This is a genomic window from Burkholderia sp. Ax-1720, assembly GCF_011753035.1.
GTDB classification, from domain to species: Bacteria; Pseudomonadota; Gammaproteobacteria; order Burkholderiales; family Burkholderiaceae; genus Burkholderia; species Burkholderia gladioli.
In genome coordinates this window covers 1-56,403 of sequence record NZ_VWWK01000034.1, presented here as the reverse complement: position 1 = coordinate 56,403, position 56,403 = coordinate 1, and the positions used below count along the sequence as shown (strand labels likewise).

Below are 56,403 nucleotides of genomic sequence, written 5' to 3'. Positions count from 1 at the left end.
GCGCGCGTGAGCAGGTATTCGAAGCGCAGCGCGGCGGTGGCGAGCCGCGCGCGGGCAAGGCGCATCTCGGTTCGGCGCGGCGTGTCGCGAGCCTGCGTCCCGGCCCGCCTCGCGCCATTTCACCGGCGAAAATCACGGCAATTTCCCGTTTTCATGTAAATTCATCCGATCGAATGCGGCCCGGTCGTCCCGGGCGGCTTTCCTCGAATGCAGAATCCGGCGCGCACGCGCCGACAGGATCCCAATTCCTACATGAATCGAAAAGTGTCGATGAAGGACGTCGCGCTGGCCGCGGGAGTGTCCCAGCCGGCGGTGTCCTATGCCTACAACAAACCTTCCGAGATCTCGGACGCGCAGCGCGAGCACATCCTCGGCGTGGCCAAGCGGCTCGGTTATCCCGGCCCGAACGTGCGCGGGCGCAGCCTGCGATCGGGCCGCGTCGGCGCGATCGGCCTGATGATCATGGACGAGCTGCCCTATGCGTTCACCGATCCCTCCACGGTCGCGCTGCTGCGCGGCATCGCCGAGATCAACGAGCAGTCGAACGTGGCGCTCTCGCTGTTCCCGCTGCAGAAGTCGATCGCCAACGATCCGGCCAGCGGCACCAGCCTGGCGGTGCGCGGCTTCGTGGACGGCCTGATCGTGCACAGCCTGCCCGACCATTACCCCGGCATCGAGGTCGCGATCCGGCAGGGCATTCCGCTGGTGGTGGTCGACGCGCCGCTGATCGAGGGCACGCCCTTCGTCGGCATCGACGATTTCGAGGCGGGCAGGGCGCAGATGCGCCACCTGGTGGAGCAGGGGCATCGCGGCATCGGCATCGTGGTGGAGCGGCTGCGCCCGGACGGCGTGCGCGGCGAGGTCAGCGCGCGGCGGCTCGCGCGCTCGACCGAGCGCGTGGTGTCGGCGCGTCTCAAGGGATATCTGTCGGTGCTGGAGGAGGTCGGGCTCGGCTTCGGCGAGGTGGCGATCGTCGAGGCCGGCGGTTTCGACGAGGCCGCGGCCGACTGGGCCGCCGCGCAACTGCTCGCCAGGCCGGGCCTGAGCGCGATCGCGACGACCTCCGACGTGATGGCCCTGGCGGTGCTGAAGGCGGCGCGCGAGAGCGGGATCGCGGTGCCGTCGGCCTTGTCGGTGATCGGCTTCGACGACATCCCCGAGGCCGCCGGCGCCGGGCTCACCACGATCCGGCAGCCGCTGATCGACAAGGGACGCGAGGCGGCCCGCATCCTCGACGCCCTGCTCGGCGCGGCACCCGGCGAGCAGCAGGTCGAGCGGACGATCTTCCCCACCGAATGCATCGTGCGCGCCACCACCGCGCCGCCGCCGGCCGCGAAGCCGCGCGGCCGGCGCGCGCGATAAGGCGGATCTTCGTCGTCTCGTCTTCTCGTCGCGTCGTCTTCTCGCCATCGCGCGAGATTCGCGGCGGGGCTCGATGCCGGCGGCGATCGCCGAGGTGCTTCGTCGTTGGCCGAACCTGCAGCCCTCGATCGACATCGGCCGTCATTCGCCGCCGGCCGCGCGGGCCGGCCCCTGTCTCGACTTCCGCCCCAGCGCCTCAGCCTTCCCCGCCCCAGACCACGTGAGCTTGCTCCCCGCTCAGGTACTGCTCGACCTCCACCGGTATCGAGTCGTCGCCGGGCGCGAGGATGGTCGCCTGGCGCAGATGGCGCTTGCGGATCGGGCCGCGCTCGACGAAGCCGAAGGCCAGCCGCGTCGAGAACGGCTGCCGGAACGAGGACGAGGCCACGCCGGTGAGCAGCCCGTAGAGGAAGCGGATCGGGCGCCGATGCTGCGGCGTGAGCACGGAGAAGGTCATCTCGTTCTTCTGCCGGCCCTCGAAATCGACCATGAAGATGCGGTCGCCGAGCAGGAAGCAATAACCGCGGTAGGTGAACGAATACCCGACCCGGTTCGCCTGCCCCAGCAGCGGGAAGCGCTCCACGGTGACGTATTCCACCATCGCGTCGTGCTGGTACAGGCAGGTGACGGAGCGCAGCACGCGGCCCTTGTAGATCGACGACTGGTGATAGCGGTAATAGACGCCGAGGAAGTCCTGCAGCGAGGTGGTGGACGACTCGATCAGCGGCAGGAAGCGCGCCAGGCCCGGCGAGCCCTTGAGATCGATCGGCAGCTCGTGCTCGAGCCCTTCGTAGAAGCCGCGGAAATCGGCAGGATTGCGAAACAGGTCGGCGGGCTCCATCAGGAAGAACTTGGCGATCTTCAGCAGCACCTTCTGCGAGGGCACGTGATGCGCCGCCAGGTACTTGTTGAACTGCTGGCGGTTGATGTTGAGCCGCCGGCAGAAATCGGCGACGGAATCGTAGCTCGCCACCAGCAGGGCGAGGTTGGCGGCCAGGTTGGCCAGGTCTCGGGAGCGGTCCATGGGCATGCTCGATGGGCGGGGCGGCCGCCGCGGATGCGGGGCCTGGCGAAAGGGGCGGGCGCTGCGTCGGTTCGGCGAGGCCCGTGCTTGGGGGTGAGTGCGTCGGGGTGAGTGCGTCGAGGTGAATGCCTCGCTGCGTATTCCTGCGTCGCTCAGGGGCCGTTTGCGAAGTTGAAACCGCCCGGCGGCGGGCCGATACTGCAATCCGGACCACGGAGGAAGCGCCGATGCCAGCCGCAGCATGCGAGGTCGATACCGCCGCCTACCGGCAGACCATCGAACGGATGTGCGCGCTCGCGCGCGGGCTGGCCCTGCGCGCGCTCGAGCGGCCCGTCGGCTTCGAGCGCAAGGCGGATGCCTCGCCCGTCACCGCGCTGGATCGCGAGATCGAGCTGGCGCTGCGCGAGCTGGTCCGCCGGCGCCATCCGCGCGACGCGATCCTGGGCGAGGAATTCGGTGAGCAGGTCGGCGAGGCATGCGGTGCGTCGGCCGACCTGCCCGCCGATGCCTCGGCGGCGGCGCGCTGGATCATCGACCCGCTCGACGGCACGCGCGCCTTCGCCACCGGCAGCCCCTTGTGGGGCACGCTGATCGGCGTGCTGCGAGACGGGCGCCCCTGGCTCGGCGCGATCGAGCTTCCCGCGCTGGACCAGCGGCTGTGCTCGTGGCAAGCGAGCGCCTGGGCCAGCCCGAGGCGGATCGGCGAGATCCGCCTCGCCGGCATGGCCACCACCACCCCCGACAAGTTCACGCCGCGCCAAGGCGCGGCGTTCCAGCGCCTGCGCGAGCACGTGGGCACCCATCGTTACGGCGGCGACTGCTTCAACTACGCGGCGCTGGTGGCGGGACGCTGCGATCTCGTGGTCGAAGCGGGCCTCGCCCCGCACGACTACCTGCCGATCGTGCCGCTGGTCGAAGCCGCGGGCGGGCGCATCACCGACTGGCAGGGGCGCGAGCTGTCCGAGCGTTCCGCGGGCGATGTCGTGGCGGCGGCCGATCCGCTGCTGCACCGGGCCGTGCTCGACATCCTCGCCGCCGGGATGCGCGGCTGAGTTCGCGCGCGGCCTGCATGCACCGGCCGCGCGCGCGGCCGGTGCATGGCCCGAACCGGGCGCGCGACCGACGCGGTGCATCGGCATCGGCCGCGGTTTCATCGCTCAGCCGAACTGCCGCGCCACGCGCAGCGCGTTGGCGGCGATCGTCAGCGCCGGATTGACCGCCGCCGACGAGGGGAACCACGAGCTGTCGACGATCCAGGCATTGTCGACGTCGTGCAGCCGGCAGCCGGTATCGAGCACGCTGCTGCCCGGGTCGGTGCCCATCACGGCGGTGCCGCACTGATGCGAGTTGGTCGCGATCCCCATGCGCCGGGTCATCACCAGCGGGTAACCCGCCTTGCGCATCATCGCCACGGTGCGGCGCACCAGCTCGCGATGCGCGCCCAGGTTGTTGGGCCGCCAGCGCACCTGGATGGCCCCGCGCTCGCTGTCGTAGCTCACGCGATTCTCGCGATCCGGCAGGTCCTCGCTGGTCAGGTAGAGATCGACGCTGTGGTCCGTGATGTAGCGCGAGATCGCCTTCGGCAGCCAGGGAACCATGCCGCTCACCATCGGCTCGCGGATCTTGCCGAGCATCTGGATGTTGCCGAGCGGGAAGGCATTCGCCTCCGAGCGCAGGTACCAGTCGTTGACGGCGAGGGTTTTCTGGAAGCCGACCCGGTTCACGCGGCGCGGGTCCATCGCGATCGTGAAGGTGCTGTTGTGGACCATGTAGTTGCGCCCGAGCAGCCCGGAGCTGTTGCCCACGCCCGCGGGATGATGGTGGTCCGCCGAGCGCAGCAGCAGCGCCGCGCTGTTGACGGCCCCGCATGCCAGCACGAAGCGCTTGGCCAGGATCCTGACCGGCCGGCCGTCGCGCGTGCCGAGCGCCTGCTCCACCCGCGTGCCGTCCGCGGACATCACCAGGCGCTCGATGCGCGTGCCGACCATCAGGCGCGTGCCGCCGGTCTCGATGGCCGGCCGCAAGGCGGAGAACTCCGCGTCGCCCTTGGCGTCCACCAGGCAGGGATAACCGTCGCAGGTCGAGCACAGCACGCAGGGCCGGCCCGCGCCGTGGTCGAGCGCGGCGGGCATCGTGAAGGGCCGCAGCCCCTGCGCGCGCATGGCCGCTTCCAGCCGGTGCAGCGCGGGGTCGTGCGCGATGGCCGGGAACGGATAGGCCGCCGAACGCCACGGCTCGGTCGGGTCGAGGCCGGCCTGGCCATGCACGCGATAGAGCCGCTCGGCGGCGGCGTAATACGGCTCCATCTCGGCATAGCTGATCGGCCAGGCGGGCGAGATGCCCTCGGCATGCTCGATCGCGAGGAAATCCGCCTCGCGAAAGCGCGGCAGCATGGCGCCGAACACCTTGGTGTTGCCGCCCACGTAATAGAACACGCCGGGCGAGAAGGGCTTGCCGGCATCGTCGTACCAGGCTTCGGCATTGCGGTAGCGGCCGTCGCGGAAGACGGCCTCGGCGCTCCAGTTCTGGATCTCGCGCGGCAGGAAATCGCCGCGCTCGACCACCAGCACGTCGAGGCCGCGGCCGGCCAGGGCATGGGCGAAGGTGGAGCCGCCCATGCCCGAGCCGATCACCGCCACCTCGCAGCTCACGGTACCGTCCGCCCCGGGCTCGACGCTCGCGAGCTCGCGCCGGAACACCGGAGCGAAGTCCCGAGAGTCGATGCCGCGACGATGAACGGGAATTGCGTCGTTCATTGCTTTGCAGGCCTTACAGATGTTGTTCCGATTGCCGGAATTGCGCGTATTCGTCCTGGCGCTCGTCGGTGATGTAGGCGGGGATCGGGAAATCCCACCAGCCCGGCACCCAGGGCCCGGCGGCATCGCGGTCGGTCGGGATCTCGATCAGGCAGGGCTCGTTGCAATCGAGCGCGGCCTGCAGGATCGGCTCGAGCGCCTCGTTGCTGTCCACGCGCCAGGATTTCAGGCCGAAGGCCTTGCCGATCGCCTCGAAGTCCGGCGAATAGGGCCGGCCGTCGGGGTAGTTGAATTCCGTGCCGATATGGCGGCTGGTCTGCTTGCGCTGGCCGCCGCGGATCGACATGTAGCCCGCGTTGTTCTGGATGATGAACACCACCGGCAACTGGTTGGTCACGCAGATCGCGATCTCCTGCGAGGTCATCAGGAAGTCGCCGTCGCCGAGGATGCAGACCACCGGGCTGTCCGGCCTGGCGAGCTTGGCGCCGATCGCGGCGGGCACGGCCCAGCCCATCGACGAGAAGCCGCCCGAGGTCAGGTGGGTGCGCGGCTCGTAGACGGGGAAGGTCTGCTTGACCGCGCCCTGCGTGTTGCCCGAGCCGACCACCACGATGGTGTCGCGCGGGAAGATCTTGCGCAGCGCGCCCAGCGGCCGTTGCGAGGTGAACGGGAAGCGATCGGAGTCGCGGCGCGTGGCCAGCTTGGCTTCCCACTCGGCCAGGTACTGCGCGAGCTGCGCCAGGTAGTCGTCGCGCTGGACGCTGTCGTGCTTCAAGGCCTCGACGAGATGGGCCAGCGCGTGTTTCGCGTCGGCCACGATGCCGACCGTCACCGGATAGTTCTTGCCGATCTCGTGCGGATCGATGTCGATGTGGATCAGCTTGCCCGGCGGGATCGAGAAGGTCACGCCCTTCGCGTAGCTCGAGGAGGACCAGTCGGTGAAGCGGCAGCCGACCGCGAGGATCACGTCGGCGCTCGAGGCCAGCTTGTTGCCGGCCAGGGTGCCGGTCTGGCCGACGCTGCCGCCGAACAGCGGGTGATCCTCGGGGAAGCCGCTCTTGCCGTTCCAGGTGGTGACCACCGGCACCTGCCAGTGCTCGGCGAGCGCGCGCACCTCGGCCGCCGCCTCGCCGGTGATCACGCCGCCGCCGATCACCATCACCGGGCGCCGGGCATCGCGCAGCACCTCGGCGGCCCGGGCGATGGCGGCGGGATCGGGGAACACCTTGCCGACCGGCACGCGGTCCTCGAGCTTGTGCAGCGTCACCTCGGCCGCCTCGGCCTGGGTGTCCATCGGGATTTCGATATGGACCGGGCCCGGGCGGCCGGTCAGCATCGAGCTGAAGGCGCGATGCATGATGAAGGGCAGCTCCTCGACGCGCTGCGCCACCCAGTGACGCTTGGAGACGGCCTCGGCGATCTTCGGGAAGTCGTTGTCGACGAAGCGCTCCAGCTCCTGCAGCAGGCCGTGGCCGCGCATGTGGGTGGGCGGCCCGCCGGTGATCAGCACCACGCTGGTGGAATCGGTATAGGCGGTGGCCATGCCGATCACGGTATTGCTCGCGCCCGCGCCGATCGAGGTGACCGCCGCCATCGGCTTGCCCGAGACGCGGTAGTAGCCGTCGGCCAGGTGCACCGCGCTCTGCTCGTGGAAGACCTGGATGAAGGGGATTTCGGAGTCCTTCTCGAGGAAGGCATCGGTGAGCGTCCAGATGCCGTGGCCGGGGATGCCGGCCACGTAGTCGACGCCGTAGTTCTTCAGCGTCTGGGCGACGATTTGACTGCCAGTTAGCTTCGCCATGAGGGTTCCGCAAAGTGAGAAAAAGGATGCGCCGCGAATTGCTGTGCGAATTGCGGCGCGGATCGACCGGCGGCGGCCGGGGCGCGCCGCGCGGGCCGCCGCTTCAGGCGCGCACCGCCCATTGCAGCCCCTGCCGCGTCAGGCGGCGTACCTGGGGGCAGGCGAGGTTGCCGGTGTCGTGGCCGATCGAGTGATAGAAGACGCGCCCGGCGCCCCAGTTCCTGACCCAGGCCACCGGGCTGCGCTTGCCCGCCAGCCAGGGGAAGGGCTTGCCGTCGAAGGTGGTGTCGGCCAGCACGTGGTTGTTGGGGTCGACCTGCATGTAGTACTGCTCGGAGCGCACCTCGAAATCCGCCACGCCGCGCGTGACCGGATGATCGCGGTCGAGCAGCTCGACCCGGTAGGGATGCGGGTAGCCCTCGCCGGCCGGGTGCTCGATGAAGGAGCCGCCCAGCACCATGTGGTAGCGCAGGCTGGCGCGGAACGCGGCGGCCGCGCCGTGCCAGGCCGCCAGGCCCGTGCCGCCCTCGATCGCCGCCAGCAGGCGGTTTTCCTGCGCCTGCGTGAGCGTCTCGGTGGTCACCGCGTTGTTCCAGCCGATCACGATCAGGTCGAAGCCGCTCAGGTCGCGATCCAGCGTGAAGATGTCGTTGGAGGCCTCGACCTCCCAGCCCAGCTCGTCGAGCAGCTCGCGCGTCCAGGCGCCGACCTCGTAGGGAAAGTGTCCCGGCCAGCCGCCGTAGAGATGTAGTACTCGTGCCATGTCCAGCTCCTGTTCAAAACGACTTATACGTATAAGTTCGCCTATGCTGCGAGAACAAATCCCGGGTGTCAAGCGCAGGGAATACCCCGAGCGATCGCGAGGCGGTGCTGACGCGGCCCGACGCGGCGAATGCGTCTCGGCGCTTTGGTGCGACGTGCGAGAAAGGGGCGGGCGCCTTGGGTTCGCGCGGCGTCGCGCGAGGCTGGCGGGACGGGCGCCGCTGCCGGCGGCCGCCGCGCGCGACGCCTGCCGCTCGCCGTGCATCGTGCCGATGTGCGTCGGCTTGCGTCGCCGGATCGCGTCGTCGCGCGTCGATCGTGCCGCGGCTGCGAAATTGCCGCCCCCGAATCGGCCACCGACAATCGGCCATCCGATCCTGGCGATCGGAACAGTCCTCCGCCGAGGCGTGCCGCGTGCGGCCGCCGGGCGGACATACGTGCTCTCGGAGGTGTTGGGTGATTCGGTATCTGAAGAAAAGCAAGCCGGTGGAAGTGCAGGCGGCGATCGCGGAGCAGGTCCGCGCGACCGTGGAGAAGATCATCGCCGAGGTAGGCGCGCGCGGCGACGAGGCGGTTCGTCAGTATTCCAGACAATTCGACGACTGGGAGCCTGCCGCGTTCCGCCTGAGCGACGAGCAGATCCAGGCCTGCGTGGCCTCGCTGTCGGCGCGCGAGATCGAGGACATCCGCTTCGCGCAGGCCCAGGTGCGCCGCTTCGCCGAGGTGCAGCGCTCGGCCTTGCGCGACGTCGAGGTGGAGACCCTGCCGGGCGTGGTGCTGGGCCACCGGAACATCCCGGTCAATTCGGTGGGCTGCTATATCCCGGGCGGCAAGTATCCGCTGCTGGCCTCGGCCCACATGAGCGTGCTGACCGCCAAGGTGGCCGGCGTCAAGCGCGTGGCGGCGGTGGCGCCGCCGTTCGGCGGCAAGCCGCATCCGGCCATCGTGACGGCCATGCACCTGGCCGGCGCCGACGAGATCTACTGCGCCGGCGGCGTGCAGGCGATCGCCGCGCTCGCGCTGGGCACGGAGCAGTTCGCGCCGGTCGACATGATCGTCGGGCCGGGCAATGCCTATGTGGCCGAGGCCAAGCGGCAGCTGTTCGGTAGGATCGGCATCGACCTGATCGCGGGGCCGACCGAGACGCTGGTGATCGCCGACGATTCCTCCGACGTGGAGATCGTCGCCGCCGACCTGCTCGGCCAGGCCGAGCACGGCGTGAATTCGCCCACCGTGTTCCTCACCAACTCGCAGCGCCTGGCCGAGGACCTGCCGGCCGAAATCGAGCGCCAGCTCGCGCGGCTGCCGACCGCGCCGGTGGCGTCGGTGGCCTGGCGCGACTACGGCGAGATCGTGCTGTGCGACACCCTCGACGAGATGGTCGAGGAAGCCGATCGCATCGCCTCCGAGCACGTGCAGGTGATGACGCGCGACCCGCTGTACTTCCTGCAGCACATGAGCAACTACGGGGCGCTGTTCCTCGGCGATCGCACCAACGTGTCCTATGGCGACAAGGTGATCGGCACCAACCACACGCTGCCGACCATGAAGTCGGCGCGCTACACGGGCGGCCTGTGGGTGGGCAAGTTCATCAAGACCTGTACCTACCAGCGGGTCCTGACCGACGAGGCTTCGGTGCTGATCGGCGAATACTGCTCGCGGCTTTGCGCGATGGAGGGATTCGCCGGCCACCAGGAGCAGGCCGACATCCGCGTGCGCCGGTTCGGCAAGGCCGCCGTCTGAGGCAGGCCGGCACCAGGCGTCGAGCGCAAGGCACCCGCGAGGGTGCCTTTTCGTTTGGCGCGCCCGGCATGGCGGGCACGCTTCGCATCGACGCCGGGGCAGCGGCGCGAGGTGCGGCGCGAGGTGCGGCGCCGGGCACCCGCGTTCGAACTCAGCCGGGCGTGACGACGCGCGAGGACGCCGCCACCAGGAGCAGCAGGGCCGCCACGATCGCGAACGCGGCCGGCAGGCCCGCCGTTTGCGCGATCGAGCCGAGGATCGCCGGGCCGGCCAGCATGCCGGCATAACCCAGGGTGGCCGCCACCGGCATCGCCAGCTCGACCGGCATGCGCGTCTGCCGCGAGATCTGCAGGAACAGCAGCGGCACCAGGTTCGCCAGGCCCAGCCCGAGCGTGGCGAACAGCAGCATCAGCACCAGCCAGTGGTCCAGCCAGACCAGCGCGATCAGGCTCGCCCCCGCCGCCAGCGAGCCCGCCAGCAGGATCCGCCGGGCGCCGACGGCGCCGGCGAGGCGATCGCCGCCCAGGCGGCCGACGGCCATCGCCGCGGCGAACGCGGCGTAGCCGTAACCCGCGTGCGCGGGGCTGAAGGCCTTGCGCGTGGTGAGGAACACGCCGCTCCAGTCGAGCACCGCGCCCTCGGCGAGAAAGATCACGAAGCAGAGCACGCCGATCCAGACCACCGCCCGCGTCGGCAGGCGCCACGCGGCGCGCTCGCCCGACGCGATCCTGCCGATGAAGTGCCGGCCGGCCAGCAGCCACAGCACGAGCATCACCGCGGCCACGCAGGCGACGGCGCCCGGCGGCGGGACCCGCAGCGACAGCAGGCTGCTGACGCCGGCCGAGCCGGCGATCGCGCCGATGCTGAACCAGGCATGGAAGCCGGACATCAGCGGCGCCGCGTGCAGGCGCTGCACGGCGGCGGCCTGCAGGTTCATGGCCGATTCGAGGGTGCCGATCCCGCAGCCGAACAGGAACAGGCTCAGCGACAGCATCCGCGCGTCGTCGGTCGAGGCCAGCGCGAACAGGCAGGCGCAGGCGAGCGGGCCGAAGCCCAGGTTGATGAAGCGGCAGCCCAGGCGGCTCGCGGCCGCGCTGCCGAGCGGCATGGCGATCAGGCTGCCGATCCCGAACCACAGCAGGGCGAGCCCGAAGGCGCTGTCGTCCAGCCCGATGCGCGACTTCGCCAGCGCGGCGAGCGGGGCCCAGGAGGACAGCATGAAGCCGAAGGAAAAGAACCCGGCGCGGGTCGAGAAACGCTGCCAGGCGGCAGCGGTGGGGGAAGGGGCGAGGGTGCAACGGCTCATCGGCGTGGCGCGGCTCCTGGGGGAAGGTCGGGGAAAAACACGCGCGCCGCGCCGCCGCGATGGCGGCCGCGCGGCGCGCGAGGATGGCGGCGCTCGGCTCAGATCCGCAGTTCCACCCGGCGGCCGAGCAGGTAGCGGATCACCAGGTAGTAGGCCAGGCCGAGGCCGAGCCAGACCAGGCCCATCCTCAGCGTCGCCGCGCGCATCGCGACCATCAGCGCGACGATCACGGCGCAGCCGACGGCGGGCAGGATCAGGTGGTTCCAGAGGTCGCGCGACTTCTGCCGGATGCGGAAATAGCCGATCACCGACAGGTTGACCAGGATGAAGGCGGAGAACGCGCCGAAGTTCTGGAACAGGGCGAGGTCGTCGAGCCGGTCCTGGAAGGCCAGCGCGATCACCAGCGAGACGGTCGCGACGAACAGGTTCGCCACATAGGGCTGCCGCGACTTGCGCGACAGGCGCGAGAACACCTTGGGAAGCTGGCGGTCGCGGCCCATCGCGAAGATGATTCGCGCGATCGCCATCTGGCAGACGATGGTGCAGGGCACGCCGAAGGCCACCGCGGTGCTGATCGAGGTCAGCGCGAACAGCCAGTGGCCGCCGGCATAGGCGGAGATGTCGTAGAAGGCGCTGTCGGGCGAGAGCAGCCGCGCGCCCGGCGCCAGGTCGGCGGCGATCCAGGTCTGCAGCACGAACAGCACGGCGGTGATCACCAGCGTGGCCATGCCGGCGAAACTGGCCAGGTGGCGCTGCCGGCTCTTCACTTCCTCGCCGAGCGTGGTGATCGCGTCGAAGCCGAGGAAGTTGGTCGAGCCGATCAGGATGCCGGTGCCCAGCCCCGCCCAGGTGAAGCTGCGCACATCGAACAGCGAGCCGAGCGTCAGCGCGCCGTGGCCCTTGCCGCCGACATACAGGGCGAACAGGCCGACCCCGACGAAGGCGGCCAGCACCACCAGCATCACGACCAGGAAGGCCTGGTTGACCTTGGCCGTCACCGACACGCCGACCAGGTTCAGCACCGTGCCGAGCCCGACGAAGCCGAGGATCCACAGCGAGCGCGGGATCTCCGGCACCAGGCTGTTCATCGCCACCGCGCTGACCACCGCCAGCAGGCCCGGCGCGATGATGTAGTCGAGGAACACCAGCCAGCCCGCCAGGAAGCCGGCGAGATCGCCGATGCCGTTCTGCGCGTAGGTATAGGCCGATCCGGCGACGGGGAACTGCTTGCTCAGCACCTGGTAGCTGCGCGCGGTGAACATCATCGCGACCACGCTGACCAGGTAGACCAGCGGCACCATGCCGTGGCTGACGTTGGCGATGATGCCGTAGAGCGCGAACGGCGCGATCGGCAGCATGTAGACCATGCCGTAGATGACCAGGTCGAGCACGCTGAGCTCGCGCCTGAGGTTCAGGGGCGCGTCCGGCTCGCCGGCCGGCGCGATCGACCGCTCGGGGAACGATTGGCGGGAAAGATCGTTTGCCATGGATGACATCCTTTGACTTCGGGAGACAGGGAAACTTATACGTATAAGTCAAATGCTCGGCGGACGTATTCCTCGTGTCAATAGCCGGGCGGGACGCGTATACCCGTAGCGGCGGGCTGCCTTCTTTGTTGCGCCCGGCGCGGCGGCATTCCGCGAAAGCGGGTGCGCGTCTTGGCGGCGGCGCGGGTTTCCTCGACGCATCGATCGCGTCGAACTGCGTCCGCAATCCGGCGCCTGCGAAATTGAGCCTGAAATATTGGGCTCCAATACTGCGACGCAAGTGAGGCGGCGCTCTGCCTGTTCCGAGTCGAAAGATCGGACGAAATACATCGCAGAACGAATCAATATCGCCTCCCGATATCAATCTCATCGGGGTGGATCCATGAAACGTCAAATCATCTGCTTGATCGCGACCAGCATCGCGGCCTACGCGACCGGGGCCCGGGCGCAGAGCTCGGTGACGCTCTACGGCATCGTCGACACGGGCATCGCCTACATCCACAACAGCGGCGGCCAGGGTTCGCAGTGGCGGCTCAGCTCGAGCAACCTGTCGGGCAACCAGTGGGGCGTGAAGGGCGTCGAGGATCTGGGCGGCGGCATCACGGCCAACTTCCAGCTCGAGAACGGCTTCGATCTCGGATCGGGCCAGTTCGCCAGCAATGGCCGCGAATTCAGCCGCCAGGCCTTCGCCGGCCTGGCGAGCCCGAGCTGGGGCGCGGTGACGCTCGGCCGCCAATACGATCCGATCACGGATCTCCTGCAGCCGCTCACCGCCGACAACTACAGCGGCCTGTTCGCGCCGCCCGGCGACATCGACAACTTCGACGACAGCGTGCGCTTCAACAACGCGGTGAAGTGGACCAGCCCATCGTGGGGCGGCATCGTGGTCGAGGGCATGCTTGCGCTCGGCGGGGTGGCCGGCGCGAGCGGCTCCGGGCAGACCTGGTCGGCCGCGGTGGCCTACAACGGCGCGGCGCTGAGCGTGGCCGGTGGCTTCCTGCATGTCGACAACGGCAATCCCGCGAGTTCGGCGCGCGGCACCACCAGCGCGGACAGCTTCTTCAACAGCGCGGTGAACGCGGCCTACGCCTCGGCGCGCTCGATCAATATCGCGCGCGTCGGCGGCCAGTACGTGTTCGGCGCGCTCACGGCGGGGGCGGCGTTCTCCTACACCAGCTACGGCGCGGACGCGGCCTCGCAGTTCCACTCCACCCAGCACTTCAGCAACGGCTCGCTGTTCGCGAGCTGGATGATCACGCCGGCCTTCGAACTGGTGGGCGGCTACAACTACACGAAATCCGGCGGCGATTCGTCGGCCACCTACCACCAGGCCAATCTCGGCATCGACTACCTGCTCAGCAAGCGCACCGACCTGTACCTGAGCGCCGCCTACCAGCACGCCAGCGGCAGCAACGGCGCGGGCGCGGCGCAGGCGGTGATCGGCTCGTACGACGTCGATGCCGGCAAGTCCTCGCAGATCCTGGCGGTCGCCGGGATCCGCCACAAGTTCTGAACGCCGCCGGGCAGGCCGCGGGTAAACAGGTAATTCGACAGGATTGACGCGAGGTTTTTGAGCATCCAACATGAAGCTTATACGTATAAGACGAAATAAGCCCAATGCCTGGATCGCGTCGCAATGGAGGCGAGCGTTCGCCACTTTCACTGCCCCGTTCGCCGGATGACGGCCGGAGCGCATGTCGTTGGAGGTTCTCATGGATGATCAGGTATTGCGGTACGCGGCGCGGCGGGACGAAGACCTGCTGGAGCAGTTCGGCTACAAGCAGGAGCTCTCGCGCGGCATGTCGGCGTTCGGTAATTTCGCGATGTCCTTCATGGCCATCGGGCTGTTCTGGGCGCTCGGCGCGAACATGCAGCAGGGCCTGGGCACGGCGGGGGCCTTCGGCATCACCGTGACCTGGCTGATCGGCGGCGGCCTGGCCTATGCCACCGCGGCCTCGCTGGGCGAGATCAGTTCCGCGATCCCGACCGCCGGCGGCCTCTACCACTGGTCCTCGGTGCTGGGCGGGCGCGGCTGGGGCTGGGCCACGGCCTGGATCAACCTGATCAGCTACGTGTTCTCGGTGGGCGGCACGGCGGTGGCCTTCTACCTGCTGTTCAACCAGCTGATCCTGAACGGCATGCTGCACATCGACACCTCGCATTGGGGTTACGCGCAGCAGGTGCTCGGCGTGACGCTGATCGTGGGCGGCTGGGCGGCGCTCAATCACTTCGGCGTGAAGACCCTGGCCTGGTGCGTGATGGTGGGCGCCTACGTGACCTTCGCCGGCGCCGTGGCGCTGGTGGTGGTGATGCTCTGCAACCTGCACCTGGCCAATCTCGCGCATCTGTTCAGCTTCACCAACAACACCGGCGACGCGGGCGGCGGGGTGGTGCCGCATACCGGCAACCTGCTGCTGAGCTTCGGTTACGCGCTGCTGCTGCCGATGTGGATCGTGACCAGCTACGACGCGGCCGCGCACGTATCCGAGGAAACCGTCGATGCGAGCCGCGCGGTGCCCAGGGCGATGCGCAATTCGGTGATCCTCTCGGTGGTGCTGGGCGGCGTGCTGCTGGTGCTGTTCTACCTGGCGATGAACGATCCGGCCGCGATCGCGAAGAAGGGCGGCGACGGTTTCGCGCTGCTGTTCGAGCAGGTCCGGGCGCCGCGCCTGCTGAAGGACGCGATCGTGCTGTCGCTGACGGTGTCCGCCTATATCTGCGGGGCCAGCGCGCTGACCGGCCTGTCTCGCGCGATCTACTCGTTCGCCCGGGACCGCGGCCTGCCGCTCGTCTTCAGCCGCGTGTCGGCGCGCTACGCCACGCCGGTGGTGGGGATCTGGGCCGGCGCGTTCGCCGGGATCGCGGTGACGCTGTATTCCTCGGCCTTCAATGCACTGGTGGCCGGCACCGCGCTGTTCTACCAGCTCGCCTACGGGATGGCGATCGGCGCGGCGATGTTCGCGCGCAACCGGCACTACGGGCCCTATCGCCTGGGCGTGCTGTCCAGGCCTTACGGCGCGGTGGCGATCGTGGGCGGCATCTTCATCATCTGGGTCGGGCTGCAGCCGCCGACCGACATCCTGATCCATTACTTCATCGGCTTCTTCGTGCTGATGGTGCTGGCCTGGTTCGGTTTCGAACGGCGCCGCTTCCCCGGGCCGCCGGTCACCAGCGCGACGCTGCGCGCGGGCGGGGATGCCGGGCAGGTCCACCGGGTCGGCGAGGCCATGCGCGAATCGCGCTGATCCACCTGCCGTCGGGGCCTGGCCGCGACGGCGACAATCCACGGGAGACGAATATCAGATGGTCGACTACATCATCGTGGGCGGCGGCTCGACGGGCTGCGTGATCGCCTCGCGGCTGAGCGAGGACGAGGGCGTGAGCGTGGCCCTGCTCGAGGAGGGCCCGCCCGATCGCAGCCCTTACATCCATATTCCGGGGGCCTATTACAAGACCGCGCAGGGCCCGCTGCTCAAGCGCATTCCCTGGATCCCGACGGACGAGCAGCATCGCGAGGAACCGCCGACCATGGTGCAGGCGAGCGTGCTCGGCGGCGGCAGCTCGGTCAACGCGATGATCTACATCCGCGGCGTGCCGGCCGACTACGACGGCTGGCGCGACGCCGGCGCGACCGGCTGGGCCCATGCCGACGTGCTGCCGTATTTCCTGCGCGCCGAGGACAACGAGCGCTTCTGCAACGCGCAGCACGGCACCGGCGGGCCGCTCGGCGTATCCGACATCGGCCACGTCCACCCACTCAGCAAAGCCTGGCTGCGGGCCTGCCAGCAGGCGGGGCTGCCCTACAACGAGGACTTCAACTCGGGCGACCCGGCCGGCTGCGGGCTCTACCAGATCACCGCGCGCAACGGCCGGCGCAGCAGCGCGGCCAGCGCCTACCTGCGGCCGGCCCGGCATCGCCGCAACCTGAGCGTGCGCACCGGCGTGCGCGTCACGCGGATCATCGTCGAGCAGGGCCGCGCGGTCGGCGTCGGGTTCGTCGAGAACGGGCGGGAGGGCGAGCTGCGCGCGCGGCGCGAGGTGATCGTCAGCGCCGGCGCGCTCAATTCGCCGAAGCTGCTGATGCTGTCGGGCATCGGCCCGGCGCAGGCGCTCGAACGGCACGGCATCGCGGTCCAGGCCGACCTGCCCGGCGTCGGCCGCAACCTGCAGGATCACATCGAGATCTCGCTGGTGTACCAGCTGAAGGGCCCGGACAGCTACGACAAGTACAAGCGGCTGCGCTGGCGGGCGCTGGCCGGGCTGCAATACGCGCTGTTCCGCGGCGGCCCGGCCGCCTCCAACCTGATCGAGGGCGGCGCCTTCTGGTGGGGGCAGCCCGACGAGCCGAGCCCCGACATCCAGTACTTCATGGTGGTGGGCGCGGGGATCGAGGAGGGCGTCAACGGCGTGCCCGGCGGCAACGGCTGCACCGTCAACCTGGGGCAGATCCGCCCGAGGTCGCGCGGCACCGTCGAGCTCGCCAGCGCCGATCCGCTGGACCCGCCGCGCGTGTCGCCCAGGTACTTCAGCGATCCCTACGATCTCGACGCGGTGGCCGCCGGCTGCCTGAAGGCGATGGAGATCATGGAGCAGCCGGCCATGCGCCGCTACGTCGAGCGGCGCATCGTGCCGTTCGAGTCGGTGCTCGACCGGCAGGAAATCCGCCGCTTCTGCCAGCAGAAAGCCCACGCCGCGCTGCATCCGGCCGGCACCTGCCGGATCGGCGTCGATCCGCTGGCGGTGGTCGATCCCGAGCTGCGGGTGAGGGGCGTGCAGGGCTTAAGGGTGGCCGATGCCTCGGTGATGCCGACCCTGATCTCGGGCAATCCGAACGCGGTCTGCATCATGATCGGCGAGAAGGCCAGCGACCTGATCCGCGGCCTCGACGCGCCGGCCCGCCGCGAGGCGGGCACCGGCGAGGCGGCGGCCCGGCGGACGACGCCCGCGGGACGGCGCGTCGTGCCGGCCGCCTGACACGCAAGTTCACCGGGAGCAAACATGGAATGCAGGACGAACGCGCTGATCCTTCACGCGACGGTCGCGAAGGGCGCCAACCTGGTGACCGATCTCGACATCATGAGAGCGGCCGGATTCGACGGCATCGAATTGTCCGGCCGCAAGGTCGAGGACTATCTGGAGGCCGGCCATTCGCGCGCGGAGCTGGCGCGGCTGTGTGCCGGCATCTGCGTGCCGGGGCTGGGCTTCCTGATGGACATCGAGCGACAGGGCGAGGCGGCCGGCGCGCTGTGGCGGCGCGCCGAGGAACTGTTCGAGCTGGCGGTCGCGACCGGCGCGGCCGGGGTGCAGGTGCTCACCGGCCCGGTCGACGTGCGGGCGGTGGCGGAATGGCGGCAGTCCGGCCGGACCTCGCGCTACGCCGGCCTGCTCGGCCTGCCGGAGCAGGAGCAGATCGCCGCCACCGCGCGCAATCTCGCCATGCTGGCCGACATGGCCCGGCAGGCTGGCTTGCTGCTGTACCTGGAGACGCTGTCCTGGACGCCGCTTTGCGGCCTGGACCGCTCGCTCGAGCTGATCGCGCGGGCAGGGCGCGACAACGTGAGGATCGTCGTCGATTATTGGCATTGCTACACGTCGGGCGTGACGCCCGAGGACGTGGCGCGGCTCGACAAGGCCCTAATCCACGGCGTCCACGTCTGCGACTCGCTGCGCTTTGACGGCGGCATTCCCGACGAAGCCGTGCTGCGCGACGTGCCCACCGGCGCCGGCGTGCTCGATCTCGTCGAATGGACCGACGCGGTGAAGGCGACCGGCTACCGGGGATGGTGGAGCTGCGAGCTGTTCTGCCGGCGGCAGCAGCAACAGAACGGGTTTCGCGTGGCGGCGGAATTGAAGGCATTGATGACTCGCCTGATCGAATCGCCGCGCGCGGCGCAGGCAGGCGCCGAGTCCCGGCCGCGATGAGCGGGGCGGGCCTTCGCGGTGGCTGGAATCCTTAGCTGAAATCCTTGGTTGTCCGCATCAAGTCCGGCTCCTAGCATGTGCCGACGACATCGCCGTGCCGCGCGCCCTGGCGCCCGGCACGGCTTCCTGTCGCCTGTTCATTCGAGGGACGAGCCGATGAGTCACGAGCCGGAAACACTGAAATTCGCCTACTGGGTGCCCAACGTCAGCGGCGGCCTGGTGGTCAGCAAGATCGAGCAGCGCACCAGCTGGGATATCGACTACAACCGCAAGCTCGCGCAACTGGCCGAGCGCAACGGCTTCGACTACGCGCTGTCGCAGATCCGCTTCACGGCCGGCTACGGCGCCGAGTACCAGCACGAATCGGTGGCGATCAGCCATGCGCTGCTGGCCGCCACCGAGCGCCTCAAGGTGATCGCCGCGATCCTGCCGGGCCCCTGGCATCCGGCGGTGGTGGCCAAGCAACTCGCCACCATCGACCAGCTCACCGGCGGGCGCGTCGCGATCAACGTGGTCAGCGGCTGGTTCAAGGGCGAATTCACCGCGATCGGCGAGCCCTGGCTCGAACACGACGAGCGCTATCGCCGCTCCGAGGAATTCATCCGCGCCGTGCGTGGCGTCTGGACCGAGGACAACTTCACGTTCCGCGGTGACTTCTACCGCTTCCACGATTACACGCTCAAGCCCAAGCCGATCCAGCAGCCGCATCCGGAGATCTTCCAGGGCGGCAACTCGGCGGCGGCGCGCAGGATGGCCGCGGCCGTCTCCGACTGGTACTTCATGAACGGCAACACGCTCGAGGGCCATCGCGCGCAGATCGAGGAGATCGGCGCGGCGGCGGCCGAGCAGGGGCGCCGGGTGCGCTTCGGGGTGAACGCCTTCGTGATCGCGCGCGATACCGAGGAGGAGGCGCGCGCGGTGCTCGACGAGATCGTCCGGCATGCCGACGTGGAGGCCGTCAACGCCTTCGGCCACGCCGTCAAGCAGGCCGGCAAGGCCGCGCCCGAGGGGCAGGGCATGTGGGCCAACTCGAAGTTCGAGGACCTGGTGCAGTACAACGACGGTTTCCGCACCAACCTGATCGGCACGCCCGAGCAGATCGCCGAGCGCATCGTGGCGCTGAAGTCGATCGGCGTCGACCTGGTGCTGGCCGGCTTCCTGCACTACCACGAGGAGGTCGAATATTTCGGCCAGCGCGTGCTGCCGCTGGTGCGCGAGCTGGAGCGCCGGCGCGAGGCGCAGCCGGCCTGAGCCCGCCGCCGGAAGCGCGGCGGCGGCGCCGATCGCCGGTACCGCCGCCGCGCTTCCCGGTTTGAAACGAAACGATCGTTTCAAACGTCATAATCGTGAAACCAAATCTCAGTGTTAATCAACTGATTAACATAACGAAATGAAGGCCGGCAGAATGCCGGTCGATCGACATAGTCCCCCTCGCGCCCTTCCCTGGCGCCCCGTCGCGTTCCCCACAATTCCCTTTCTTCGACCAGAAACCACGGCTGGCGTGCCTTCTGGCGTAAAGTGCCGAATTCGGGAAATGGATTTCACATTCCGTTCGCGCGCAATTCGCATAAAACAAGGGTTAGATTTCCTAACACAGCGTAACTCGTTTCAAAAGTATTTTTTTGTAGAGGGCGCTGTGTCATGGAAAATCCAGTACAGTCGCGGTGCTGGCAATCCATAACAATGAATTGCGACGCAAACGGCGCTGTCGCCGGCCTGATCAGGGCGGTCGACGGCGGCTCGGGCGGCGCGGCGCATTGTGACCTGCGTGTGGCCGGTGGCATCGGCCGGCACGGTTCGCGAGGCTGGCTTCGCGAACGAGGTCGGGGCTTCGTGTGTCCGGCTTGTTGCGGCATGCGGATGCTGGCTACCCTTTTTTCATCCGGCGGTTTTGAGAGGAATCGCCGGGGGGAACCCGGATCGGGCGCCGTTCAGATGCGGCCGGCGGGTCCCGAAGCGCCTCGTGAGAGTGGGGCGTGGTGGTGGGCGCATCGATGTCCGGCGCAATAGACCGGCCACGACGGCGTCGAGACCTGTCGCGAGGTCGGCCGTAGCCGTGCGGCACGATCGGTGGAAGCGGGCAGGGGAAGATCGGCAGGACCCGGCGCCGGCAGGTGCCGCCGCGATGCCTTGGTCGATTCGTCGATCCGGCGAGGACGCGCCTGGGCTGCACAACAACATATTCCGAGGAACACGAATTGGTCGAGATATTTGGCAAGCTAGGGAAAATCATATCCAGCACCGGTACCGAGCGCTTCACCTCGGATCTGCACGCCTTGCTCGTCGGATCCGTGAAGGTCGCCTCGACCAAGATCACCGCGTGGTCGGTCAACGAGAGCAAGGGCGAAATCGTCGGGGTGCACCTGCTCGGCGCCTTCGCCTCGCATGACCAGGACATCCGCACCACCATCCTCAAGGACGAGTTGGAGCGCGGCATCGCGCGCGATCCGCTGTCGATGAAGATCCTCGCGGCGTCCGACACGCAGCTGATCCACATGAACGCGCCGCGCCACTGCGAGTCGAGCAGCGGTTTCGAGGCCATGCCCTCGTGTCGCTACGACCGCGGCTTCCAGTGCCACCTGGTCTCGCGCAAGGCGAACCGGCGCTACGTGATCTCGCTGTATCGCCCCGACCAGTCCTACGACTTCACCCTGCAGGAAATGTCCTTCCTCAAGAGCTGCGCGGAGATGCTGCTGCCGCTGGTGGAGATGCACGCCTCGCACCGCCGCTACGCGGCCAGCGCGCGCCCGGTGGCCGACGAGCGCGAGTCCAGCGAGAAGACGCGCAACGAATCGCTGCGCAGCGAGTTCGAGCATCGCCTGTCGAGCGCGGCCGTGGTGCTGTCCGACCGCGAGATCGAGGTCTGCGTCGGCCTGCTGACCGGCAGCACCTTCCGCGAGATGGCCGAGACGCTCGGCGTCAAGCACAGCACGGTGGAAACCTATATCAAGCGCGCCGCGACCAAGCTCGGTTTCAAGGGGCGCCACGGGCTGGTCAAGTGGGTGCTCGAGGAAGCCTGAGGCGGGCCGGCGGCGCGATGCAACAGCAAGGCGGGATGGCGGCACGGTAGGACAAGCGGCAGGATGGGCGGCGCGAGGGCGGCGCGAGGGCGGCAGGTGCCGATCGACGCCGCGGGCTCGATGCTCGCGCGCGTCGACGACAACGTTTGCGCGCCTGCGGGCGCGGCGATTCACATCATCGAGAGAGAAGGGCCATGCAGCAGGAATTCGAGGAAACCAGCACGCGCGATGCGCGCGATATCGTCTCGATGCTCTGGTATCGCGCGGACGGCTCGCGCCTGGACGGCGGCCGCCTGGTGCCGACGGTGATCGTCAGCGCCGAGCTGGAAGCCTCGCACGAGGCGGCGCTCGCCGAGCCGGACGCGGTCGAGGCGGGCTGAGGCCGGAGCAAGGGGAGGGAAGGGCGAGGCAAGGAATCGGCGCAGCGCCGGCCGGGCGCCGTGACAGGCGGCCGTTCGAGTCGAGCGTTGCTTGCCGGGCAACGTTTCGTTCATCTTGTTGCTGTTGTGCATCGGGCGGCTTGCTGGGACGATGTGATCCATCGCGACATCACGAATCGTCCCCACCCGCGCATCGTCCGGCCCGCAGTCGCGCGAGCCCAGCGCACCTGCCAACGGAATTCATCATGCTCCTGCACCTGTCGACCTGGGCCGAAATCGAGGCCTACCTGAAGCGCAGCCGCACCATCGTGGTGCCGATCGGCTCGAACGAGCAGCACGGCCCCACCGGCCTGCTGGGCACCGACTGGCTGTGCCCCGAGATCATCGCCGTCGAGGCGCAGAAGTCGGCCGACATCCTGGTCGCGCCGACCTTCAACATCGGCATGGCGCAGCACCACCTGGGCTTTCCCGGCACCATCTCGCTGCGCCCGAGCACCTTCATCGCGGCGATCTGCGACTGGGTCAATTCGCTGGCCGTGCACGGCTTCGAGAAGATCCTGTTCCTCAACGGCCATGGCGGCAACATCGCCTCGATCGAGGCCGCGTTTTCGGAGATCTACGCGCAGGCCAGCTTCGCGCGCCGCCGCTGCGGTTTCGCGCTGAAGCTGAAGAACTGGTGGGACCTGGAAGGCGTGACCGAGATCGCCAACCGCCAGTTCCCGACCGGCCATGGCGTGCATGCCACGCCCTCCGAGATCGCCGTCACGCAATGGGCGCTGCCGCATACCATCAAGGATGCCGACTACGCGCCCGAGATCGCGCCGATGGGGCCGATCCGCGAGGCGCTCGAGTTCCGCGCGCGCTTCCCCGACGGCCGGATGGGCTCGCATCCGAAGCAGGCCTCGCAGGAAAAGGGCGGCGAGCTGGTGCGCCAGGCCGCGATCGGCCTGGCCGCCGAGGTCGAGGCGTTCAGCGCCGAGGTGGTGCCCGGCTGAACGGTGATTCGTCGAGCATGATTCGATGCGGCGCGCGCCACCGGCGAGGTGGCGCGCGCCGTTTTGCATGGCGGGCGCGGCGCGGGCTGCGGGCCTTGCGGATCGGCCGCGCGATGCGATCGCGATGGGTTCGTGACGGGGCGGCAAGCTGCCGGCGAGCAGGCTCGCGGCCCGGTTCGCAATCCGGGCCGAAATCGATCTCGCAATCGATCTTGCAATCGATCTCGCAAACGGCTGCGCGAGTCGAATCAGCGCGTGGCCGCGAGGGCGTCGGCCCGCGCGAAGGCCGGCCCGCCCGGACGCACGCGCATGCCGGCACGCAGCCGGCGCCACGGCAGGTCGCCCGGATCGGCCGCCATCGGCCCCGGCGCCTTGGCCACCAGCGTCGCGTGCGCGATCGGCTCGAAGTCGGCGCGGAAATGCACCGAGCTCTTCACCACCAGGATCGCGCGCCGCTCGGGATCGATGCCCGCGCAACGAAACTGGTTGCGCTCGAACATCTGCATCTTGGTCGCGCTCACCGCGATCTCCACGCCCTCGATGCGCAGGCAGGCGACCGGGCCCAGTTCGCCGTCCATGCCGTTCATCATCGGCCCGTCGAAGCGAAAGCGGCCGTCGGACAGATGGGCGACCTCGAAGCGGGCTGTCAAAGGAGCATGAGCGGCGGGAGCGTCGCGCCCCTGGCTGCCGCCCAGCGCCAGCTCGATGCTTGCACCCACACCGGCCTGATGCGCGAGCCGCACGGCTTGCGGGTCCCAGATCATGCCCACCGCCGCCTCGCGCGCGCCATTGCGCAGCAGCGCGCGCACCAGTTCCATGGTGTTCGCGTCGCCGCCCGCGCCGGGGTTGTCCTGCGTGTCGGCGATGATCACCGGCCGGGTGGCGCCGACGCTCGCGTGCAGGGCCGCGCGCACCGCCTGGTCGGGGCTCAGGAAATCGACGCGCCAGCTCGACTCGTCGGCGACCAGCGCGCGCGACAGGGCATCGATGCGCCGCTCGATCGGGTCGGCGTCGATGCCGTAGCCCCACAGCATCGGCCCGCATTCGGGAAAGTCGGCGGCCGGGAAGCCGGGCGCGAAGGACAGCGACAGCAGCCGTTCGTCGTCGTGTTCGAGCCGCGCGAGTTCCTGGTAGAGCGCGCGGGCCGGATCGAAGCGCGTGCACATCGCGTTGACGGGAATCAGGAAGGGCAGGCCGCGCGCCACGCAAACCGGCTTCGCGGGCGAGGCGGCCAGGCGCTCCAGCAGGTGCAGCGCGCGTTCGCCGGTCTCGGCCATGTCGACGTGCGGATAGCTGCGGTAGGCGACCAGCAGGTCGGCGTCGCGCAGCATCCGCGCCGTCACGTTGGCGTGCAGGTCGAGCGAGGCGATGACCGGCACGCCCGCGCCCAGCTCGCGCCGGATCCGCTCCAGCAGTTCGCCCTCGCCGTCGTCGACATGCTCGGCCACCATCGCGCCGTGCAGGTCCAGGTAGATCGCCTCGAAACCGCCGGCGCGCACCGCGTCGAGGATCTCGCCGGCGATGCGCTCGTAGGCCTCGCGCGTGACGTGCGCGGAGGGGCTCGCGCCGGCCCAGATCACCGGCAGCAGCGCGTGGCCGCGCGCCTCGGCGGCGCGGATGAAGCCACCGGCGGGGATGTTCACCTCGCGCAGCGCCAGCACCTCGGCGCCGCGGCGCAGCGCGGGAAAGCCCTCGCCGCGCACGAAGCTGTCGTAGTCGGCGCGGGTGGGCGCGAAGGTATTGGTCTCGTGCTGGAAACCGGCAATCAGGATCTTCATCGTGGAGTCCGAAGGAAAAGACGGCGCGGCGCCGCGAGGCGCCGCCGGGGAAGCGGGTGCGAGCCGGGCCGCGAAGCCGGCGCCCGGTACTCAGCGCGGCGCGGCGCTGAGCCGGTTGGTGGCGAGCAGCACGGCGGCCAGCAGCGGGAAGCCGGCCAGCGCGAGCAGGCCCGTGTCGAGGCTGCCGGTGGCGGTCTTGACCCAGCCGATCATGGCCGGGCCCCAGAAGCCGCCGGACAGGCCGATGGTGTTGATCAGCGCGATCACGCCGGCTGCCTCGGCGCCCTTGATGAAGTTCGAGGGAATCGCCCAGAACACCGTGTAGGCCATCCACAGCGCGGCGGTGGCCAGCGTCAGCAGGGCCAGCGCGATCGGCAGTTGCGCGTCGAAGCGCGTCGCCGCGGCCAGCGCCAGGGCCGCCGCGCAGGCCGGCACCACCGCGTGGTAGCGGCGCTCGCCGGTGCGATCCGAGCGGCGCCCGATCCAGGTCATGCCGATCGCGGCGGCCAGGTAGGGAATCGCGCTGTACCAGCCGAGCGTGATCAGGTTGGTGGCGCCGCGCGCCTTGAGCAGGGTGGGCAGCCAGAAGCTGATCGCGTAGATCGCGGCGATCAGGCTGAAGTAGGCGATCGCCAGCCGGTAGATCGCCAGGTCGCGCAAGGCGCGCCCGAAGCCGCGTTCGTGCAGGTGGGGCGCGGCGATCTCGGCCTCGATGCGCTGCTTCTCCTCGGCATCGAGCCAGCGCGCGTCGGCGGCGCGATCGGGCAGCACGCGCAGCGTCAGGAGGCCCAGCAGCACGCAGGGCAGGCCCTCCACCAGGAACATCCACTGCCAGCCCGCCAGGCCCAGGCGGCCGTCGAGCGTGGTGATCAGCGCGGCCGACAAGGGGCCGCCCACGATGCCGCCGATCGGCCCGGCCAGGAACACGATGGCGATCGCGCGCCCCATCCGCGAGGGGCCGTACCAGCGCGACAGGTACCAGATCATGCCGGGCGCGAAGCCGGCCTCGAACACGCCGAGCAGGAAGCGCATCGCGTAGAACATCGGCACATTGCGCACGAACAGCATGCAGGCCGAGGTGATGCCCCACAGGCACAGGATCCGGCTGAAGGTGCGGCGCGCGCCGATCCTCGGCAGCAGCAGGTTGCTGGGCACCTCGAACAGCACGTAGCCGATGAAGAAGATGCCGGCGCCCGCCCCGTAGGCGGCATCCGACAGCGCCAGGTCCTGTTGCATCTGCAGCTTCGCGAAACCGACGTTGACGCGGTCCAGGTAGGCGAACAGGTAGCAGAGCAGCAGGAACGGCAGCAGTCGCAGGTTGACCTTCGCATAGAGCGAGGACGCGCGGGCGTCGAGACCGACGCGGGAAACAGTCGACATGGGGATCTCCGGTGGCGTGGCTCGGCTCGGCCTTCACGTTCTGGTGTGCGAATGATGTCCAGCCCAAAAAGCACGAGCAACAGCAACTCGGTTCATGTATCGTTGCCGCCAGGGCAACACTCCCGCCGCCGCCTTCCTTTTCGCCCCGAGTCGATTCATGCGAGAAATCAACCAGCAGCGCCTGCGCTATTTCCATGAGGTCCTCACCCATGGTTCGATCCGCGGCGCGGCCGACCACCTGAACACCTCGCCCTCGGTGATCACGCGCCAGATCCGCCTGCTCGAGGAGGAGCTCGGCACCACCTTGTTCGAGCGGCTCGCGCGCGGCGTGAAGCCCACCGAGGCGGCGGCCCATCTGCTGGAATTCTGGCGCGGCTATCGCGCTCACCAGGAGAAGCTCGAGGAGCAGTTGCACGCGCTCAAGGGGCTGCACCAGGGGCATGTGCAACTGGTGGTCAGCGAGGGTTTCGTCGACAGCCTGGTCGACGAGGTGCTGGCCGAGTTCCTCGCCACCTATCCCGGCGTGAGCGTCGAGCTGAACATGCTGCCGGTCGACGACATCCTCGACGCGATCGCCGAGAGCCGCGCGCATATCGGCCTGGCCTACAACCCGCCGCCGCATCCGCTGGTGGTGCATCGCATGACGGTCGCGCAGCCGATCGTGCTGCTGACCCGCCGCGATCATCCGCTCGCGCGGCGCGGCGGGCCGGCCAGCGTCGCCGAGGTGCTGGCGCATCCGCTCGCGCTGATGCCCTCGACCTTCGGCATCGGCCACGCGGCGCGCATGCTGGAGTTCGCCGAGAGCGTGCGGATCCATCCCTCGCTGACGGCCAACTCGCTGACCGCGCTCAAGCGCATCGTCGAGGCCGGCTCGATGGTCGCGCTGATCGGCGAGTTCGCGGTGCAGCGCGAGCTGGCGGCGGACAAGCTCGCCGTGGTGCCGATCTCGCATCCGCTGTTCCTCGACATCAAGGCGGGCCTGCTGGTGAAGCCGGGCAGGCCGCTGGTGGCCGCCGCCAACGAGCTGCTGGACTGGATCATGCGGCGCATGTCGGTATTCGCCGGGGCGGATGGCGCGCGCGATTGAATGCGCGCCGCCCGTCGTGGCGCAGGCATTAAGCGGGCTAATCCACGCCCAAGAAATCGTCGCTTGAGCGCCGCGCGCGCGCTCGACACAATCGCCGGCCTTCCTCACTGAGCCGGCTTCGCCGCCGGCACGGATCGCCCGGCGCATGTCACGCGAGCACTTCTCCTTCCATCGTTCGCCCGGCGTGCCGGCCGGCTTGCCCGCCTGGCGCTCGCGCCTGGTGGTGCTGCTGCTCACGCTCGGTTTCCTGGCCCTGGTCGCGCGTGCCGCCTGGGTGCAGGTGGCGCATCGCGAGTTCTTCGTCGAGCAGGGGCGGCGGCGCTACGAGCGCACCTTCAGCGCGGTGGCGCTGCGCTCGAAGATCCTCGACCGGCGCGGCAACGTGCTGGCCATCAGCGAACCCGTCGACGATCTGTGGCTCGATCCGCAGGATTTCGCGCGCGCCACGCCCGGGCAGGTCGGCGAGCTGGCCGCCGCGCTGCATCTGTCGCCGGCTGCGGTCGATGGGTTCCGGCGGCGCGGCGGACGCTTCGCGCCGCTGCGGCGCGCGGTGCCGCTGGAGGTCGCGCGCCCCTTGCTGGCGAGCGCAATCCCGGGCCTGCACGCGATCGCCGCGCAGAAACGCTACTTCCCGGAAGGCGATGCGCTGGCCCAGGTGATCGGCATCACCGGCCGCGACGGCGCGGGGCTGGAGGGCATCGAGCTGGCCGGCAACGCGGCGCTGCGCGGCCAGGCCGCGAGCCGCACGATGATCGTCGACCGGCTCGGCCGCGCCGTGACCGAGCCGCGCGATTCGGACCTGCCCGAACCGCAGCCCGACCTGGTGCTGTCGATCGACCGGCAGATCCAGCGGCTCACGCAGGAGGCGCTGGCGCGCGGCGTCGAGCGCACGGCGGCGGCGGCCGGCTGCGCGATCGCGGTGGACGTGGCCAGCGGCGAGATCCTCGCGCTCGCCAACGTGCCGAGCTTCGATCCGAACGATCCTGGCGCGCTGGCGGGCGGCCCGCCACGCAATCGCGCGCTGACCGACACCTTCGAGCCCGGCTCGACCATCAAGCCGCTGACCGTCTCGCTGGCACTGGCCGATGGATTGATCACGCCCGGCACGCGCTTCGATACCTCGCCCGGCGTGCTGGAATTCCATGGCGCGCGGATTCGCGATACCTCGGACCATGGCGTGATCGACACCGGCCAGGTGATCGCCAAGTCGAGCAATATCGGCATGGTGAAGATCTCGCAACTGCTGAGCGCGCAGGCGATGTGGGACAACTTCCGGCGCTTCGGCCTGGGCGGCGCGCCGCTCGAGGGATTTCCCGGCGTGGTGTCGGGCACGCTGCGCAATCCGCATCGCTGGGGGCCGGTGGAGCAGGCCACCATGTCCTATGGCTACGGCTTGTCGGTGTCGCTCGCGCAACTGGCGCGCGCCTACGTGATCCTGGCCAACGACGGGCGCGCCACGCGCCTGAGCCTGCTGCACGAGACGCCGGCGCTCCGCGATGCGCGGCCGGGCGCGGCGGTGATTCCGGCCGCCGTCGCGGCCCGGGTGCGCGCCATGCTGGAGGAGACTGTCGCGCCGGGCGGCACCGCCACCATGGCGCGCCTGCCCGACTATCGCGTCGGCGCGAAGACGGGCACCGCGCGCAAGAGCGATGGACGGCATGGTTACGCGGCGGGGCAGTATCGCGCGGTGTTCGTCGGCATGGCGCCGATGTCGAGGCCGCGCGTGGTGGTGGCGGTGATGATCGATACGCCGCGCAAGGTCTCGTATTACGGCGGGCCGGTGGCCGGGCCGGTGTTCGCGGCGATCACCGAGGGCGCGCTGCATGTGCTCGGCGTGCCGCCCGATCGCGTGCCCTCGCGACCGGGCGCGCCGGTTTCGTCGCGTTCGTGGCGTTCGTCGCGTTGAGGCGGCGGTTTCGCTTCGCGCGCCGCAGGTGCGCTCAGCGGGCGGCGCGCGAGGGCTCGGGCGATTGCCCCAGGCTCACGCCGAGTTGCCCGATGTCGTGCGCGCGGCGCAGCGCATAGTGTGAGCACTGCTGACGGATCCAGGCGCGGAACGAGCCGACCGACATCGCGCTGTCGGCGCGGCGGATCATCCAGTAGCGCGCCGGCGAGCGGATCGCCACCGGCACCACCGGCACCAGCCGACCGTCGCGCAGGTCGTCGAGCAGCATCGACACGCGCCCGATCGCGACGCCCTGGTGGTTGAGCGCGGCGTTGAAGGCCATGCTGCCGAGATTGAAGCGCGGCCCGTCGATGCGCGGCAGCCAGGCCGGCTTGACCGCTTCCAGCCAGGCCTGCCACTCGGCCGAATCGGAGGAGCCGGTCCAGGCCGCCGCGTCGTGCAGGAAGGCGACCTTGCGGTCGAGCTTGCCGGCGCGCAGCGAGGGATGCCGCTCCAGGTAGGCGGGCGTCGCCACCGGCAGCAGCCATTCGTCGAGCAGGGCATCGGCATGCTCGATGTCGCTGAAATCGTCGACCGAATAGCGGATCGCGATATCGACCCCGGTGGTGTCGTGATCGGGCAGGCCGGCCGCCGTGAACTCGGCCTTCAACTGCACCGGATTGCGCGAGAACTGCAGGTGGAAGTCGGACAGGCGCGGCACCAGCCACAGCATCGCGAACGAGGGGCAGCAGCCCACGCGCACCGGATCGTCGGCGCTGGCGATTCGCACCAGGGTGGTCTCGATCTCGTCGAAGCCGCGGCGCACGCCCTCGAGCAGCATGGTGCCCTCGCGCGTGAGCGACAGGCGGCGGTGTTCGCGCACGAACAGCGGGTAGCCGAGGCGGTTTTCGAGCTGGCGGATCTGCTGGCTCACGGCGCTCTGCGTGAGGCTCAGCACGTCGGCCGCGCGCGTGAAGCTGAGCAGTTGTCCGGCGCAGGCGAAGCAGCGCAGCGCGCCCAGCATCGATGAGTCGAGAATCTTTTGCATTAGTGTGGCTAATCGATCGATAAGCCTGGTTTGTGCCAGACGAGATCGGTCGATCGTTGAAAATCCCTTGATGGGCGCGATTCTAGCAAACTCGTAATCGAATCGTCAGGCGGCGCGGGCCTGCATGAATTAGCCGGATTAAGGAACCCGGGTTGACGATCCGCGAGCTCAGGCCGCGTTGCGCGGCGCGAAGCGGCCCGGGCTGCCGGCCTCGTGCACGGCGCGCACCAGCGCCAGGGTGGCCGGCGTGCGCTTGCCGATGAAGGCGTAGAAGCGCACCTGGGGCAGCGCCGGCATGCCTTCGCGACGGCCCAGCGCGCGCAGCCCTGGGCGCAGCTGGCTGCGCGCCACCGGCGCCACCGCGAAGCCCGACAACGCGGCGGACAGGCAGCCGGCCATGCTGCTGCTCTCGAAGGCGAGCCGCCATTCGCGCTCGCTCTCGCCGAGCGCGGTGACGGCCGCGTCGCGATAGATGCAGGGCGCCGCGAAGGCGGCCAGCGGCACGATCGTGTCGGGCGAGAAGGGCGCCTGCTCGGCATAGGCCCACACCAGCGGTTCCTCCCAAAGCAGTTCGCCGTCCCGATCGATCGGCCCGCATTGCTTGCCGAACACGATGTCGAGCCGGCCGCGCGCGAGCTGGCGCACCAGGTCCGGCGTGATGCCGACTTTCAACTCGATCGCGGCATCGGGATAACCGCGCTGGAAGGCCTGCAGCACGCCCGGCAGCCAGGTGCCGGCGAAATCCTCCGAGGCGCCCACCCGCAGCCGGCCCTGGATCGACGAGCCCTTGAGCCGCGCGAGCGCCTCGCGTTCCAGGTCGAGGATGTTGCGCGCGTAGCGATGCAGGGTCTCGCCGGCCGGCGTGGCGGCCACGCGGCGCGTGGTGCGCTCCAGCAGGCGCGCGCCGGCGCTGTCTTCTAGCCGCTTGATATGGCCGCTGACGGCCGAGGGCGTCAGCGCCAGCCGCTCGGCGGCCGGCGCGAAGCCGCCCAGTTCGATCACGGCCACGAAGGTGCGCAGCAGGACGATGTCGAGGCTGGCCGATTGAGGGCCGAAAGCGGTGTCCACGGCGAACTCCATTCATCACGAAATGTGCATTATAGGCGTCGATTGATCGTCAATCGATCAAGCGACCTCGCTAGCATCGGAGCTTTCGATATGCCCATGGAGGCGACATGAAGCCCTGGTCCTCGGTATCCACCGCGACGCTCGAGATTGCCTACCTGGAATGGAACCCGCAAGGCGAGCGCGTCGCGATCCTGGTGCACGGCTGGCCCGACAACGCGCGCTCCTGGGAGGGCGTGGCGGCGGCGCTGGCCGCGCGCGGCTATCGCGTGCTGGCGCCCGCGCTGCGGGGTTTCGCGCCGACCCGCTTTCGCGATCCGGCCACGCCGCGCAGCGGGCAACTGGCCGCGCTCGGCCGCGACCTGCTCGATTTCATCGACGCGCTGTCGCTCGCGCGGCCGCTGCTGGTCGGCCACGACTGGGGCGCGCGGGCGGTGGCCAATGCCTGCGGGCTGCGGCCGGGCGTGGCCGAGCAACTGGTGATGCTGTCGGTCGGCTATGGCACCAACGATCCGCGCCAGCCGCTGCCGTTCGAGCAGGCGCGCAACTACTGGTATCACTGGTTCATGGCCACGCCGCGCGGCGAGCAGGCGGTGCGCGAGCAGCGCCGTGCCTTCGCGCGGCAGATGTGGAATACCTGGTCGCCCTCGGATTGGTACGAGGAGGAGGCCTTCGAGGATGCCTGCAGCGCCTTCGAGGGGCCCGACTGGGCCGAGGTGGTGCTGCATTCCTATCGGCATCGCTGGGGCTTCGTGGCGGGCGATGCCGCCTACGACGCCGACGAGGCCTTGCTCGATCCCGCGCCGGTGCTGGCGGTGCCGACCCTGGTGCTGCACGGCGCGATCGACACCTGCAACCATCCCGCCAGTTCGGCCGGCAAGGAACGCTTCTTCACCTCGGCCTATCGACGCGAGCTGCTCGACGGCGTTGGCCATTTTCCGCAACGCGAGGCACCGGGCGAAGTGGCACGGCACATCCTCGCGTTCGTCGACGCTCACTGAGCGAAGCGTTCGTCGCTATCGCACCATCGGGCGCACCATCGCGGATGGCGCGCCCTTCGCGTTGTCCTCCCACGAATCCGCTCGGCCTTCCGCGCCGGCTTCGGCGTAATGCATTTTCACCGATTCGTTCAAATATTTGCTGCACTTGCGCAGCGCCAATTTCCTGATTCGATTCGATTGTCAATCGACATTTTGTTATGTCCTTGTATTGTTGTCCGGACCGAATCATTCCTCTCGATTGAGCTGTGCGGCCCCGCCTGTAAGCTTCCCGCCCGAGTCGGCGGAATCTTTTTTACGTATCAGATTGCAAAAAGATTGATTTTTGTTTTTTGCTACATTACAAATTATTTCCTCGCGTTACATGTGTGAAATGTTAAACGATTAGTACAACAGATAAGAACATGGGCCGGAGCACTGAGAGTGAATAAAGACAATCATCGAGAGGGGGCGGGCAAGGTCCGCCATGGCGCGCGCTTGCCGATGCTGTTGATGGCGGCCGCGATCGGCTTGACGGCATGCGGCGGCGACGATGGCGTCTCGCCTTCGGCCGCGCGGCAGGTCACGCCCTTGAGCACGGCCACCACGGCGCCCGAGCCGGCGCCGTTCGCGCCGCCGCAGCCGCTGCCCGAGGTGGGCGAGCAGTTCGCCAGCTCGCCCACCGGGCTGCCGTATCCGAAGCTCGCCACGCTGTATCCCGGGCACAACGGGCCGAGCGTCAACGACGGCATGATCCTGCCCTGGCTGTCGATGCGCGCGCCGCTCAAGCAGAGCGTGATGGTGCAGACGCCGTTCGACACCGACCAGGACGGCAAGCCCGACCGCATCGCGATCCGCATCGTGCAGCCGGCCGAGGTGGCCGAGGGGCTCAAGACGCCGGTGATCGTGCGGCCCTCGGTGTACTACGCCGATCCGACCTACGCCACCCAGACGCGCGCGCCCTTCCTCGGCGAGGCCGAGTACCTGCGCATGGGCTTCACGGTGATCTATGCCGACTCGATCGGCACCAACCTGTCGGACGGCTGCTGGTCGGTGATGGACCGCACCGAGCGCGAGGCGATGGCCAGCGTGGTGCGCTGGCTGACCGGCGACGCCACCGCGCCCGGCACCGACGCGCAGGGCAAGCCGGTGACGGCGAGCTGGTCGACCGGCCACGTGGCGATGGAGGGCATCTCCTACGGCGGCACGCTGCCGAGCATGGTGGCGGCCACCGGCGTGCCGGGGCTGGAGGCCATCGTGCCGGTGGAGGGCATCAGCAGCGGCTACGACTATTTCCGCTATAACGGCGTGATCGCCGATATCGACAACACCGTCACGCTCGGCAGCTACATGCAGCAGGAGCAGTCGAGCGCGCGCGCCTCGATCTGCGAGCCGGCGCGCCAGGCCGCGGTGAGCGCCTCGGACGACGGCACCTATGCCTACAACGACTTCTGGAAGGCGCGCAACACGGTGTCCCTGGTCGACCGGATCCAGGCGGCCACGCTGATCGCGCAGGGGCAGGCCGACAACAACGTCAAGACCAAGAACTCGGTGCAGCTCTACGACGCGCTGCGCCGTGCCGGCAAGCCGGTGCAGCTCTGGCTGCACAGCCGCGACCACGACGATCCGGCCTGGCAGAAGGAATGGCAGAAGCAGATCCTGATGTGGTATTCGCGCTACCTGTTCGGCGTGAACAACGGCGTGGAGAAGCAGCCCACCTACGTGCGCGAGACGCCGGCCGGCGACATCCCCGTGGGCGCCACCATCAGCCGCGGCGAGGACGACACCAGCGACACGCTGATCGGCCACTGCCACTCGGGCCACAATCCGCGCGACTGCATCCCCACCGGCGAGCTGTTCATCAAGGAAGACGCCTGGCCGAAGACGGTCGACGCCGCCTATTACCTGCACGGCGACGGCCGCGCGGGCGGCCTGCTCACGCCCGACACGGCGGACGGCACGGCGGCGCCCTCGGTGGGCTTCAGCAAGAGCACGGCCGTCAGCTACGAGACCCGGCCGCTGGCGAACGCCACGCGCTACTCGGGCACCATCCGCGTGGCGATGCGCGGGCGCTTCGCGCCGGCGGTCACCAACGTGAAGGCGACGCTGTCGGTGGACGGCCACGACGTCAGCTACGGCTGGGCCAATCCGCGCTTCTACAAGGGCCTGGAGACGCCGCAGAACATCGCGGCCGGCACCGACTACGACTTCGTGCTCGAGCTGATGCCGCGCGACTTCACCGTGCTGCCCGGCAGCAAGGTGAAGCTCAAGCTGCAGGGCTACCAGGGCACGGCGCAGGTCACGCTGGACCTGGCGCACACCACGCTGCAGATGCCGATCGTGCCGCAGGCGCGCGTGGCCGCCGTGATGCGTGCGCAATGAAGCCGACGAGATGACGGCACGACGCCGCCGCGCCGGGCGCGGCCGGCGTCGTGCCAGGAATTGACCCGGCGTCGTTCCGAGACGCGCCGTGAACGCCGGGTCGATATGCAGTGCGAATCAACCAGCCCAATAACATCGATTTGCAGAGTATCAACAGGAGAGTCTTCATGACTGGAAGAACCCCCGCCTGGACGCTATGCGCCTTGCTGGCCGCCATGGCCATGGCCGCCTGCGGCGACGACACGTCCTCGCCCGTCAGCAGCTTCGCCGCGAACCAGGCCGCGCCCGTCGCGAGCCCGGCCGCCGGGCCCGCCGCGGACGAAACCGAGCAGCAGGCCTTCGACCGGCTCGCGCCGGCCGACAAGGTGCTCAACGACCCGAACACCTACACCACCACGCGCAGCGGCACGATCAAGCTGGCCTCGATCAACGAGGACACCTCGGTCAAGCGCCACACCATCGCGATCAACGGCAAGACCGTGCCCTACACGGCGCGCGCCGGCCACCTGGTGGCCTACAAGACCAATGCCCAGGGCAAGACGGCCGAGGCGGCGATCTTCTATACCTCGTACACGCGCGACGGGCTGGGCAAGGAAAACCGCCCGGTCACCTTCCTCTGGAACGGCGGCCCGGGTTCCGCCTCGATCTGGCTGCACATGGGCTCGTGGGGTCCGAAGCGCCTGAAGTCGGATGCGCCCAACATGGCCAACGACACGGTGCAGCCGTCCAGCTTCCCGTTCGAGGACAATGCGATCTCGCTGCTCGACGAATCCGACATCGTGTTCGTCGATCCGCCGGGCACGGGCCTGTCCACGGCCATCTCGCCGCTGCAGAACCGCGATCTGTGGGGCACCGACGCCGACGCGCAGGTGGTGGCCGACTTCATCGTCAGCTATACCAACAAGTTCAACCGCCAGAGCTCGCCGAAGTACCTGTATGGCGAATCCTACGGCGGGATTCGCACGCCGATCGTCGCCAACCTGCTGGAGCAGGCCGGCACCAGCGGCTACGTGCCCGACCCGACCGGCAAGCCGGCCAAGGTGCTGGCGGGCTTCATCCTCAATTCGCCCCTGGTCGACTACAACTCGAATTGCGACATGGAGGACGGCTCGGTCACCTGCGAGGGCTACATCCCGTCCTACGCGATGGCGGCCGACTACTTCAAGAAGTCAACGCAGCGCGGCACGCGCAGCCAGGCGGAGTACCTGGCCGAACTGCGCACGGTGGCGCGCACCACCTTCCAGAACACCTACCGGACCTATTTCACCAACGGCCGGCCGAAATCGACCTGGAACGCCTTCGCGGCCAGCTCGCAAGGGCAGGCGGTGCTGAACCAGTTGTCCAGCTACACCGGCATTTCCGCCTCGACCTGGAAGAGCAGCTTCAACTACACGCCGCCATCGTTCCGCACGGCGCTGGTGCCGGGGTATCAACTGGGCCGCTACGACGCGCGCATGAAGGTGCCGAACGGCAACAGCTTCGCGGCGGACGACTACATCAACGTGGCCTTCCTGAACCAGCTCAAGACCTATTTCCCGGACTTCGTGAACTACCAGAGCAAGTCGGCGTACCAGCCGCTCAACAACGACACGATCGGGATCTGGAAATGGGCGCGGGCGGGCCTGCCGGCCAATACCCTGCCGCAGAGCATCACCGACATCCAGGCCGTGCTGACCGCCAACCCGGATGCCAAGCTGCTGATCCTGCACGGCTACGAGGACATCGCCACGCCGGGCTTCCAGACCGAGCTGGACCTGGAAGGCGTGAACCTTGCGGACCGGGTGCCCGTCAAATGGTTCGAGGGCGGCCACATGATCTACAACACCGAGCAGTCGCGCGCGCCGCTGAAGCAGGCGATCGATGCGTACTACCAATCGTCGGCGCAGGCGGCCGATGGTTCCCTGATGTAAGGCATGAGCGAGGACAAGCATGAAAATCATGAAACTGATGGTTGCGGCCCTTGCCGGCGGCTTCGCCCTGGCCAACGTCGCCATGGCTAACGGCTACGACGACCTGCCCAAGCCCCCGCCGCCGCCGGGCGGCTGGGCGCAGCCGGAAAAGCAATCGGAGCGTTCGGTCACGGCCGACGTGGATCGCCAGGTCACCGAACGCTTCACGGCGGCCAACGGCGGCGACGCGAACGGCACGCTGTCGAAGCAGCAGGCCAAGGCGGCGGGCTGGGGCCTGGTCAGCGACCATTTCTCCGAGATCGACCGCGCCGGAAGCGGTTATGTCCGCCTGAACGACGTGCTCGACTTCATGTCGCAACGCAGCCCGCAGCGCGTCATGCGGATGCGCAACGCGGCGAAGGCCGGGGGCAATTCCTGAGCCGAGCCGTCCAGCCCTGAGGCAGGCATGCAGCGGGGCTGATATCCCTGATCGGCCGGCATGGAGATGCCGGCCCTTTCAAGACCACGGCCATGCCGGCCGCGTGTACCGACCCGGCATGACCGATCTTCGCCGGCATGGATGGACGATGCCGGATCCATCTCCCGTTTTTGATCAAAGCGCCTGAATGAAACCAGCGAGGCCGAATGCAGGGCGGGGCCGTGCTCGCCTGTCGCCGGCGGCCAGGGCTCGATGTCGGGCGCGTTCGACGCGATCGAACGACGTGGGGCAGGGCACCAGAAAACCAATGAATGGAGAAAAGGCAATGGATCTCGCTGGAAATCGAGGAACGATCCGCGTGGAGGGCAGCCGTGGCCACGCATGAGAATCGCGCCGGCGCACCCGGCCGCGCATCGCTGCTGCTGTTTCAACTGCTGATCGCCGCCGCGGTGATTCCGCGGCCGGTGGCAGCGCAGACGGCACCCTACCAGGAGCCCGGCAGGCTCGGCGACCCCGCCAGTTGGCGCACGCCGGAATTCGCCAGGGAATGGGGGCTCGGCGCGATGCACGCCGAATACGCCTACGCGGCCGGCTTCACCGGCAGGAACATCGCGATCGGCGTGCTCGATTCCGGTTATTACGCGCAGCATCCCGAACTATCCCCCAACCGCTACATTCCGGTTGCTTCGGACGGCATCCCGGGCGTGCTGAATCCGAACAACAACAATCACGGCACGCTGGTCAGCGGCGTGATCGCGGGTGCGCGCGACGGCACCGGCATGCATGGCGTGGCGCCCGACGCGACGGTCTACGAAGGCAATACCAATGCCACCGACGGCTTCCTGTTCGGCGTATCCGATCCGAAATTCCCCGGCTCGGACGCGAAGTATTTCTCCGATGTCTACGATGCGATCGCAGCCAAGGGCGTGCGCATCATCAGCAACAGCTGGGGCTCGCAGCCGAGCGACGAGAACTACAGCACGCTCGCCAGGCTGACCGATGCCTACAAGCTGCACGAGGCGGTGCGCACGCGCACCGGGCAGGGCACCTGGCTCGACGCGGCCGCGAAGGTGTCGCGCGAGGGCGTGATCAACAACTTCAGCTCGGGCAACACCGGCTACGACAACGCCAGCCTGCGCGGCTCCTATGCCTATTTCCATCCGGAGCTGGAAGGGCACTGGATGACCACCACCGGCTACGACGAGCAGGTCGGCCAGGTCTACAACAAGTGCGGGATCGCGAAATGGTGGTGCGTGATGGCGCCGACCGGCGTGCCGTCCACCTCGTATTCCGGCACCTCGGCGGCGCCCACCGGCGCGACCTACGCGAACTTCAACGGCACCTCGGCGGCCGCGCCGCACGCGTCGGCCGCGCTCGCGCTGATCATGGAGCGGTTTCCCTACATGAGCAGCGAGCAGGCGCTGTCGGTGATGTTCACCACCGCGCAGAACATGGAGCCGGACCCGAGCCGGCCAGACTACACCAGCAACAACAGCCTGTTCCAGGCGGTCCATCCCGCGAAGCCGGGCAGCAGCGGCGTGCCGAACGGGTTCGGCGGCTGGGGCCTGGTCGACCTGAAGAAGGCCATGAACGGGCCGGGGCAGTTGCTCGGCACCTTCCGCGCGGCGCTGCCTGCGGGCACCGCCGACGTCTGGTCGAACGACATCTCCGATGTCGCGCTGGCGGCGCGCAAGATCGAGGACGACGCCGAGCATCGCGCCTGGCTCGACACGCTGCAGTCCAGGGGCTGGCAGCAGGGCCTGCCGGCGGGGGCGAGCGACGGCGACAAGGTCGACTACGCGACCGGCGCGGCGCGCGAGGCCGCCCGCCAGGCGCGCGAATACCAGGGCAGCCTGGTGAAGTCGGGCGCCGGCACGCTCACGCTGGCGGGCGCGAATACCTATCGCGGGTTGACCACGGTCGACGGCGGCGAGTTGCGGATCGACGGCTCGATCGCCTCGGGCGCGGTGGTCAACGCCGCCGGGCGGCTCACCGTGAACGGCCGCGCGGCCGACATCGCGGTGAACGGCGGGCTGGCGACCATCGCCGGCACCAGCGCGGCGCTCGCGATCGACCAGGGCGGCACCGCGGCGGTGACCGGCACCGGCAGCACCGGCGAGGTGCGGCTCGCCAACGGCTTCGCCTCGCTGGGCGGCAACAGCGGCAAGGTGAGCGTGCAGGCGCTCGGCGTGGCGGCGATCACGGGCCGCACCGGCGACGTGGCGGTGGACGGCGGGCGCGCCTCGCTCGACGGCAGCAGCGGCGACGTCACGGTCGGCAACGGTGGCCTGGTGAACGGCAATGGCGCGATGCGCTCGCTGAACGCGACGGCCGGCGGCACGGTGGCGCCGGGGCACTCGGTCGGTAGCTTGTCGGTGGCGGGCGACCTGAGCCTGGCGAGCGGCTCGACCTACGCGGTGGAGTTGTCGCCGAGCGGCGCGAGCGACCGGATCGACGTGGGCGGCAAGGCCAGCCTGGCGGGCGGGGCGCTGAGCCTGGCGCTCGAGAACACGCCGCCGCCGCTGAGCGGGGAGCAGTCGCGCTCGGTGCTGGGGCGCAGCTTCGTGATCCTGAATGCGGCGGGCGGCGTCGATGGGCAGTTCGCTTCGCCCGGTGCCTATCTGTTCGTGTCGCCGTCGCTGGCCTATGGGCCGACCAGCATCAGCCTGAGCGTGAATCGCAACGCCGCGCGCTTCGCCAGCGTCGCGAACACCGACAACGAGCGCAGCGTGGCGAACGCGCTGGAAACCGTCGATCCGGGCAGCGCGGTCTACAACAGCGTGCTGTTCGCGACCGCCGCGCAGGCGCCGCAAGCCACGCTTTCGCAGTTGACCGGCGAGATCTACCCGGCCGCCTACGCCACGCTGATCAACGAAAGCCGGCAGGTGCGCGATGCCGTGCTCGATCGGCTGGCCGGTACCGGCGGTGGCAATGCCGGCAGCGGCGACGCGGCGGCCGCGCGGCCCGGCGTCTGGGCCCGGCTGCTGGGCTCCTGGGGTAGCGCGCGCGGCGACGGCGTGAACGGCTACACCAGCTCGACAGGCGGCTTCCTGGCGGGCGCGGACGCGGCCGTGCGCGATGCGCTGCGGGTGGGCGGCATCGCCGGCTACACGCACAGCGGCATCAGCCTGCGCGACCAGCCGTCCTCGGCCTCGTTCGACAGCTTCCATCTCGGCGCCTATGCGGCATGGCAACCGGGCGCGCTCGGGCTGCGCGCGGGAGCGGTGCACGCATGGCATCGCGGCGGCGTCGATCGGTCGGTTCGCTATGGCACCGCCGCCGAGTCGGAAACCGGCACGCTGAATGCGGAGACGAGCCAGGTGTTCGGCGAGGCGGCCTACCGGCTCGGCCTGGGCTCGGCGCTCGAGCTCGAACCCTTCGGCCGGCTCGCCTACGTTCACCTGAGCAACCACGGCGCGACCGAGTCGGGCGGCGCGGCGGCCTTGCGGGTGCAGGAGGACAACAACGACGTGTCGTTCTCGACGCTGGGCTTGCGCGGCACCACGCAGTTCGCGCTGGGTTCGTCGATGCAACTGACGCTGCAGGGCAGCGTGGGCTGGCAGCATGCCTTGACGAGCGGCCGACCGGTGGCGACACTCGCCTTCGCCTCGGGCAGCGACGGCTTCACGGTCGCCAGCGTACCGGTGGCGAAGGATGCGGCGGTGCTGAGCGTGGATGCCGGTTTCACGTTCGGCAAGGCCGGCCGCGCCAGCCTCGGTTACTCGGGCTCGCTGGCCAGCCGCCAGGCCGATCACGCGGTGCGGGGCAGCCTGGGCTGGAAGTTCTGATCGCGGATTCGCCTCGGGCGAACCCATGAAGCCGCGGACGCCTTCGGGCGTCCGCTTTCCCATCATCGACGGAGTGGCGATGACTCTCGACACGCGGCCGGGCGCGAGCGGCGCCTGGCAGGACATCACGATCATCGACGACCTGCTGCCCGGCGACGAGCAGGCCGCGATTCACCGCCTGCTCGCGCAAGGCACCTGGCAGCACGGCTGGCGTTCGCACAACGGCGCCGGCGCGCAGGCGTTCTGGAATCGCCATTTCGCCGGCTCGCAGGATCCGGCGCGGCTGGACGGGCGCCACGACGCGAGCGAGGAACTGGCCGCGCGCGAGCCGCTGCTGGATGCCTGCTGGCAGCGGATCGCGCGCGGCTATCTACGGGGTCACGCGCTGCAGAGCTGCTACGCGAATGGCCTGCCCTACGGCACCGACGGTTCGGTGCACACCGATTCGCTGGCGATCGGCGCCTGCACCGCCGTGTATTACCCGCACCAGCACTGGGACCCTGACTGGGGCGGCGAGACGATCCTGTTCAACAAGGACCGCAGCGACATCCTCGCGGCGGTCTACCCGAAGCCGAACCGGCTGCTGGTGTTTCCGGGCTTTCTCTACCACGTCGCGCGCGGCGTGTCGCGCGCCTGCCCGACGATGCGCATCACGCTGATGTTCAAGACGCAGATGCGCATGTGAGGCCGCGCAGCGAGCCGCTGCGCTTTCCATCTACACCTGCCACGAAGCCGCGCGACCCGCCTGCTTGCCGTAACGCGCACGCGCCGCGCGCACCGTCTCGCGCTCCACTTCGCCCTGTTCGGCCAGCGCGTGCAGCGCCGCCAGCACGATCGAGGCGCGATCCACCTCGAAGAACTCGCGCAGCGCCTGGCGCGTGTCGCTGCGCCCGAAGCCGTCGGTGCCGAGCGTCACATACGGCGCCGGCACCCAGGCGCGGATCAGCTCGGGCAGGGCGCGGGCGTAGTCGGTCGCGGCGATCACCGGCCCTTGCGCGCCTTGCAGCGCACGGCGCACCGCCGGTGCCGCCAGCGCATCCACATCCGCATCCATTTCTGCCCCAAGCCGCTGCGCGCGCTCGATCGCGATCGCGTCGCGATGCAGCTCGGTGAAGCTGGTCACGCTCCACACCTGCGCCTCGATCCCCCAGTCGTCCTGCAGCATCGCGGCCGCGGCCAGCACCTCGGTCATGATCGCGCCGGCACCCAGCAACTGCACCCGCGCCGAGCCATGCCGTTGCGGATGCAACGAATAGATGCCGCGCAGGATGCCCTCGCGCACCGCCTCGCCGGCCGGCATCGAGGGCTGGGCGTAGTTCTCGTTGGTCACGGTCAGGTAATGGAACACGTCGCGCTGCTGCTCGCCCATCTCGCGCATGCCGTGCTCGACGATCACCGCCACCTCGTAGGCAAAGGCCGGGTCCCAGGCACGGCAATTCGGGATCGCCGAGGCGGCCAGGTGGCTGGTGCCGTCCTGGTGCTGCAGGCCCTCGCCGCCGAGCGTGGTCTTGCCCGAGGTGGCGCCGATCAGGAAGCCGCGGGCGCGCTGGTCGGCGGCGGCCCAGATCAGGTCGCCGACGCGCTGGAAGCCGAACATCGAGTAGTAGATGTAGAACGGCAGCATCGGCAGGTCGTGCACGCTGTACGAGGTGGCGGCGGCGATCCACGAGGAGATCGCGCCGGCCTCGGAGATGCCTTCCTCGAGGATCTGCCCGCTGGTCGATTCGCGGTAGTAGAGCATCGAGCCGAGGTCCTCGGGCTCGTAGCGTTGCCCCAGCGGCGAATAGATGCCGACCTGGCGGAACAGGTTGGCCATGCCGAAGGTGCGTGCCTCGTCGGCCACCACCGGCACGATCCGCTCGCCGATCTCCGGCGCCTTGAGCAGGCCGCCCAGCATGCGCACGATCGCCATGGTGGTCGACATCTCCTTGCCCTCGGCCTCCAGCGCGAACTGCCCCCAGCCGGCCATCGGCGGCACCGCCAGCGGCCGGCTCGCGGCGCGGCGGCGGCGCGGCAGGTAACCGCCGAGCGCCTGGCGGCGCGCGTGCAGGTAGCGCATCTCGGGGCTGTCGGCGGCCGGGCGGTAGAACTTCACCTCGGCCACCTCGGCATCGCTGAGCGGCAGCGCGAAGCGGTCGCGGAAGGCCTTCAGGTCGTCCAGGTCGAGCTTCTTCTGCTGGTGCGTGGTCATGCGGCCCTGGCCGATCGCGCCCATGCCGAAACCCTTCATGGTCTTGGCCAGGATCACGGTGGGCTGGCCGCGATGCGCGAGCGCCCTGGCGTAGGCCGCGTGCAGCTTGCGCACGTCGTGGCCGCCGCGGCGCAGGCGGTCGATGTCGTCGTTGCTGAGGTGGGCCGCCAGCGCGGCCAGTTGCGGGTTCTGCTGGAAGAAGTGCTCGCGGTTGTAGGCGCCGTCGTTGGCCGAGAAGGTCTGGAACTGGCCGTCCACGGTGTTGGCGAAGGCGCGCAGCAGGGCGCCGTCGCGATCGCGCGCGAACAGCGCGTCCCAGTCCGAGCCCCACAGCACCTTGATCACGTTCCAGCCGGCGCCGGCGAACAGCGTCTCCAGCTCGTCCACCACGCGGCCGTTGCCGCGCACCGGGCCGTCCAGGCGCTGCAGGTTGCAGTTGATCACGAACACCAGGTTGTCGAGCTGCTCGCGAGCGGCCAGCGACAGCGCGCCGATCGATTCGGGCTCGTCCATCTCGCCGTCGCCGAAGAAGCCCCACACGGTGCGTCCCGCCGTGCCGAGCAGCTTGCGATGCTCGAGGTAGCGCATGAAGCGCGCCTGGTAGATCGAGTTGATCGGCCCGATCCCCATCGAGCCGGTGGGGAACTGCCAGAAGTCGGGCATCAACCACGGATGCGGATAGGAACAGAGCCCGGGCCCGGCGATCTCGCGGCGGTAGTGGTCGAGATGCGCTTCCTCCAGGAAGCCCTCCAGGTAGGCGCGTGCATACACGCCCGGCGCCGAATGCGGCTGGAAATAGACCAGGTCGGCGTCGCGCTCGCCGTCGGCGGCGCGGAAGAAGTGGTTGAAGCCGACCTCGAACAGGTCGGCGGCCGAGGCGTAGCTGGCGATATGGCCGCCCAGCTCGCCATAGGCGCGGTTGGCGCGCACCACCATGGCCAGCGCGTTCCAGCGCAGCGCGGCGGCCAGCCGGGCCTCGATCTCCAGGTCGCCCGGGTAGGGCGGCTGGGCGTCGAGCGCGATGCTGTTGGCATAGGGCGTGGCGCGCACGCGCCCGGTGGCCAGCCCTTGCGACGAGGCGTGCAGGGCGAGCTGGTCGAGCAGGTAGCGCGCGCGCTCGGGGCCGGCGTGCTCGACCACGCCGTCGAGCGCGGCCAGCCATTCCCCGGTTTCGCCGGGGTCCTCGTCGATCGGGTCGAGGGGCAGGGCGAGGATCGACGGCACGCCGTTCGACAGGTCGGTCATGATGCGGCTCCGGGCAGGAGAAAGCAGGTGGGGCCGCGGGTTCGGAAGCAGCGGCGATTCGACTAGCGTACTGAGCCCGTTGCGGAATGTGTGTCTGAATTGCATTGCGTTTCGGCCGGGAATCAGTATAAATATTCCGCCGATCCCGCCTTTTCCGGAATTGTTACATTCATGCCCAGTGACTCGACCCGGCTCGACCGCACCGACATCGCGATCCTCAACCAACTGCAGCAGAACGCGCGCATCACCAACGCCGAACTGGCGCGCGCGGTGAACCTGTCGCCCACGCCCTGCTTCAACCGCGTCAAGGCGCTGGAGAAGCTCGGGCTGATCAAGCAGCAGGTGACCCTGCTCGATCCCGATCCGCTGGGCCTGAAGATCAACGTGTTCATCCAGGTCAGCCTGGAGAAGCAGCAGGAGGACGCGCTGCGCCGCTTCGAGGCGGCCATCGACAAGCGGCCCGAGGTGATGGAGTGCTACCTGATGTCGGGCGACGCCGATTACCTGCTGCGCGTGCTGGTGCCGAGCATGCACGGGCTGGAGCGCTTCATCATGGACCAGCTGACCACCATCCCGGGTGTGTCGAACATCCGCTCGAGCTTCGCGCTCAAGCAGGTGCGCTACCGCACCGCCTTGCCGCTGCCGGCGGCGGGGCTGACGCTGAGCCGCGAGGAAGAGGATACGCACGACGAGGATTAATGCGTGGCCCGGGCGCTGCGGCTTTCCGCCGGCGCCTTCCCGGGCTTGCACGAGCCGTCTCGGCGGATATCGCCAAGCCTCGTTTCCATTAGTGTGGCTAATGTTTCGGGTAGAAATGCTCGTTTGTCGGGCCGGCCTCGCGCGCGCAGAATGCCCGGCCAAGGAGGAATGGTCATGGACACCATCGAAATCAAGGGCACCCGCTTCCCGCGCTTCGCGCTGCTCGACGCCGTCACGCCGATCCAGCGGCTCACGCGGCTGGAAGCCGAACTCGGCGAGCGCCTGAACGGCGTGCAGCTTTATGCGAAGCGCGACGACCACGTCGCGCTCGGCGGCGGCGGCAACAAGCTGCGCAAGCTCGAACTGCACCTGGGGCAGGCGCTGGCCGAGGGCGTCGACACGCTGATCACGGTCGGCGGGATCCAGTCGAATCACGCGCGGCAGACCGCGGCGGCCGCGGCGCTGGCCGGGCTGCGTTGCGAACTGGTGCTGGCGCGCATGGTGCCCCGCGAGGGCGTCGACTACGAGCGCAACGGCAACGTGCTGCTCGACGAGCTGTTCGGCGCGACCGTCCAGGTCGCGCCGGCGGGCACGTCGGCGCTCGATCTGGCCCAGGCGCGCGCCGAGGAATTGCGCCGCGCCGGCCGCAAGGTGCTGGTGATTCCCTCGGGCGGCTCCACCGGCCTGGGCGCGCTCGGTTATGCCGCCTGCGCCGCCGAGATCGACGCGCAGGCGCGCGAGCTCGGCATCGAGTTCGCCTGCGTGGCCTGCCCGAACGGCAGCGCCGGCACGCATGCGGGGCTGGTGGCCGGCTTCCACGCGCTGGGCCGCGACCCTGGCCTGGTGCGCGCCTACGGCGTGCTGGCGCCGGCCGACGAGGCCGCCGCGATGACCGTGAAGCTGGTCGACGAAGCCTGCGCGCTGCTCGGCATCGCGCCGCCGCCGGCCGGCACGATCGGCGTGGAGGGCGCGCATCGCGGCGAGGGTTACGGCATTCCCACCGAGGGCATGCTGGCGGCCGTGCGCCTGATGGCGCGCAGCCAGGGGCTGCTGCTCGACCCCGTCTACAGCGGCAAGGCCTTCGCCGGGCTGCTGGCCGACATCGGGGCGGGACGCTTCCGGCGCGGCGACAAGCTGCTGTTCCTGATGACGGGCGGCGCGCCGGCGCTGTATGCCTACCGCGGCATCTTCGAGGAGGCGCGCGGCCAGGCCTGAGCCCCGGCCGGCCTGCTCCAGGGCCGGCTTCATTAACCGGGCTAATGCGGCGAGAAGAAATCCTCGCTTGAGCCCCGCGCGACGCGCCGACAGAATCTGCCCTGGCGCGTCGACGCGACTTCATGCGGCGCGCCGGTGCCCGGCGCGCGCGGCACGGCCGACGCGCCGCGTGTGTTCCGGCGCGGGTCGTCATGCACCCGCCGCCCTTCGCATCGACCTCGTCGCGTCGATCCCGCTTCCGGCCGTTGCCGATCCCCGATCGCTACGGATTCCTCATCACGATCCGGCGCGCGGCCCAGCCCGTCGCGCCCGATCGCCAGCCGCGCCCATCCCATGTTCCTTCGCAAGCCCGATCCATCGACAGCTCCTTCCTCCGAACCGCCCGGGCAACCCGGCGGCGATCGCGCGCCGCGCCGACGCGGCGGCTGGCGCCGCCTGCGCACGGCGCTGGTCGGCCTGGTCTGCGCCGGCGTGGTGGCCGGCGCCTCGACGCTGGCCTACCTCGCATGGGTGGTCTACCCGTCGCTGCCGCCGGTCTCCGCGCTCGGCGACTACCAGCCCGCCGAGCCGCTGCGGATCTTCTCCTCGGATGGCGAACTGCTGGCCGAATACGGCATCGAGCGCCGCATTCCGCTGGAGGCGGGGGCGATCCCGCTGCGCGCGAGGCAGGCCCTGCTGGCGGCCGAGGACGCGAGTTTCTACGCGCATCCCGGCGTCGACGCGGGCGGCCTGCTGCGCGCGGTGTTCGTCGACGCGCTGCGCGGCGGCAAGGCGCAAGGTGGCAGCACCATCACCATGCAGCTGGCGCGCAACTTCTTCCTGTCGCGCCACAAGACCTTCGCGCGCAAGCTCTACGAGGTGCTGCTCGCCATCAAGCTCGAACGCAGCCTGCCCAAGGACCGCATCCTGCAGCTCTACATGAACCAGATCTACCTGGGCGAGCGTTCCTACGGCTTCGGGGCGGCGGCGCGTACCTATTACGGGCGCGACCTGGGCGAACTGACGGTCGCGCAGGCGGCCATGCTCGCGGGCCTGCCGAAGGCGCCTTCGGCCTACAACCCGATCAGCGATCCCGAGCGGGCGCGGGCACGCCAGCGTTACGTGCTGGCGCGCATGCGCGAGGTGGGCTACCTGAGCCCGGCCGAGTATCGCGCGGCGCTCGACGAGCCGCCGTACCAACGGCCCGAGCCGCGCCGCGATTCGGTGCCGGCCGGCTCGGTCAGCGAGCTGGTGCGGCAGATGATGGTCGAGCGTTACGGCGAGGCGGCCTACGAATCGGGCTTCCGGGTCACCACCACGGTGGCGCTGGGCGAGCAGCGCGCCGCCTTCGAGGCGGTCAGGCACGGCGCCGAGGCGTATCAGCAGCGCCATGGTTACGCCGGGCCGGAGGCCAGCGTGGCCGCGCCGGTGCTGGTCGATGGAAAGTTGTCCGAAGCGGCGGCGCAGGCGCTGAAGCAGCGACCCGAAGTCGGCGGCATGGCCAGCGCGGTGGTGATCGGCGCCGGCGCCGGCGGTCTCGACCTGATGCGCGCCGACGGCGAGCGCGTGGCGTTGTCGGGGCGCGCGCTGGCGGTGCTGTCGTCCGGCGCCGGGCGGCGCGTGGTTTTGCCTTCGTCGCTGAAGCCCGGCGCGATCGTGCGCATCGCGCGCGATGGTGATGGCGATGGCCGCTGGGTGCTGCGCCAGTTGCCGGCGGTGCAGGCGGCGCTGGTCGCGATCTCGCCCGACGACGGCGCGATCCGCGCGCTGGTCGGCGGCAACGGCTACACGCCGAGCCAGCTCAACCACGTCACCCAGGCCTGGCGGCAGCCCGGCTCGAGTTTCAAGCCCTTCATCTATTCGGCGGCGCTGGCCAAGGGCTTCGCGCCCGCCAGCGTGATCGACGACCTGCCGCTGGAGATCCCCGCCAGCTACCCGGGCGGCCCGGTCTGGCGGCCGCGCGAGAGCGGCGCGCTGCTCGGGCCGATCGCGTTGCGCGAGGGCCTGGCGCGCTCGAAGAACCTGGTCGCGGTGCGCGTGCTGCGCGCGATCGAGCCGGCCTATGCCAAGGACTACATCGTGCGTGCCTTCGGGCTGCGCTCCGACCTGATCGTGCCGAACCTGCCGATGGCGCTGGGTGCGGGCGCGGTCACGCCGCTGCAGATGGCGACCGGCTACGCGAGCTTCGCGAACGGCGGCTTCCGCGTGCAGCCCTACCTGATCGCGAAAATCCAGGACGGCGCGGGGCAGGTGCTGTTCGAGGCGGCGCCGGCGCGTGCCGGTGCCGGCGCGCCGCGCGTGATCAGCGCCGCCAACAGCTACCTGATGACCGACATGCTGCGGCGCGCGGCGATGCACGGCACGGGCGCGGCCACCAATGCGCTCAAGCGCGGCGACCTGGCCGGCAAGACCGGCACCACCAACAACTATCGCGACGGCTGGTTCGCCGGCTACCAGCGGCAACTGGCGACCGTGGTGTGGATGGGCTTCGATACGCCGGCCTCGATGGGGCCGCGCGAATACGGCGCGCGCAATGCGCTGCCGGTCTGGATCGAGTTCATGGGGCATGCGCTGGCGGGCGTGCCGGAATCGATCGAGGCGCCGCCCGAGGACATCGCGCTGATCGACGACGAGCCTTATGACAAGGCCTTCCTGCCGGGCCAGGGTTTCGTGGCGGCGCTCGATGCGCAGGGTGCGATTCCGCTGATGGCGCAGCGCGCCGGTGGTGAGAGTGGCGCGATCGCGGCGGTGGCCGCGTCGGGGCCGGTCGCGACGCACGCCGATGCGCGCGCGGCGTCGACGCCCGGCGTGGTGTCCTCGGACGAGAAGGCGCGCATCCTGCGCTACTTCGCGGCGCCTTCGGAGGCGGGTGGCGGGGAGGGGATGTGAGTCTCCGCACGCGTTTGATCGAGCATCGCTCGCGCGACGAAGCGTCGTCATGATTCGGCGACGCGAGCAGCCCGCGTCGCCGATCCGATCAGACCTTGCAACCGCAATCGGCCTGCTCGGCAGGGACCTGCTCGATATTGCGCCACCTCAGCACATTGTCGATCACACGATCGGTAACGCGGCACGCGACGTTCGCTTCATCGGAAGACTGACAGTGAATGCCGACGATATCCCACGACTCCTGGCCTTTGTTGGCGACGGCACTGCCGCTTTCGCCGTGTTTCGTCGAGATCCGGTATTGCAGGCTGCGCGACTTGACCTCGGTCAGCTTGCCTTTATCTTCCCAAAGCGTGCCGATGGGTTTGTCGTCCGGGTAGCCGGCGATCTGGACCTGCAGTTTCTCGAGGTCCGTGTCGCCGGCATTGCGAAGAAGGAACGTGGCGAACTCGTGCGTCACGTTTTCCTCAAGTACGACGAGACAGTAGTCGTAGTCGGGAAAGGCGCTGTTTTGGAGGTATTCATCGTCGATGAAAAAGCGCTTCATGGCATAGCTGCCGAAGGGATCGACCGCGCCGTTGCGGGCCGGATAGAAGCGTGCCGAAACTGCCTTGCCGTGATTTTCGTCATGCAGGACATGCGCTGCCGTCACCACGTGACGCTTATCGAGCAAGGTGCCGGTGCCGCTCAGTGTTACGCCGTCAGGGAAGGTGACGACCAGCTCACCGATCGCGTTCCAGGGCACGGCCTTGGTATTGGTGATGCGCTTGCGTGTGTCGGGCGGGAAGACCTTGCCGACCTTGCCTGTTCTGGCCACCTGGGTGAACGGTGGGGTCTGCCGGTCTTGCAAGGCTTGTGCCATGGCGTCGAGTTCAGCCGCCGCTTCGTCCACCGACAGTCGTGTCAGCACCACCACGCCGTCCGACGAGACTTTCGCCGAGGCGCTTTCCGTCAGGTTGGTCTGGTTCAGGATGTCGAGCATGGCGGCCATGGTGGCCGGCGTCCATGTGCCGTCCTCGACCCGCTTGAAGTATTCCTTGACCTTGGCGTCCTTGGCCGCGACTTCCTTGCGAATGCGTGTCTGGAGTCCGTCGCTCTTTTCGGCCGTGATGCAGCCGAACTCCTTGAGTTGGAGATCGTAGAAGCTCTTGATGGTCTTGGCGTTGCAAGGCAGCGCAAGTGCCATGTTGCCGTTGAGTGCGACGAGCGTATTGCCCTCGAAGGTGATGGTCTGGTCGAACTTGATTGCCTGTTTGAAGGTTTCGCGCCCGAAGGACATGTTGATGTTCATCGACCAGGGCAGCAGTTCTCCGCCGAGTGAATCCTTGCCCGGTGCGGGCTCCTGAGGCTTCGGATTAGGCTCGAACTTGAACAGCCCCTCGCCGGCGGTGATCTGCGCGTTGATGGCCTCGAACAGCGTCTTGGTCGATTCGAGCAGCGCGCGACCGAATTCCTTGCCTCCGCCGCCTTCGATGTAGGTGATCTTGACGATGTTCTCCTTGATCAGGCTTTGGGCGATCTTGTCATACTGCACACCGACGATATTGGTCCACCCCAGCTTCAGGTTCGCATCGACCTTGTCGCGCGTGTAGCTCCATACCTGCGCAAGATCGGCCTCGATACGGGCGACCCATTTGTCCGCGCGCAACTCCGCGGTGCCGTAGAAGTTGACGCCGATATCGGGGCTGTTGTCTCGATCGATACTGCCTTCCGCGCCCACCAGTTCGCTGAACAGGCTGTTGCCCGATGCGACGTTGAAACCGAACTGGGTGCCGACCTGGAAGCGCTCGGGAAAGGTCACGCTGCTGCTGCCGCCCATTTCCACCAGATTCTTCGCGAAGATCGGCTGGACGGCGACGTCCTGGAGCACGAGCGGCACGAGATTGACTTCGTCCTTGTCCTTCAACTGGAAGACCCGCTTGATCTCGGCAATGATGTTCGCTCGCTGAGCCGAGGTGATGTCGGCCACGGCCTGGCCCGAGACCGAGCCGCCCACGACGCTCTGGTATTTCCGGTTGCCGACATCGATGAAGTAAGGCGTCTTGTTGATTCCCCAGTACTTGACGTCATAGGCACGCAGGGTTTCACCCTGGATGGCGTCGATGCGAACCGGGAAATAATGGAATGTCTTGGTCTCTTCCGTATTCTGATATGCAACAACGCCATCGGCAGCGCATGATTTGTTCAAACGTCCTGGCATGATGTCCCTCATTGGATAGTGGGCGTCGTTTGTGATTTCCGTGGCTTTCAACCACGGCATGGTCATTCGCGACGACCGGAGTCGAACGACCGTGATCCCCGCCGAGCGACAGCGGAATTCCTGAAAATGAGGTGAATCCGCGTTTAGTGCTGTTCTTGGGGGCGCGCGCCCCGATAAGCGCGTAATTGCGTGCGTGAAAGGCCGAACGTCGATTGCAGCAGATCGCGAGACCAACTGCGCGAAAGTGCGTAGGCGAGCGCTGCACGTCGTATCGACAGGTAGACGCCCCAGGCGGAAGGCACGTCGATCTGGCCGCTGACGTCGGCATGCAAGCGCCAGCACCGATAAGCGTCGGCCGGGATGTGCACGGTGGTCTGCTGGGCGAAGCGCGCGACGTCGATCGGCAGATAGACCCGACGCCCGCCCAGGCGCATGACCAATTCGAAAATCTCCTCGAAGGCGCAGGCGCGTGCCAGCGGCTCGAGCACGCCGGGCAAATGAGGCAAGACCACGTCCTGATGCGTTTCGCAGAATATCGCAAGGCTGTCGCGCATCTCCGTGCGCAACAGAGCCTCGGCACTGAACAATCGACTGATCAGCAGTCGATCATCCTTTCTTGATTCCGATGGATCGACGGAAGAATCGGATTCGCGCATGGTGGCCTCTATTTGTTCGTGAAAAGAGGCTAACGACTATGCGCGTTTTTCTGTAGAGGAAACGGCGTCCCTGAAATGAGATGGATTTTGTCGATGCCGAGGGGGATTACGAGAACGGGATGTAACTGAAAATTTATTATTGTGTTGAATATCTGTCATCTTTCACGCGCGGATTGATTTTGTTATGACGTGCCGCGACGATCCGGATTGAATTCGGAAAAATGGATTGGCATAAAAATAATTGCCTTTCCATTTTTCCGGCGATCGGCCTGAAACTCAAGGCACCAGCCACAGCGCCAGCGCATAGATCACCAGCGACACCGCGAAGGTCACCGCCGTGTATCCCATCACGCGCTGGATGCGGATCCCGGCGATCGCCACGATCGGCACGGCCCAGAACGGCTGCAGCATGTTCGAGACGTTCTCGGCCATCGCCACGCCCATGGCGGTGCGCGGCACCGAGGCGTGCAGGCTCAGCGCGGCGGGCAGCACGAAAGGCCCTTGCACGGCCCAGTGGCCGCCGGCGCTCGGCACCAGCAGGGTGATGATCAGCGAGCTGAGGTAGCTCCACAGCGGCAGCGAGAGCGGCGTGGCGATCGTCACGAAGGCCTTGGCGATCATCGAGGCCAGCCCGGTGCCCTTCATCATGCCCATGATCCCGCCGTACACGGGGTACTGCAGCAGCATGGAGCCGGTCTGGCGCGCCGCGCCGCGGATCGCGTTGGCGTAGGCGATCGGGGTGCGCTGCAGGGCCAGGCCGATCAGCAGGAAGATCAGGATGGTGGTGTTGATGTCGAGGTCGAAATGCCCCGAGCGCCATTCCATCACCAGGAAGCCGATCCCGAAGGCGAGCAGCAGCAGGGTGCCGAGCACCGATTGTTCGAGGCGTGTGGCGAACGAGGGCGTGCCGCCCATGCGCGCATGCGGATCGTCGCCGGGCGCCTGGCGCTGCTGGTCGGCCGCGTCGTCGAAGGCCACCACGTCCGCCTCGCGCGGATGCATGCGGATGAAGATCGCCGTCATCACCACCACCACCAGCACGGTGGGGATGAACACGAAGGGGGCGAATACCGTGGCGCCGAGCGGCACCACCTGGCCGGTGGCCTTCTCCACCAGGTTCAGCGCATTGCCGTGCGAGGCCTGCGAGAGCGCGATCGAGCTCGACAGCCCGCTGTTGCAGATCGACCAGGCCGAGTAGCTGCCGGCCACCAGCCAGGCGAAATCGACGCGCACGCGCCGCGCGATCTCGCGCGAGAGCAGGGCGCCGACGATCAGGCCGAGGCCCCAGTTCAGCCAGGCCGCCACCGCCACCACCGGGAACACCAGCAGGGCCGCGCGCGCCGGCGTCTGGGCGCGCGAAGCCATCGCGCGCAGGCCGCGCTGCACGATCGGCGCCTCGGCGATCGCGTAGCCGGTGGCGAGGATCAGGATCATCTGCAGCGCGAAGCCGAGGATGCCGAAGGTGCCCGTGTACCAGGAATCGAGCACGGTCGGCAGGTTGCCCTGCGGCGCGATCGCGAAGGCGAGCAGCGCGACGAAGGCGGTCAGGCAGATCGAGAGCACGAACGGGTCGGGCATGACTCGTTCGAACACGTAGACGAGGGCGGCGACCACGCCGCGCGATTCGGTGGCGCGCGCGGTTGCGGGCGCGAGGTTGTCTCTTTGCATGCTGTCAGTCTGTTGCGCAGCGGGGGCTGCTGCGGCGCCGGGCGGCGGATCGGCATGCGGGTGGGCCCGGGGCGGCGCGCGCTCGAAAGCTCGCGGGCCGCGCGACGGGTCGGGATGCGGTGCTCCTCCAGGTGCTCGTGGTGTTGCCACGGCGCAGCGGGTTCTCTATCGCGCCTTCCGCGTCGCACGCTCGACCTGCGCGGACAAGGAAGACGGCCAGCCTGTTCTTGTTATGAAAAGTTCGTTAATCGAACGTCGTTTCGATTAACGAACGGCGCATTATTCGGCGCGAGCGGTGGCGGTGTCAAGCCGGCAACGTGGGGGATGGGGTCTTTTCGCCGGGAATCGCGGCGTGAAGGCGGGTATTTGAAAGATATTGAAGGGGATTTGAAATGAATGGGGCGCTTCATGCGCGACCGGCGAGAGGTGGCCAGAGCGGGTTCACACAAAACGCGTGCTGATGTCAGAGCGTCGTGTGACAGGCCGGCAGGCGAGGAGTAGGATTCAATCCTATCGACGTCAAGGGAACGATCATGCGCTCCACCCAACAATTGAGCATCACCCTGCCCCACGAGATGGCGGAATTGGTCCGGGCCAAGGTCGCCAGCGGCGAATATGCCTCCGACTCCGAGGTGATTCGCGATGCGCTGCGCACGCTTGCCGCGCGGGATCGCGCGGTCGAGGCGTGGTTGCGCGATAGCGTGGTGCCGGCCGCCACCGCGCTCGAGGCGGATCCCGATCGCGCGGTCGAGCCGTCGGACGCCCGTGCCACCCTGGCGCGCCGACGAGCGGCTCGCTCGTGACGCCTGCTCCATATCGGGTCGTATTTTCCCCCGAAGCCGTCGATCAACTATCGGAACTCGAGGCACGCATCGCCGCGCGTGGCGCGCCCGTTACGGCGCAGAGATATGTCGACGCCATCATCACGTTCTGTGAGCAGCTTGATCGTTTTCCCCAGCGCGGCGTGCCGCGCGAAGACCTGCTCGTCGGTTTGCGCCTGACGCACTACCGCGGCAGCACGGCGATTGCCTATCGAATCACCGAGGAACAGGTTGCGGTCCTCGGGATTTACCACGGCGGCCAGGATTACGCGGCCGATTTCCAGTCGTCGATCGACGACTGAGCATCGATGTCCACGCCGGCGCGGCTTCCTGGCCGGGGCCGTGACTCAATACTGCTTGTACGGCAGGAACTTGCCCGACAGCACCACATGCACGCGGTCGCCCTTCGGATCGGGCTCGCGCTGGATGTCCATCGAGAAATCGATCGCGCTCATGATGCCGTCGCCGAATTCCTCGTGGATCAGCTCCTTGATGGTGCTGCCATAGACGTTGACGATCTCGTACCAGCGATAGATCAGCGGATCGGTGGGCACGGTGCTCGGCAGCGAGCCCTTGTAGGGGACGATCTGCAGCCAGGCCACCGCCTCGTCGGGCAGCTCGAACAGCTTGCCGATCGCCTCGGCCTGCGGCTTGTCGAAGGTCATCTGGCCGAGGCAGCCGGCGGTGGTGAACTCCTTGGACAGCCCGGTGGCCTCGGCGGCCTGGGTCCACTTGATGCCCTTGCGCACCTTGCTGGACAGAATCATCCTGGTCACTTCTTCACGGCTCGAAATCATGACTGGCTCCGTATGACGGTAGGGAAGGCGCCGCGCATCGGGCACGGCGCCGGAACGGGAATGCTGCGGACGGGATCGACGACGGGGTCGACAAGTCGGCGCGGCGCTGCGTCGGCGCCTCGCTCGCGAGGATCGTGGGGAACGGCGTCCGGCCGTCGAGGCGATGGCGGGGCAACGCGTGAGTGGACGTGGCGCATCGATCCGGCGGCTCGATCATAAAACCTCATTAACGAGCCGCCAGAAATCGATGTCAACGCGAGGCCGTCTGTGCTGCTTTTCCGGGACAGAGGATGTGCGTGGCGCGCGAGGCCGGCACGGCGCTCACGAACGGCTGTCGACCAGCGCCGCGACGGGCAGCTCGGCCAGCAGATCGGCCAGCCGCAGCCGGGTGCCGCCGCCATCCCGCTTCGTGGCCTGGAAATCGCGATCGCCCAGCTCGTCGCGCCAGGCCGCCGACCCGGCCGGCATGTCGAGAGGCAGCACCACGCTGGTATCGCCCCAATGACGCGTCTCGATGCGCGGCCCGGCATCGTCCGGGGCCAGCAGGCCGAGCGCGAGCCGGCTGCCGACCACCACGATGCGGGCTTGCGCGTCGTGCCGCATCAGCGCGATCGCATGCGCGCTGGCCGGTCCCTCGATCGCCAGCGGCAGGTAGGCGCCGCTCGCGAATGTCTCGGGATGACGTGCCCGCAAGCCCAGCATGCGCGTGACCAGCGCGCGCTTGACGCGCCCGTCGGCCCAGGTCGGCAGGTAGCCGGCCACCGGGCCGTCGACGGGGATCGCGCGCCGCTCGGCGAAATCCACCTCGCGGCGGTTGTCGGGATCGACCAGGCTGAAATCCCAGGCGTCGGTGCCCTGGTAGAGATCGGGCACGCCGGGCGAGGCGATCCGCAGCGCGGTCTGCAGCAGCGAATTGACCGCGCCGGCCGGCGCGATGCGGGCCACGAAGGCATGCAGCGCATGCGCGAAATCGTCGATGCCGCGCGGCCGCAGGATATCGCGCACGAAATCCTCGCAGGCCTGCTCGTAGCGCGCGTCGGGCGCGAGCCACCCGGTCTCGCGCTTGGCCTCGCGCAGCGCCTTGGTCTGCCAGCGCACGATGCGCTCGGTGAGTTCGGCCAGGCCCTCGGCGTCGTCGGGCCCGAGCGTGGGGGGCCAGCAGCCGGCCAGCGTCTGGTAGAGCATGGCTTCGGTGGCGCGGCTCGGGCCGCCGGCCGGCGGCGCGTTGCGCGCATGCCAGGCTTCCAGCGCGCCGCGCCAGGGCACTGGCATCTCGCTGAGCACGGCCAGCCGCGCGCGCACGTCCTCGCCGCGCTTGTGGTCGTGAGTGGCGGTCGCCAGCATGGTGGCCGGCATGCATCGCGCGCGCTCGAGATTGCGCGCGTGGAAATCCTCCGGCGATAGCGCGAGCCGTTGCGCATCGGCGCCCACTTCGTTGCGCGACAGCAGGCGGCCGTAGCGATAGCAGGCGGTATCCTCCACGCCCTTGGCCGCGAGCGGCGCGCTCAGCCGCGCGAAGGACAGTTGCGCGCGCAACGACAGCGCGGGATCGACGTCCGGCACGACGGTATCGCCGGCCAGCTCGGGCCAGCCCAGCCAGGCCAGCGCGTGGTCGAGCGCGGCGCGATCGGTGCGCGGCAGGGTCCGCGCGGCGGCGCGCGCGGCGGCCTCGATGAAGGGCCGCTCCTGCTTGCGCTCGCCTTCCAGCGGATAGAGCCGGTAGACCGGCAGTTGCGCGGCCAGCTCGATGGCCGCGCGCCGCAGCGGCGC

General features: G+C 68.8%; 39 protein-coding genes and 1 pseudogene. 24 read left to right on the top strand and 16 right to left on the bottom strand.

Annotated elements, in window-relative coordinates:
- Window positions 1–252: 252 nt before the first annotated feature.
- Complete coding sequence (locus tag F3J18_RS13380; protein ID WP_166913092.1) at window positions 253–1,362, top strand: LacI family DNA-binding transcriptional regulator; 1,110 nt, start codon at window positions 253–255, stop codon at window positions 1,360–1,362.
- A gap of 196 nt (window positions 1,363–1,558) precedes the next feature.
- Here the strand turns inward: F3J18_RS13380 and F3J18_RS13375 are convergent, their stop codons facing one another.
- Entirely contained in the window at window positions 1,559–2,386 is an 828-nt protein-coding gene (locus F3J18_RS13375; RefSeq protein WP_025099887.1) for a helix-turn-helix transcriptional regulator, read from the bottom strand.
- A gap of 227 nt (window positions 2,387–2,613) precedes the next feature.
- Between F3J18_RS13375 and F3J18_RS13370 the strand changes: the two genes are divergently transcribed.
- A complete protein-coding gene (locus F3J18_RS13370) occupies window positions 2,614–3,438 on the top strand; it encodes an inositol monophosphatase family protein (protein WP_166913091.1) in 825 nt (274 codons plus the stop codon).
- A 105-nt stretch (window positions 3,439–3,543) separates the two neighbouring features.
- Here F3J18_RS13370 and F3J18_RS13365 read toward each other — a convergent pair whose 3' ends face one another.
- The 3 genes from F3J18_RS13365 to F3J18_RS13355 all read right to left on the bottom strand — a co-directional run bounded on the left by F3J18_RS13365 (window position 3,544) and on the right by F3J18_RS13355 (window position 7,706).
- Entirely contained in the window at window positions 3,544–5,142 is a 1,599-nt protein-coding gene (locus F3J18_RS13365) for a GMC family oxidoreductase (RefSeq protein WP_166913090.1), read from the bottom strand.
- Window positions 5,143–5,155: 13 nt separating this feature from the next.
- On the bottom strand, window positions 5,156–6,943 hold the full coding sequence (locus F3J18_RS13360) for a thiamine pyrophosphate-binding protein (RefSeq protein ID WP_025099884.1): 1,788 nt from the start codon (window positions 6,941–6,943) through the stop codon (window positions 5,156–5,158).
- 103 nt (window positions 6,944–7,046) lie between these two features.
- Window positions 7,047–7,706 carry a ThuA domain-containing protein gene (locus tag F3J18_RS13355; RefSeq protein WP_166913089.1) on the bottom strand — a complete coding sequence of 220 codons (660 nt, stop codon included), beginning with the start codon at window positions 7,704–7,706 and terminating at the stop codon, window positions 7,047–7,049.
- 455 nt (window positions 7,707–8,161) lie between these two features.
- On the opposite strand from F3J18_RS13355, the gene hisD reads away from it, so the two are divergent.
- Window positions 8,162–9,448 (top strand): histidinol dehydrogenase, encoded by a 1,287-nt coding sequence (gene hisD / locus F3J18_RS13350; RefSeq protein WP_166913088.1) that lies wholly within the window; start codon window positions 8,162–8,164, stop codon window positions 9,446–9,448.
- A gap of 151 nt (window positions 9,449–9,599) precedes the next feature.
- Here hisD and F3J18_RS13345 read toward each other — a convergent pair whose 3' ends face one another.
- Both F3J18_RS13345 and F3J18_RS13340 read right to left on the bottom strand, forming a co-directional pair.
- Entirely contained in the window at window positions 9,600–10,754 is a 1,155-nt protein-coding gene (locus tag F3J18_RS13345) for an MFS transporter (protein WP_025099881.1), read from the bottom strand.
- A 98-nt stretch (window positions 10,755–10,852) separates the two neighbouring features.
- Window positions 10,853–12,241 carry an APC family permease gene (locus F3J18_RS13340; protein WP_025099880.1) on the bottom strand — a complete coding sequence of 463 codons (1,389 nt, stop codon included), beginning with the start codon at window positions 12,239–12,241 and terminating at the stop codon, window positions 10,853–10,855.
- 382 nt (window positions 12,242–12,623) lie between these two features.
- Here F3J18_RS13340 and F3J18_RS13335 point away from each other — a divergent pair, with 382 nt between their 5' ends.
- From F3J18_RS13335 to F3J18_RS13300, 8 genes are all read left to right on the top strand, one after another.
- Window positions 12,624–13,754 carry a porin gene (locus F3J18_RS13335; protein WP_166913087.1) on the top strand — a complete coding sequence of 377 codons (1,131 nt, stop codon included), beginning with the start codon at window positions 12,624–12,626 and terminating at the stop codon, window positions 13,752–13,754.
- Between the two features lie 199 nt (window positions 13,755–13,953).
- Window positions 13,954–15,486: an amino acid permease gene (locus F3J18_RS13330; protein ID WP_160638681.1), complete on the top strand. Its 1,533-nt coding sequence runs from the start codon at window positions 13,954–13,956 to the stop codon at window positions 15,484–15,486.
- Between the two features lie 58 nt (window positions 15,487–15,544).
- Window positions 15,545–17,215 carry a GMC family oxidoreductase N-terminal domain-containing protein gene (locus F3J18_RS13325; protein WP_166913086.1) on the top strand — a complete coding sequence of 557 codons (1,671 nt, stop codon included), beginning with the start codon at window positions 15,545–15,547 and terminating at the stop codon, window positions 17,213–17,215.
- Window positions 17,216–17,239: 24 nt separating this feature from the next.
- Entirely contained in the window at window positions 17,240–18,163 is a 924-nt protein-coding gene (locus tag F3J18_RS13320; RefSeq protein ID WP_166913085.1) for a sugar phosphate isomerase/epimerase family protein, read from the top strand.
- A gap of 156 nt (window positions 18,164–18,319) precedes the next feature.
- A complete protein-coding gene (gene sfnG / locus F3J18_RS13315; RefSeq protein ID WP_013689691.1) occupies window positions 18,320–19,414 on the top strand; it encodes a dimethylsulfone monooxygenase SfnG in 1,095 nt (364 codons plus the stop codon).
- 947 nt (window positions 19,415–20,361) lie between these two features.
- Window positions 20,362–21,183, top strand: coding sequence for a LuxR C-terminal-related transcriptional regulator (locus F3J18_RS13310; protein ID WP_025099873.1), 822 nt, complete (start codon window positions 20,362–20,364; stop codon window positions 21,181–21,183).
- A gap of 194 nt (window positions 21,184–21,377) precedes the next feature.
- A complete protein-coding gene (locus F3J18_RS13305) occupies window positions 21,378–21,563 on the top strand; it encodes a hypothetical protein (protein ID WP_166913084.1) in 186 nt (61 codons plus the stop codon).
- Window positions 21,564–21,808: 245 nt separating this feature from the next.
- On the top strand, window positions 21,809–22,558 hold the full coding sequence (locus tag F3J18_RS13300) for a creatininase family protein (protein WP_025099871.1): 750 nt from the start codon (window positions 21,809–21,811) through the stop codon (window positions 22,556–22,558).
- Window positions 22,559–22,806: 248 nt separating this feature from the next.
- Here the strand turns inward: F3J18_RS13300 and F3J18_RS13295 are convergent, their stop codons facing one another.
- Entirely contained in the window at window positions 22,807–24,336 is a 1,530-nt protein-coding gene (locus F3J18_RS13295) for a M81 family metallopeptidase (RefSeq protein ID WP_166913083.1), read from the bottom strand.
- Window positions 24,337–24,426: 90 nt separating this feature from the next.
- The gene (locus tag F3J18_RS13290) at window positions 24,427–25,716 is read right to left on the bottom strand and encodes an MFS transporter (RefSeq protein ID WP_166913082.1); all 1,290 of its coding nucleotides are present in this window, start codon (window positions 25,714–25,716) and stop codon (window positions 24,427–24,429) included.
- A gap of 157 nt (window positions 25,717–25,873) precedes the next feature.
- Between F3J18_RS13290 and F3J18_RS13285 the strand changes: the two genes are divergently transcribed.
- Window positions 25,874–26,803, top strand: coding sequence for a LysR family transcriptional regulator (locus tag F3J18_RS13285; RefSeq protein ID WP_166913081.1), 930 nt, complete (start codon window positions 25,874–25,876; stop codon window positions 26,801–26,803).
- A 145-nt stretch (window positions 26,804–26,948) separates the two neighbouring features.
- Window positions 26,949–28,709 carry a penicillin-binding protein 2 gene (locus F3J18_RS13280; protein WP_166913080.1) on the top strand — a complete coding sequence of 587 codons (1,761 nt, stop codon included), beginning with the start codon at window positions 26,949–26,951 and terminating at the stop codon, window positions 28,707–28,709.
- 34 nt (window positions 28,710–28,743) lie between these two features.
- Here F3J18_RS13280 and F3J18_RS13275 read toward each other — a convergent pair whose 3' ends face one another.
- Together F3J18_RS13275 and F3J18_RS13270 are read right to left on the bottom strand one after the other, a co-directional pair.
- Window positions 28,744–29,736, bottom strand: a complete 993-nt coding sequence (locus tag F3J18_RS13275) for a LysR family transcriptional regulator (RefSeq protein WP_166913079.1) — start codon at window positions 29,734–29,736, stop codon at window positions 28,744–28,746.
- Window positions 29,737–29,904: 168 nt separating this feature from the next.
- Window positions 29,905–30,816 carry a LysR substrate-binding domain-containing protein gene (locus tag F3J18_RS13270; protein WP_166913078.1) on the bottom strand — a complete coding sequence of 304 codons (912 nt, stop codon included), beginning with the start codon at window positions 30,814–30,816 and terminating at the stop codon, window positions 29,905–29,907.
- Between the two features lie 95 nt (window positions 30,817–30,911).
- Between F3J18_RS13270 and F3J18_RS13265 the strand changes: the two genes are divergently transcribed.
- The 6 genes from F3J18_RS13265 to F3J18_RS13240 all read left to right on the top strand — a co-directional run bounded on the left by F3J18_RS13265 (window position 30,912) and on the right by F3J18_RS13240 (window position 40,961).
- A complete protein-coding gene (locus F3J18_RS13265; RefSeq protein WP_025099242.1) occupies window positions 30,912–31,802 on the top strand; it encodes an alpha/beta hydrolase in 891 nt (296 codons plus the stop codon).
- A 420-nt stretch (window positions 31,803–32,222) separates the two neighbouring features.
- Window positions 32,223–34,160, top strand: coding sequence for a Xaa-Pro dipeptidyl-peptidase (locus F3J18_RS13260; protein ID WP_345891781.1), 1,938 nt, complete (start codon window positions 32,223–32,225; stop codon window positions 34,158–34,160).
- Between the two features lie 167 nt (window positions 34,161–34,327).
- The gene (locus tag F3J18_RS13255; RefSeq protein ID WP_166913077.1) at window positions 34,328–36,070 is read left to right on the top strand and encodes a peptidase; all 1,743 of its coding nucleotides are present in this window, start codon (window positions 34,328–34,330) and stop codon (window positions 36,068–36,070) included.
- A 19-nt stretch (window positions 36,071–36,089) separates the two neighbouring features.
- On the top strand, window positions 36,090–36,488 hold the full coding sequence (locus F3J18_RS13250; RefSeq protein ID WP_025099239.1) for a hypothetical protein: 399 nt from the start codon (window positions 36,090–36,092) through the stop codon (window positions 36,486–36,488).
- A gap of 371 nt (window positions 36,489–36,859) precedes the next feature.
- Window positions 36,860–40,276: an autotransporter domain-containing protein gene (locus F3J18_RS13245; RefSeq protein WP_345891824.1), complete on the top strand. Its 3,417-nt coding sequence runs from the start codon at window positions 36,860–36,862 to the stop codon at window positions 40,274–40,276.
- Window positions 40,277–40,355: 79 nt separating this feature from the next.
- Window positions 40,356–40,961, top strand: coding sequence for a 2OG-Fe(II) oxygenase (locus F3J18_RS13240; RefSeq protein WP_166913075.1), 606 nt, complete (start codon window positions 40,356–40,358; stop codon window positions 40,959–40,961).
- A 30-nt stretch (window positions 40,962–40,991) separates the two neighbouring features.
- Here F3J18_RS13240 and mdeB read toward each other — a convergent pair whose 3' ends face one another.
- Window positions 40,992–43,712 (bottom strand): alpha-ketoglutarate dehydrogenase, encoded by a 2,721-nt coding sequence (gene mdeB / locus F3J18_RS13235; RefSeq protein WP_166913074.1) that lies wholly within the window; start codon window positions 43,710–43,712, stop codon window positions 40,992–40,994.
- Between the two features lie 171 nt (window positions 43,713–43,883).
- Between mdeB and F3J18_RS13230 the strand changes: the two genes are divergently transcribed.
- From F3J18_RS13230 to F3J18_RS13220, 3 genes are all read left to right on the top strand, one after another.
- On the top strand, window positions 43,884–44,411 hold the full coding sequence (locus tag F3J18_RS13230; RefSeq protein ID WP_025099235.1) for an Lrp/AsnC family transcriptional regulator: 528 nt from the start codon (window positions 43,884–43,886) through the stop codon (window positions 44,409–44,411).
- A 174-nt stretch (window positions 44,412–44,585) separates the two neighbouring features.
- Window positions 44,586–45,626: a D-cysteine desulfhydrase family protein gene (locus tag F3J18_RS13225; RefSeq protein WP_025099234.1), complete on the top strand. Its 1,041-nt coding sequence runs from the start codon at window positions 44,586–44,588 to the stop codon at window positions 45,624–45,626.
- A 333-nt stretch (window positions 45,627–45,959) separates the two neighbouring features.
- A complete protein-coding gene (locus F3J18_RS13220; protein ID WP_166913073.1) occupies window positions 45,960–48,494 on the top strand; it encodes a PBP1A family penicillin-binding protein in 2,535 nt (844 codons plus the stop codon).
- Window positions 48,495–48,582: 88 nt separating this feature from the next.
- On the opposite strand, the gene F3J18_RS13215 is transcribed toward F3J18_RS13220, so the two are convergent.
- From F3J18_RS13215 to F3J18_RS13205, 3 genes are all read right to left on the bottom strand, one after another.
- Window positions 48,583–50,751: a trypsin-like peptidase domain-containing protein gene (locus tag F3J18_RS13215; RefSeq protein ID WP_166913072.1), complete on the bottom strand. Its 2,169-nt coding sequence runs from the start codon at window positions 50,749–50,751 to the stop codon at window positions 48,583–48,585.
- Between the two features lie 83 nt (window positions 50,752–50,834).
- Window positions 50,835–51,347, bottom strand: coding sequence for a hypothetical protein (locus F3J18_RS13210; RefSeq protein ID WP_166913071.1), 513 nt, complete (start codon window positions 51,345–51,347; stop codon window positions 50,835–50,837).
- Between the two features lie 276 nt (window positions 51,348–51,623).
- The gene (locus F3J18_RS13205; protein WP_025099232.1) at window positions 51,624–53,015 is read right to left on the bottom strand and encodes a TIGR00366 family protein; all 1,392 of its coding nucleotides are present in this window, start codon (window positions 53,013–53,015) and stop codon (window positions 51,624–51,626) included.
- A 533-nt stretch (window positions 53,016–53,548) separates the two neighbouring features.
- Here F3J18_RS13205 and F3J18_RS13200 point away from each other — a divergent pair.
- Together F3J18_RS13200 and F3J18_RS13195 are read left to right on the top strand one after the other, a co-directional pair.
- Window positions 53,549–53,818 carry a type II toxin-antitoxin system ParD family antitoxin gene (locus F3J18_RS13200; protein ID WP_025099231.1) on the top strand — a complete coding sequence of 90 codons (270 nt, stop codon included), beginning with the start codon at window positions 53,549–53,551 and terminating at the stop codon, window positions 53,816–53,818.
- A complete protein-coding gene (locus F3J18_RS13195; protein ID WP_166913070.1) occupies window positions 53,815–54,138 on the top strand; it encodes a type II toxin-antitoxin system RelE/ParE family toxin in 324 nt (107 codons plus the stop codon). Before F3J18_RS13200 ends, F3J18_RS13195 begins: the two co-directional genes overlap by 4 nt.
- A 45-nt stretch (window positions 54,139–54,183) precedes the next feature.
- Here the strand turns inward: F3J18_RS13195 and cynS are convergent, their stop codons facing one another.
- Together cynS and F3J18_RS13185 are read right to left on the bottom strand one after the other, a co-directional pair.
- The gene (gene cynS, locus F3J18_RS13190; protein WP_166913069.1) at window positions 54,184–54,633 is read right to left on the bottom strand and encodes a cyanase; all 450 of its coding nucleotides are present in this window, start codon (window positions 54,631–54,633) and stop codon (window positions 54,184–54,186) included.
- 321 nt (window positions 54,634–54,954) lie between these two features.
- Window positions 54,955–56,403, bottom strand: a pseudogene (locus tag F3J18_RS13185) (malto-oligosyltrehalose synthase); the annotation flags it as partial.

Coding starts and splice junctions, on each gene's coding strand:
- F3J18_RS13240 (WP_166913075.1), top strand. CDS start 40,356: ATGACTCTCGACACGCGGCCGGGCGCGAGCGGCGCCTGGCAGGACATC.
- F3J18_RS13305 (WP_166913084.1), top strand. CDS start 21,378: ATGCAGCAGGAATTCGAGGAAACCAGCACGCGCGATGCGCGCGATATC.
- F3J18_RS13290 (WP_166913082.1), bottom strand. CDS start 25,716: ATGTCGACTGTTTCCCGCGTCGGTCTCGACGCCCGCGCGTCCTCGCTC.
- F3J18_RS13335 (WP_166913087.1), top strand. CDS start 12,624: ATGAAACGTCAAATCATCTGCTTGATCGCGACCAGCATCGCGGCCTAC.
- F3J18_RS13300 (WP_025099871.1), top strand. CDS start 21,809: ATGCTCCTGCACCTGTCGACCTGGGCCGAAATCGAGGCCTACCTGAAG.
- F3J18_RS13200 (WP_025099231.1), top strand. CDS start 53,549: ATGCGCTCCACCCAACAATTGAGCATCACCCTGCCCCACGAGATGGCG.
- F3J18_RS13220 (WP_166913073.1), top strand. CDS start 45,960: ATGTTCCTTCGCAAGCCCGATCCATCGACAGCTCCTTCCTCCGAACCG.
- F3J18_RS13370 (WP_166913091.1), top strand. CDS start 2,614: ATGCCAGCCGCAGCATGCGAGGTCGATACCGCCGCCTACCGGCAGACC.
- F3J18_RS13270 (WP_166913078.1), bottom strand. CDS start 30,816: ATGGAGTTCGCCGTGGACACCGCTTTCGGCCCTCAATCGGCCAGCCTC.
- F3J18_RS13320 (WP_166913085.1), top strand. CDS start 17,240: ATGGAATGCAGGACGAACGCGCTGATCCTTCACGCGACGGTCGCGAAG.
- F3J18_RS13355 (WP_166913089.1), bottom strand. CDS start 7,706: ATGGCACGAGTACTACATCTCTACGGCGGCTGGCCGGGACACTTTCCC.
- F3J18_RS13375 (WP_025099887.1), bottom strand. CDS start 2,386: ATGGACCGCTCCCGAGACCTGGCCAACCTGGCCGCCAACCTCGCCCTG.
- F3J18_RS13340 (WP_025099880.1), bottom strand. CDS start 12,241: ATGGCAAACGATCTTTCCCGCCAATCGTTCCCCGAGCGGTCGATCGCG.
- F3J18_RS13280 (WP_166913080.1), top strand. CDS start 26,949: ATGTCACGCGAGCACTTCTCCTTCCATCGTTCGCCCGGCGTGCCGGCC.
- mdeB (WP_166913074.1), bottom strand. CDS start 43,712: ATGACCGACCTGTCGAACGGCGTGCCGTCGATCCTCGCCCTGCCCCTC.
- F3J18_RS13380 (WP_166913092.1), top strand. CDS start 253: ATGAATCGAAAAGTGTCGATGAAGGACGTCGCGCTGGCCGCGGGAGTG.
- F3J18_RS13215 (WP_166913072.1), bottom strand. CDS start 50,751: ATGCCGTGGTTGAAAGCCACGGAAATCACAAACGACGCCCACTATCCA.
- sfnG (WP_013689691.1), top strand. CDS start 18,320: ATGAGTCACGAGCCGGAAACACTGAAATTCGCCTACTGGGTGCCCAAC.
- cynS (WP_166913069.1), bottom strand. CDS start 54,633: ATGATTTCGAGCCGTGAAGAAGTGACCAGGATGATTCTGTCCAGCAAG.
- F3J18_RS13295 (WP_166913083.1), bottom strand. CDS start 24,336: ATGAAGATCCTGATTGCCGGTTTCCAGCACGAGACCAATACCTTCGCG.
- F3J18_RS13325 (WP_166913086.1), top strand. CDS start 15,545: ATGGTCGACTACATCATCGTGGGCGGCGGCTCGACGGGCTGCGTGATC.
- F3J18_RS13225 (WP_025099234.1), top strand. CDS start 44,586: ATGGACACCATCGAAATCAAGGGCACCCGCTTCCCGCGCTTCGCGCTG.
- F3J18_RS13255 (WP_166913077.1), top strand. CDS start 34,328: ATGACTGGAAGAACCCCCGCCTGGACGCTATGCGCCTTGCTGGCCGCC.
- F3J18_RS13330 (WP_160638681.1), top strand. CDS start 13,954: ATGGATGATCAGGTATTGCGGTACGCGGCGCGGCGGGACGAAGACCTG.
- F3J18_RS13265 (WP_025099242.1), top strand. CDS start 30,912: ATGAAGCCCTGGTCCTCGGTATCCACCGCGACGCTCGAGATTGCCTAC.
- F3J18_RS13250 (WP_025099239.1), top strand. CDS start 36,090: ATGAAAATCATGAAACTGATGGTTGCGGCCCTTGCCGGCGGCTTCGCC.
- F3J18_RS13365 (WP_166913090.1), bottom strand. CDS start 5,142: ATGAACGACGCAATTCCCGTTCATCGTCGCGGCATCGACTCTCGGGAC.
- F3J18_RS13345 (WP_025099881.1), bottom strand. CDS start 10,754: ATGAGCCGTTGCACCCTCGCCCCTTCCCCCACCGCTGCCGCCTGGCAG.
- F3J18_RS13210 (WP_166913071.1), bottom strand. CDS start 51,347: ATGCGCGAATCCGATTCTTCCGTCGATCCATCGGAATCAAGAAAGGAT.
- F3J18_RS13230 (WP_025099235.1), top strand. CDS start 43,884: ATGCCCAGTGACTCGACCCGGCTCGACCGCACCGACATCGCGATCCTC.
- F3J18_RS13360 (WP_025099884.1), bottom strand. CDS start 6,943: ATGGCGAAGCTAACTGGCAGTCAAATCGTCGCCCAGACGCTGAAGAAC.
- F3J18_RS13275 (WP_166913079.1), bottom strand. CDS start 29,736: ATGCAAAAGATTCTCGACTCATCGATGCTGGGCGCGCTGCGCTGCTTC.
- F3J18_RS13205 (WP_025099232.1), bottom strand. CDS start 53,015: ATGCAAAGAGACAACCTCGCGCCCGCAACCGCGCGCGCCACCGAATCG.
- F3J18_RS13285 (WP_166913081.1), top strand. CDS start 25,874: ATGCGAGAAATCAACCAGCAGCGCCTGCGCTATTTCCATGAGGTCCTC.